Source organism: Streptomyces sp. AC550_RSS872, assembly GCF_019049285.1.
In the GTDB taxonomy this organism is placed as follows: Bacteria; Actinomycetota; Actinomycetes; order Streptomycetales; family Streptomycetaceae; genus Streptomyces.
Window position 1 is genome coordinate 286,194 of sequence record NZ_JAGMUL010000026.1, and the last position, 54,889, is coordinate 341,082.

Below are 54,889 nucleotides of genomic sequence, written 5' to 3' on the forward strand. Positions count from 1 at the left end.
TACAAGCAGCTGGCCGCCCAGTGCGACTACCCGCTCCACCTCGGGGTGACCGAGGCGGGCCCGGCGTTCCAGGGCACGATCAAGTCGGCCGTCGCCTTCGGTGCGCTGCTGTCGCGGGGGATCGGCGACACGATCCGGGTCTCCCTGAGCGCGCCGCCCGCCGAGGAGGTCAAGGTCGGCATCCAGATCCTGGAGTCTCTCGGGCTGAGGCAGCGACGGCTGGAGATCGTCTCCTGTCCGTCCTGCGGGCGGGCTCAGGTCGATGTGTACAAGCTGGCCGACGAGGTCACGGCCGGCCTGGAAGGCATGGAAGTGCCGTTGCGGGTAGCCGTCATGGGCTGTGTGGTGAACGGCCCCGGCGAGGCCCGCGAGGCCGACCTCGGCGTCGCCTCCGGCAACGGCAAGGGTCAGATCTTCGTGAAGGGCGAGGTCATCAAGACCGTCCCCGAGTCCAAGATCGTCGAGACCCTGATCGAGGAGGCGATGAAGATCGCCGAACAGATGGAACAGGACGGGGCCGCATCGAGCGCCCCCACCGTCACGGGGAAACCGGCAGTGACGGTGAGTTGAAGCAGAGTACGGACCGAGAGGGGGCCCGAGCGTGACGATTCTGGAGAGCATCCGGGGACCACGTGACCTGAAGGCGCTGTCCGAGACGGAACTCGGTGATCTGTCCCATGAGATCAGAGAGTTCCTGGTGCACGCGGTCGCCAGGACCGGCGGACATCTCGGGCCCAATCTGGGGGTGGTGGAACTCTCCATCGCGCTCCACCGGGTCTTCGAGTCGCCGGTCGACCGCATCGTCTGGGACACCGGTCACCAGAGCTACGTACACAAGCTTCTGACGGGACGTCAGGACTTCTCCAAGCTGCGCGGCAAGGGCGGCCTGTCCGGCTACCCCTCGCGCGAGGAGTCCGAGCACGACATCGTCGAGAACAGCCACGCCTCCACCGCGCTCGGCTGGGCCGACGGCCTCGCCAAGGCCCGCCAGGTGCAGGGGGAGAAGGGCCACGTCGTCGCGGTGATCGGCGACGGGGCGCTGACCGGCGGCATGGCCTGGGAGGCGCTGAACAACATCGCGGCCGCCAAGGACCGGCCGCTGATCATCGTCGTCAACGACAACGAACGTTCGTACGCCCCGACCATCGGCGGGCTCGCCAACCACCTCGCGACCCTGCGCACGACCGACAGCTACGAGAAGGTCCTGGCCTGGGGCAAGGACGTACTGCTGCGGACCCCGCTCGTCGGCAACACGATCTACGAGTCCCTGCACGGCGCGAAGAAGGGCTTCAAGGACGCCTTCGCACCGCAGGGCATGTTCGAGGACCTGGGACTGAAGTACGTCGGCCCCATCGACGGGCACGACATCGGGGCGGTCGAGTCGGCGCTGCGGCGCGCCAAGCGCTTCCACGGGCCGGTGCTGATCCACTGCCTCACGGAGAAGGGGCGCGGCTATGAACCCGCCCTCGCCCACGAGGAGGACCACTTCCACACCGTTGGCGTGATGGACCCGCTGACCTGTGAGCCGCTCGCGCCTTCGGGCGGGCCGTCCTGGACGTCGGTGTTCGGCGAGGAGATCGTGCGGATCGGTCAGGAGCGGGACGACGTCGTGGCGATCACGGCGGCCATGCTGCACCCGGTCGGGCTCGGCAAGTTCGCGGAGCGGTTCCCGGACCGGGTCTGGGACGTCGGCATCGCCGAGCAGCACGCGGCCGTGTCGGCTGCGGGGCTCGCGACGGGTGGCCTGCATCCTGTCGTCGCCGTCTACGCCACCTTCCTCAACCGGGCCTTCGACCAGCTGCTGATGGACGTCGCGCTGCACCGGTGCGGGGTGACGTTCGTGCTCGACCGGGCCGGCGTCACGGGCGCCGACGGGGCTTCCCACAACGGCATGTGGGACATGTCGATCCTCCAGGTCGTGCCCGGCCTGCGGATCGCGGCGCCACGCGACGCCGACCAGCTGCGGGCGCAGCTGCGAGAGGCCGTGGCGGTGGACGACGCGCCGACTCTCGTGCGGTTCCCGAAGGAGTCCGTCGGCCCTTCGATCCCGGCGGTCGACCGGGTGGGCGGCCTGGACGTGCTGCACAGGGATGCCGGTGAGCCGGACGTCCTGCTCGTCGCCGTCGGCGTGATGGCGCCGGTGTGTCTCCAGGCCGCCGAACTGCTCCAGGCCCGCGGCATCAACTGCACCGTCGTCGACCCGCGCTGGGTGAAGCCCGTCGACCCCGCGGTCGCGCCCCTCGCCGCACAGCACCGGCTGGTCGCCGTCGTCGAGGACAACAGCCGCTCGTCCGGCGTGGGCGCGGCCGTGGCGCTGGCGCTGGGCGACGCCGACGTCGACGTGCCCGTTCGGCGGTTCGGTATCCCGGAGCAGTTCCTCGCGCACGCCAAGCGCGGCGAGGTGCTCGCCGACATCGGGCTCACGCCCGTCGAGGTCGCCGGACGGATCAGCGCGAGCCTCGCCCTCAAGGACGCCGAGGGCAGCCCGCCCCGCACCGAGCAGCCCGACGGCGGCCAGGACGGCCCTACCGTCGTGCCGGTCAAGGAGAAAGCCGAATGACCACCGATTTCGACCTCGGCCACCTCCTCGCCGAGCGCGGAGCCGAGCGCTACGAGCTGCACGGCAGGTACCTGAACCACCAGCTCCCGCGCATGCTGCACACCATCGGCTTCGACAAGGTCTACGAGCGGGCCGAGGGCGCCTACTTCTGGGACGCGGACGGCGACGACTACCTGGACATGCTCGCCGGGTTCGGGGTGATGGGCCTGGGGCGCCACCACCCCGTCGTCCGCAAGGCGCTGCACGACGTCCTGGACGCCGGCCTCGCCGACCTCACCCGCTTCGACTGCCAGCCGTTGCCCGGGCTGCTGGCCGAGAAGCTGCTCGCGCACAGCCCGCACCTGGACCGGGTCTTCTTCGGCAACAGCGGCACGGAGGCGGTCGAGGCCGCGCTGAAGTTCGCCCGGTTCGTCACCGGGAAGCCGCGAGTGCTGTACTGCGACCACGCCTTCCACGGGCTGACCACCGGCTCCCTGTCCGTCAACGGCGAGTCCGGCTTCCGCGACGGCTTCACCCCGCTGCTGCCCGACACGGCCGTACCGCTCGGCGATCTCGGCGCCCTGGCACGGGAGTTGAAGAAGGGCGACGTGGCCGCCCTGATCGTCGAGCCGATCCAGGGCAAGGGCGTGCACGAGCCCCCGCCCGGCTGTCTGCGGGCCGCCCAGGAACTGCTGCACAAGCACAAGGCGCTGCTCATCGCCGACGAGGTGCAGACGGGGCTCGGCCGGACCGGCGACTTCTACGCCTACCAGCACGAGGACGGAGTCGAGCCGGACCTGGTGTGTGTGGCCAAGGCGCTCTCCGGCGGCTATGTGCCGGTGGGCGCCACGCTCGGCAAGGACTGGATCTTCAAGAAGGTCTACTCGTCCATGGACCGCGTCCTGGTCCACTCGGCGAGCTTCGGGTCCAACGCACAGGCCATGGTGGCCGGGCTCGCCGTGCTGTCCGTCATGGAGAACGAGCAGATCGTCGCGAACGCGCGGGCGACGGGTGACCTGCTCAGGTCCCGGCTCGCGGCGCTGACCGACAAGTACGAGCTGCTTGCCGACGTGCGCGGCCGGGGCCTGATGGTCGGCATCGAGTTCGGCCGGCCCGACTCGCTGAAGCTGCGCAGCCGCTGGACCATGCTCCAGGCCGCGCGCAAGGGCCTGTTCGCGCAGATGGTCGTCGTCCCGCTGCTGCGGCGGCACCGGATCCTCACCCAGGTCTCCGGCGACCACCTGGAGGTCATCAAGCTGATCCCGCCGCTGATCATCGGCGAGCGGGAGGTGGACCGGTTCGTCGACGCCTTCACGGATGTGATGGACGACGCGCACAGTGGGGGCGGGCTGATGTGGGACTTCGGCAAGACGCTGATCAAGCAGGCGGTCGCCAACCGATAGACGCACGTCCCTGAGGTGGTGATGCCGGTCTTTTGCCTCTGAGGTAAGAAATTTGCCGCACAGGCAAAGGTTCGGGCTGAATGGAGAGCATGAGCTCTCCCGAAAGCGAGCCTCCCGAGAGCGCGCCGGAGGCCGATACGACGATGCCGGTCGATGCCCTGCCCGTCGTCGCGCCCCAGCTCCGCGCCCTGCGCCGCCGCGCCTCCCTCACCCTGGAGGCCGCCGCCCGCTCCGCCGGGCTGTCGCCCGCCCACCTCTCCCGCCTGGAGACCGGGCAGCGCCAGCCCTCGCTGCCGATGCTGCTCGCGCTCGCGCGTATCTACGGTACGACGGTCTCCGAGCTGCTCGGCGAGACGGTCGCCGACCGGGACGCCGTGGTGCGCTCGGCCGACATGGAGCCGACCGCGGCCGGCGGCTGGACGTACTGGCAGGCAGGCGCCGCCGGGCGCGGGATGCAGGCCCTGCGTGTCCATGTGCCGTACGGCTCACAGGGCGACATCGTGCGCGTGCACCCCGGCGAGGAATGGCTCTACGTCCTCGAAGGGCGGCTGCTGCTGCGCCTCGGGGACACCACGCACCGCCTCCCGCCCGGCGACAGCGCGCACTTCGACTCGCTCACCCCGCACCGCATCGCCGCCCAGGACCCGGGCGGGGTCGAGCTCCTGTTCGTCCACACCCTGTTGCAGAGCCCCACGGCCACCCTGTGCCTCGGCCCCACCCCTGGAGAGATGTCATGAGCAACCTGGAGGAGAAGTTTCCGCGTGCCCTGTGGGTGCGGCTCATCATCTACATCGCGGTGGGGCACGTCTTCGCGGCCTTCATCTACCTGCTGTTCGAGGTGGGCGCGAAGTAGGCACGGGCGCGTGGCCGGACGTCAGTCGAGAAGTCGCTCCCGCAGCCGCTCCCGGAGCTCCGGGGTGATCCCCAGGCCCTGCTCCAGGTAGCTGTCGACGCCGCCCCAGGTCTCGTCGATCGTCTCGAAGGCCGCCGCCAGATACTCGGCCCGCGCGTCGAACAGCGGGTTGAGCAGCTCCATGACCTCGGGTGAGTAGACCGACGCGTCGCTGCCGCTGCGGTGCACTTTGTAGCGGCGGTGCTTTGCGTTGGACTCCAGATAGTCGGTGATGATCGCCTCGCGCTCGACGCCGAGGGCGAGCAGCGTGATCGCGATCGACAGGCCCGCGCGGTCCTTGCCGGCCGCACAGTGCATCAGGGCGGGGACGCTGTCCTCCGCCAGTGCGTGCAGGACCTGGGAATGCTCGGCGGTGCGCTCCTTGATGATCGTCCGGTAGGAGGCGATCATCCGGCCCGCGCCCTTGCCGTCCGCGAGGATCTCCCGCAGCTGTTCGATGTCGCCGTCACGGACCATCTTCCAGAACTCCGCGCCGTCCGCGGGGTCGGACAGCGGCAGGTTCACATTGCGGACCCCCGGCAGCTCCACGTCGGCTCCTTCGAGCTTCTGGTCGGCCGCGTTGCGGAAGTCGAAGATCGTGTGCAGCCCGAGGGAGCCGAGGAAGGCCGCGTCGTCGTCGGTCGCGTGCGCGAGGTGGCCGCTGCGGAACAGGACCCCGTGCCGCACCCGCCGTCCGTCCACGGTCGGCAGGCCGCCCACATCACGGAAGTTGCGAACTCCGGCCAGTTCGGGCTCGGTCGACGGGATCTGCTGCGTCACGGGGGCTCCTCCCAGTCGGCCCCGACGGCGCGGCTCGGCGATGCGGCCGACGGGGTGCGCTCTCGACCATACGACATGGCTTCCTGAGGCAATGAGTTGTCCACAGGCGTTGCCTCAGGAGCGCGTGGACCTTGATGATGTTGGTACTTGATCGCACCTGTTCGTCTCTGTGAGGGCTTGATGCTGGAGATCTCCGACAACGGCCGTACGTGGCTCCTGACTGGGCAGACCAGCAGTTACGCCGTCCATCTGACCGACGCCGACGAGCTTGTGCACCTCCACTGGGGGCCGCGGATCGCGCTCGCCGACGCCGAGGCCCTCGCCGTACGGCCGCTGCCGGAGTACTGGCCCTTCGAGTCCCCGCTCGACGGGCGCGAGGAGTACCCGGTCGAAGGCGGTCCCCGCTTCGTACGGCCCGCCCTGTCCGTGCGCACCGACGAGCGGCGCGGCACCGAGTGGGGTTTCGAGCGGTACGAGACCGAGGGCGACGAGCTGCGGTTGCGCTTTTGTGACGACGGGCTGACCGTCACCCTGCACTACCGGATGCGCGAGGACGTCGTGGAGCGCTGGGTGACCCTGGACAACCAGGGATCCGCCCTGGAGCTGCTGCGCGCCGACTCGGCCGCCTGGACGCTGCCCGACCGCGAGGACTGGCGGCTGTCGCAGCTGCACGGCCGCTGGGGCGCCGAGTCCCGGCTGGCCCGGGCTCCCCTCACCTACGGTGAGAAGGTCATCGGCAGCCGCCGCGGGCACACCGGGCACCAGCACCTGCCGTGGGTCGCCCTCGACACCGACGCCACCGAGGAGCGCGGCGAGGTCTACGGCTGCGCCCTCGGCTGGTCCGGGTCCTGGCGCATCGCCGTCGCGCAACTCCCCGACGCGCGCGTGCAGATCACCGGCGGGGCCGGGTACGACGAATCGGGCCTGCTGCGGCTGGCGCCGGGGGAGTCCTTCACCGCGCCCGTCTTCGCCGGTCTGTGGAGCGACGGTGGCTACGGCGGGGCGAGCCGGGCCTGGCACGCGTACCAGCGCGCGTACGTGATCCCGAACGCCGACCAAGACCGGCCGGTGCTGTTCAACTCCTGGGAGGCGACGGAGTTCGACATCTCCGAGGAGCAGCAGAGCCTGCTCGCGCGGCGGGCCGCGGCCATCGGTGTCGAGCTGTTCGTCGTCGACGACGGCTGGTTCGGGACGCGCACCAGCGACCGCGCGGGCCTCGGCGACTGGACGCCCAACCCGGACCGCTTCCCGTCCGGTCTCAAGCCGCTCGCCGAGTACGTGCACGCCCTCGGCATGCGGTTCGGCATCTGGGTCGAACCGGAGATGGTCAACCCGGACAGCGAGCTGTACCGCGCGCACCCGGACTGGGTACAGCACCAAACGGGACGAAAGCGGACGGAGTTCCGCAATCAGCTCGTACTGAACCTCGCCCGCGACGACGTCCAGGAGTACCTCTGGGAGCAGCTCGACGGGCTCCTCTCCAGTGCTCCGATCGACTATGTGAAGTGGGACTTCAACCGCTGCTTCACCGACGCTGGCTGGCCCGGCGAGCCGTACCCGCAGCGCCTGTGGGTCGACCATGTACGTGGCCTGTACGGCCTGCTGGACCGGCTGCGCGCGGCCCACCCCGGAGTCGCCTTCGAGTCCTGCTCGGGCGGTGGCGGACGGATCGACCTCGGCGTGCTGAGCCGCACGGACCAGGTCTGGACCTCGGACAACACCGACCCTCTCGACCGGCTCGCCATCCAGCACGGCTTCAGTCAGCTCCACCCGGCCCGGGCCATGGCCGCCTGGGTCACCGACAGCCCGAACGCCATGCTCAACAACCGCGCCAGCTCCTTGCGCTTCCGGTTCGTGAGCGCCATGGCCGGGGTGCTCGGGGTCGGCGGCGACCTCACCCGGTGGACCGAGGAGGAGCTCGCCGAGGCCCGGGAATGGGTGACCCTCTACAAGGAGATCCGGCCCGTGGTGCAGCGCGGTGACCTGTATCGGTTGCGGGCTCCGCGGGGCGGGCTGAGTGCGGTGCAGTACGCATTGGGGGACGAAACGGTTGTTTTCGCCTGGCTCCAGGCGCAGAGCTTCGGCGAACCCGTTCCGGCGCTGCGCTTGCGCGCTCTCGACCTGACAGCGTCGTATGAATGCCCTGAAACGGGCGAAGTTCACCGAGGTGCTGTATTGGTACATCACGGACTTCGTACCGGCTTGCGCGGTGACCTCGATGCGACGGTTATCCGGCTGCGTCGCATCTAGGGTTTCTGTCCGAATTGGCGCCTTCATTCCAACTCGCTCTGGAGTAAAGGAAGGTGGAGCAGTGTCACGTGAGGAGCGTCATATTCGTGACCGTGTGTCGCCCGTCATGCTCATGTAATTCACCTGCTTTTCAAGGGGTTTTGAGTCCGACGGTGCCTCGATAATTCACGCAGGGTGACGGGTAATTCTCACAAGGGATCAACGGGAACGCATTCGGACGGAACCTCTCACTTGTTCCCTTGCGTCTTCCTCGCTTACGTTCGCCACCAATCCGGACGGACGCCTAATCCTGCCGCCGACCGGATCCCGCGCAAACTCACCCGTGAACGGCAGGAGCGGGGGACCCACAGGTACAACCGCCTGTTCCGGTCTCCGGAACAGGCTTGGGGTCAAGTCGCGTCCCCACGCGACCGGGCATCTCCAGCCCGCACCCGACAGCTCACCTCGTAGGCGCCGGAGAGGAATTCGTCATGCCCGCGAAGGGTAAGCACCGCCGCCCGAAGTCCCTGCGCTTCACCCGCTCCATCGCCGTTGCCGGAACCGGTGGCGCCGCTCTCGCTCTCCCGCTCATCGGTGCCACCAACGCCCACGCCGCTCCCGCGCAGTCCGTTTCGGAAAAGGCCGTTCAGTCCCTTCCGGTCGCCGAGAAGAAGGCGGTCGAGAAGAAGGCCTCGGACAAGAAGGCGGGCCTGCGGACCTATTCGGTGAAGGTCGGCGATTACCTCTCGAAGATCGCCGACGAGCAGAACGTCAGCGGTGGCTGGAAGAAGCTCTACGCCGACAACCGCGAGTCCGTCGGCGACGACCCGTCGCTGATCCACCCCGGCCTGAAGCTCTCCATCGGCGGCAAGGGGACGACGCCGAGCGCACCCAAGTCGTCGTCCTCCCCCTCGTCTTCCTCCTCCGAGCCGTCCAAGTCGTCCGCCGACTCGACCGCCGCGAAGTCCTCCGCGGCGAAGGCGACCACGAGCGACCGGAGCGCCGAGAACGCCGGCAGTCCCAGCGGCTTCTCCGCCCCCGTCTCCGGCGCCTCCGTCGGCACCGGCTACAAGGTGGCGGGCAGCATGTGGTCGAGCGGCTACCACACCGGTGTCGACTTCGCCGCCGCCACCGGCACCCCGCTGAAGGCGGTCGGCGCGGGCACCGTCGTCTCGGCCGGCTGGGCCGGTGCGTACGGCAACCAGGTCGTCATCCAGCTCGCAGACGGCTACTACGCCCAGTACGCCCATCTGTCCTCGCTCTCCGTCTCGAGCGGCCAGACCGTGACGGCGGGCCAGCAGATCGGCCTCTCGGGTTCGACGGGCAACTCGACCGGCCCGCACCTCCACTTCGAGATCCGCACCACGCCGGACTACGGCTCGGACCTCGACCCGGTCGCCTACCTCCGCTCGAAGGGTGTCGCCATCGGCTGACGGCGGCCCTTCGCGCACACCACCTGCCTGACACGCAACCGAAGGCCGGACCTCGATCCCCGGGTCCGGCCTTCGGCGTGTCCCGGTTGTTCCGGGAGCCCTGGTGGGCCCGGGTGTGTCGACAGTGACGGAGTGATGGGGGAGAGTGATCCCCGTTCGGTTGGAGCAAGCGCTTTCTGTCCTGTGGTCCCATGCGAAGGAGCCCATCCGTGTCGACCACGCGCAGAGCATTCGGCATCCTGGCCGCAGGTGCCGCCCTCGGGGCGCCGGCCCCCGCAGGCGTGGCGAGCGCCGCTCCTCGCGGCCGCCGACTGATCGCCCGCGACGACTTCTGCCACGGTCTCGGCCAGTGGGTGACCGAGCTTCAGAACGGCGGTACCGTCACCGCCTCACGCGGCGTGCTGGAGATCGACGTACCGGGCGGGGCGACGGTGTGGTTCAAGAAGCGGCTCGAAGGGCCGTACGTCCTCGAGTACACGGCCACCGCCGTCTCGGCCGGCGGACCCAACGACCGTGTCTCCGACCTCAACAACTTCTGGAACGCCGTCGACGTCCGCTCCCCGGACGACCTCTTCGCCACCCGGCGGGGCGGCGCGCTGGAGGAGTACGACCACCTCAAGGCGTACTACGCCGGCTACGGCGCCAACTACAACACCACGACACGGCTGCGCCGGTACGTCGGCGAGGCCGGTGTCCGTCCGCTGATCCTCGACTACACGGAGCCGCTGCTGGTGGCCAACCAGCCGAACCGGGTCCGTATCGTCTCCGACGGCCCGACCGTCCAGTGGTGGAACAACGGGCGGCTCGTCTTCGGCCACACCGACCAGGAGCCGTACACCAGTGGGCACTTCGCCTTCCGGACCGTATGGAGCCACTTCCGGGTCAGCGACATCCGGGTATGGCGGCTGCGCCCACAACACCCCTGATCAGAGGGATATTCCACGTTTGGTGAACCCTTTGGAAGTGGCTTATCTCACCGCTCGTCAACCCTTGCCTACGGTCGCGTAGGTCACATTCGAAGGTGAATCATGTGCCGATGTGGCAGACGATTCGAAGAGTGACAGCAGATCAGTGATCGGGTCGTACGTTGCGGTGGGGGACAGCTTCACCGAGGGCGTCGGCGACCCCGGCCCCGACGGGGCGTTCGTCGGTTGGGCCGACCGGTTCGCGGTCCTGCTCGCGGACCGGCGCCCCGAGGGCGACTTCAACTACACGAACCTCGCCGTGCGCGGCAAACTGCTCGACCAGATCATCGAGGACCAGCTCCCGAAGGCCGTCGAACTGGCCCCGGACCTGGTCTCGTTCTGTGCGGGCGGCAACGACATCATCCGACCCGGAACCGACCCCGACGAGGTGGCCGAGCGCTTCGAGCGGGCCATCGCCCGGCTCACCGCCGTGGCCGGCACCGTCATGGTGACGACCGGCTTCGACACCCGTGGCGTCCCCGTGCTGAAGCACCTGCGCGGCAAGATCGCCACCTACAACGGCCATGTGCGGGCCGTCGCCGACCGGTACGGCTGCCCGGTGCTCGACCTGTGGTCCCTGAAGACCGTTCAGGACCGCCGGGCCTGGGACGACGACCGGCTCCACCTGTCTCCCGAGGGGCACACGCGCGTGGCGCTCCGCGCGGGGCAGGTCCTCGGCCTGGACATCCCGGCCGACCCGGACCAGCCCTGGCCACCGCTCCCGCCCCGCGGCACCCTGGAGATCCGCCGGGACGACGTCCACTGGGCGCGGGAGTACCTGGTGCCGTGGATCGGGCGGCGCCTGCGCGGCGAGTCCTCGGGGGACCACGTGACGGCCAAGGGCGCACTGTCCCCGGACGACATCAAGATGCGGATCGAATCGGTGGCTTGAAGCGCCGCTTCGTTTCGGTCTGGGCCGCGTCCCGTTCGGGGGCGCGGCCCACACGGCTGTCGAGGGGAGCGTCGCCCCGACCTCTCGGCGAACGAAACGACCTCACCGCGTCGAGGCCGTCAACGCCTCCCGCTCCAGCCCCAGTTCCCGAGCCAGAGCCTCGTCCACCCACTCCTGGGCACGCGCGCGTGACACCGCGCCGCGGTACGACGTCAGCTGTACGGCGAGCCCGTCGAGGAGGGCCGTGAGCCGCAGGGCGGTGCCGGTGGGGTCCGCGCAGACGAACTCGCCGGCGGCCACGCCCTCGGTGATGACCTCGGCGATGGCGCCCTTCCACTGCCGGTCGAGGTCCCGAGTGACCTCCCGCAGCGCGGGCTCCCGCAGCGCTCCCGCCCAGCCCTCGATCCACAGCCGCCAGCCCTTGGCCTGACCGGTCGGCGCGTACCAGCGCACGGCCGTCCGCAGCCGTCGTAGCGCCGTCGTACGCCGGCCCAGGATCCTGCGCAGACGGGTCAGGTCACCCTCGGCCGCGTGGGTGAACGCGGCGGCGACCAGCTTCTCCTTCGTGGCGAAGTGATAGAGCACCAGCGCGTTGCTCACCCCGAGCGCCGAGGCCACGTCGGCGATCCTGACCGCCGCCACGCCCCGCGCCGCTATCTGCTCGACGGCGGCCCGCAGCAACTCCTCGCGCCGCTCCGCCACGCTCAACCGCACTCTCGCCACCCGGTCACCCTAAAGCCTCGTCACGGACCGTTTCCGGGCCGAGGCCGAGTCAGAGACCTCGTCCGCCGTCACCGGTGCCGGCCGAACCGTTCGGCGATCACCGGCAACCGGTCCGCCGCGATGGCGTGCGCGGCGGCCCGGGGCGTCGTCCCCTCGGCCTCCGCGCGGGCCAGCGTGAGGTCGGTCAAGGCGCGCATCGAGCGCCGTGTGTGGGCGAAGGCCTCGTCCGCAAAGGGGCCGATGTCGCCGAACAGCGTCCACCACCACCAGGCGTTGGTGGCCGAGTTGACCACGACGTCCGGCAGCACCATGACGCCCCGCGCGGCCAGCGCCTCCTCCGCGTCCGGCCGTACGGGCATGTTCGCCGCCTCGGCGATCCAGCGGGCGCTGACGCGCCCCTGGTTCCCGGCGTCGATCACATACGAGACGGCCGCCGGCACCAGCACCTCGGCCTCGACCGACAGCCAGGCCTCGCCGGGCAGTTCGCGGTCGCCTCGGCGCAGCGCCGCGCGGTCGACCGTGCCGTACGCGTCCCGTGCCGCCAGCAGGCTCTCGACGTCGAGGCCCGCCGGGTTGGCGATCGTGCCCTTGATGTCGGCGACAGCCACGACCGTGAGCCCCGCGCGCGTGAGGAAGCGCGCCGTGGCCCCGCCCATCGTCCCGAGGCCCTGCACGGCGACTCGTGTCCGGCGGCACGGCACACCAGCCCGGTCCAGCGCGGTGAGCACCGACTCGGCGACCCCGCAGCCGCCGACCAGTTCGTCCAGCCCGATGCCGTCCACCTCGACCGCGAAGGCGTCCGCGAGCCGCCGACGCGCGCCGGCCTCGTCGTCCAGCAGCGGATACACGGCCTGCACGGACGAGACGAGCCCCGCCTCGGCGGCCGCCCGGTCGACCACGTCCTGGGTGAGCCCGAGGTCCTCGCCCGTGGTCCAGAAGCTCTCGATGTACGGCCGCATGGTCCGCAGGTAGCGCACCAGGAGCGCGTACGCCTCCGGATCCCGGGGATCGCAGTCGATGCCGCCCTTGGCGCCGCCCAGTGGTACGTACCGGGCGTCGGGGTCGTAGTGCAGCGCTTCCTTCAGGCTCATGCCACGGGCGAGCCCGGTGACCTCGTCCAATGTGCATCCCGGCCGCATGCGCAGCCCTCCGCTGGACACACCGCGCACCAGCCGGTCGATGACCAGGAACCCCTGGCGGCCGGTGACGTCGTCGGTCCAGGTGAGCGACAGCAGGGGGGTGGTCATGGGGACTCCGGGGGAGGGGGCGAGAGCCGCGTGCCGTGCGCTTACTGAACGATGGGTCAGTATCGGAGGCGGGTGGGGACATGTCAATATCGGGAGTGCGGCGGAATGGATCAGGGGTGTACGGGGTTGTCGGAGGGGCCGACCATAATGGAATTTCTCACCGACTCCACCTGGAGGTACCGTGGCCGGTTTTCGTTTCCCGAGCTCGGGGCTCCGTGCCCTGCGGCCCGAGGCCTTCGGCGTGGACCCGAGCGGTGAGCGCATGGCGCGTATCCGCAGATCGCCGCACTTCCGGGACGGGGTCTTCCAGAACCCCGGGGGTGTCGCCCGCACCAGACCGTCCGGCTCGATGCTGGAGTTCGCCAAGGTCTTCTTCGACCGGGACACCCGGCCCCGCCGCGCTCCGAAGTCCACCGTGCCGATCCACCCCACCACCTACGCCGACCTTGCGAAACCGCCCGCCGGCGGGCTGCGCCTGACCTGGATGGGACATTCGAGCGTCCTCGCGGAGATCGACGGGCACCGGGTGCTCTTCGACCCCGTGTGGGGCGAGCGCTGCTCGCCGTTCCCCTTCGCCGGCCCCAAGCGGCTGCACCCTGTGCCGCTGCCGCTCGCCGCGCTCGGGCCGGTCGACGTCGTCGTGATCTCGCACGACCACTACGACCACCTCGACCTGCCCACCATCAAGGCGCTGGTCGGCACGGACACGCTGTTCGCCGTACCGCTCGGCGTCGGAGCCCACCTCGAACACTGGGGCGTGCCGGCCGACCGGCTGCGCGAGCTGGACTGGCACGAGACGACGAAGATCGGCGGCCTCACCCTGACGGCCACCCCGGCCCGCCACTTCTGCGGCCGCGGCCTGCGCAACACCCAGCACACCCTCTGGGCGTCCTGGGTCGTCGCCTCGGACGAGCACCGGATCTACCACAGCGGCGACACCGGCTACTTCGAGGGCTTCAAGGACATCGGCGCCGAACACGGCCCGTTCGACGCCACGATGATCCAGCTCGGCGCCTACTCGGACTTCTGGCCCGACATCCACATGACGCCGGACGAGGGCGTCCGGGCGCACCTCGACCTTCAGGGCGGCGATCCGGCCGCGGGCGTCATGCTGCCCATCCACTGGGGCACCTTCAACCTGGCGACGCATCCCTGGGCCGAGCCGGCGGAGCGGACCATGCGGGCCACGCACAAGGCCGGGGTCACCATGGCGGCGCCCCTCTGCGGAGAGCCCTTCGAGCCGGCCTCGGTGCCGCCGGTGACGCCGTGGTGGCGTGCGGCGGCCGAGGAGCCCGCCGCGGGGTGGCCGACCTGGCCGCCGGTCGCGCCGGGGCCGGACACCCCGGACACCCCGGATACCTCGGAGACCCCGGACACGCCGGATACCCCGGACACGCCGGACAGGCCTGACAGCGTGGCGGTCGGCTAGCGCGGCCGAGACTTTGGCGGGCCCCGTCGGTTGTGGGACGGGGCCCGCTGTGGTGTGCGTCGCACTGCTGTCGCGCACGTCGAACTCGCTGCGGAGCGGGAACTCGCCGCGGCGCACAACGACATCGTGCGGGCGCCCCATCGGGCGCCCGCTGCTCTTCCAGCGCCCGTCCAAGGTGGTTCGCGCGGGGCGCGTGGGAGCGCTTCGGAGCGTTCGCGGAGCATTGCGCGCGGATACGGCCCGTGACATGACCGGAGTCGGTGAACGGGGCGCGCGCAGTGCGGAATCGTCTCGGCCAGAGCTGCCGCGGGCGAGGGAATCACGGCCTGCGAGGCGTGCGGCGGCTGAAGCGCCCCGCCGCTCGACTTTTCTTCGTGACCGCTTGTGACCAGGTCTGATCGTTCGATTGCCTCTTATGGATGAACGGCGGAGCGGGTTATCGGTCTGTCGTACGAGACCTCATACCAGAGCGGGACGCTGCCTGCGGGACTTTGTCAACTGCCCACCGCACTTGATGCGGAGGCGACTACTGTCAGTGTCCGTTGGGCGACACGGAGCCGAATTCGTCGGCTCCGTGGACCGACACAGCGATGGCGCATGCCCCGGGCCGCGCAGACCGCGCGCACACCCAAGGCCCCGACCGACGGACCAGTACGAGGACCCTGATGTCTCAACTCCGCGCCCCGGCCGCACGCGCAGACCGCCGTGAGGGCGGGCGGCACGGGCGCCCGGCCGTCCGCACCGCAACCGCGCTGCCCGAGACCCATATACGGCCCCAACTGCTGCGCCTGGCAGTGCTGCCACCCGTGGCGGTGTCGCTCAGCGCCTGCGCGGCCGTGCTGTTCGTCGTGCGCTCCACCGGGGCTCGGCCGAGCCTGACCCTGTGGGGCGTGCTGGCCGGCGCGGTCTCGGTGACCGTGGCGGGCATCCTGATCGCCGCGGTCGCCGCCAACCGCACCGCCAGGTCCGTGAGTGACCGCATCGGCGCGCTGCGCCGCAACAGCGCACGCGGCGAGGCCGATCTGCGCACCCTCGTAGAGGCACTGCGCCGTGGTGACGGCCCGCCGAAGCGCAAGCCGCGCAGCGGTCCGCCCGAGGACGCCGACGACTTCGAACTACTCGCCTCCGACCTGGCCCGCGCCCACGACGGCGCCGTCACCGCTGTGGTCCAGGCCTCCCAGCTCTCCAGCCAGGCGGGCAGCGAACAGAAACTCGAGGTCTTCGTCAACCTCGCCCGGCGCCTTCAGTCGCTCGTCCACCGCGAGATCTCCATCCTCGACGAGCTGGAGAACGAGATCGAGGACCCCGACCTGCTCAAGGGCCTCTTCCACGTCGACCACCTCGCCACCCGTATCCGCCGCCACGCCGAGAACCTCGCCGTGCTCGGCGGCGCCGTCTCCCGCCGCCAGTGGAGCAACCCGGTCTCCATGACCGAGGTGCTGCGCTCGGCCATCGCGGAGGTCGAGCAGTACTCGCGGGTCAAGCTCGTGCCGCCCATCGACGGCACCCTGCGCGGACACGCCGTCGCCGACGTCATCCACCTGCTGGCCGAACTGGTCGAGAACGCCACGGTGTTCTCCGCCCCGCACACCCAGGTCCTGCTCCGTGCCAACCTGGTGACCTCGGGCCTCGCCGTCGAGGTCGAGGACCGCGGGCTCGGCATGCCCGTCGGCGAACAGAACCGCATGAACGCCCTGCTCGCCGACCCCGACCAGGTCAACGTGGCCAGCCTGCTGGCCGACGGACGCATCGGACTGTTCGTCGTCTCCCAGCTCGCGAAGCGACACGGCATCCATGTGCGGCTCCAGACGAACATCTACGGCGGTGTCCAAGCCGTACTCGTCGTGCCACAGGGGTTGTTGGGGGCGGAGCCGGAGAGCCGCCGTGGCGGTGCGCCGCGGGCGCAGGACCCGACAGGGGTGGCAGGTGCCGGTGCCGGTGCCGGTGTGGGCGCGGCCGTACCGCCGCGCTCCACCCCACAGGCACGTCCGCAACAGGCGCCGGTGACGCCGCAGCAGCTTCGGCGGCCCACGTCGGCCGCACCCGCCGAACCTGCCGCATCGGCGGCATCGGCCGCGTCGGAGGGCGGGCAGCGAGGTGCGGCCGAGGCCTCGGCGGGCGCTTCGCGTCGGCAGCAGCCGCCGCAGCCGCAGTCCGGTGGCTGGAGTGCGCCCTCCGGGGCTCATGGCAACGGGCCGGCACCGCTGCCCGTGCGTGGCGCTCGCGAGGAGCGGGCCAACCCGGCGGAGGCCCTGCCCGGCATCAGGCCCGACGAACGTCGGGTTGTCGCGGAGAACACCGCCGCACCGCCGACCCCGCGCACCGGCACCGTCCGCGGCACCATGGGCAAGCCCCAACTGCCCCGCCGCCGGGCGCAGGAACACATCGTGCCCCAGCTGCGGAGCGCACCCGTGCCACGCCAGGAGACCGACCAGCTGGCTGGGCACGACCCGGGTCTGATGGCCGCCTTCCAGCGGGGGATCGGACTCGCCGAGACGCAGCAGCACATGGAGTCGGCGCACATGGAGTCGGCGCACGGGGAGTCGAGCCATATGGAGTCGGCACACCTGGAGGCCGGGCATGTGGACGTTGGCCATGTCGAGACCGGAGGTGTGGACGCCGGGCGTACGGATGCCGAGTACATGGGCGGTGGGCACATGGATGCGGGGCACCAGGGCGCAGGCCACGTGGGCACCTCGCACACGGTGTCAGGCCACATGGCTTCGGGACACACAGCGTTCGACCACACAGCGTTCGACCACACAGTGCCCGACCACGTGAGCGCGAGCCACATGGACGCAGTCCACATGGACGCAGTTCACATGGGCTCGGCACACACCGCCAGCACCCAAGGCACCACATCCGCCTATAGCCCCTCGCCGCACCAGCCCTCCGACCTGACGTCGACCGACCCGGACCCGACACGCCTGGAGTTCATGCGCCCGGCGTCGATCCACCTGGAGTCGACGAGCCTGGACACGGGTCGGGTGCAGCCCACACACCCCACACATCTGCGCCCGACAGCCCTGGATGCACTCCACACCGACGTGACTTCCATGAACTCCCGGCCGTCCACGGATGCATCGCCCATGGACCCGCCCCACATCACCGAGACCCACCCCGGGCCCACGCCCGGCTCCGACCACACCCCCTGGCACGACGGGAGCGCACCAGCCGGATGACCACGACCGTGACCAGCTCGACGTCCGCCTGGAAGTCCACCCCCACCCCCACCCTCACCCCCAGCGCTCCCGCTGACCTTCGTACCCCAAGGAGTCGATCCATCATGGCGAGCGAAGCGCCGACCGCTCATGTCTCCGATCTCGACTGGCTGATGAGCGGCCTCGTGCAGCGTGTCCCGCACACCACCAGTGCGGTGCTCCTCTCCTGCGACGGGCTTGTGAAGTCGGTTCACGGCCTCGACCCGGACAGCGCGGACCACATGGCCGCCCTGGCCTCCGGCCTGTACTCCCTGGGCCGCAGCGCCGGGGTCCGGTTCGGCGACGGCGGAGACGTGCGCCAGGTCGTCGTCGAACTCGACTCGACCCTGCTCTTCGTCACGACGGCCGGTTCCGGCACCTGTCTCGCGGTGCTGGCAGGCCGCGAGGCCGACGCGGCGGTGCTGGGCTACGAGATGGCGATGCTGGTCAAGAGCGTCCGCCCGTACCTGGTCACCGCACCCCGGCAGCACCCCGTCGAACCCTCGGCGATGAGGCCTTGAACGTGACGGCGGCCGGCGACGGGCCCTGGCTCGACGACGCGGCCGGACGGCTGGTGCGCCCTTTCACGGTCAGCAACGGCCGTACCCGGCCCACCATCGCGCTCGATCTCATGTCGCAGGTCATGGCCACCGGGGCGACCCCCCTCGGCTACCTCGGCCCCGAGCACGAGCAGGCACTCGACCTGTGCCGCGCCCCCGTCTCGGTCGCCGAGGTCGCCGCCCACCTGAAGCTGCCGGCCGCGGTCACCAAGGTGCTGCTGTCGGACCTCGTCGACTGCGCGGCGCTCACCACCAAGCCCCCCGAGTTCCACCACAACCCGACTGACCGGGCCCTTCTGGAGGCAGTGCTCGATGGACTACGACGACAGCTCTGACCCCTTCCCCACCGCACTGAAGATCTTGGTGGCAGGGGGGTTCGGGGTAGGCAAGACGACCTTCGTCGGCGCGGTGAGCGAGATCGCGCCGCTCAGCACGGAAGAACTGCTCACCACGGTCAGCGCCGCGACCGACAGCCTCGAAGGTGTCGAGAACAAGGTCGAGACGACGGTGGCCATGGACTTCGGCCGCATCACGCTCGACCCGGAACACGTCCTGTATCTGTTCGGCACACCCGGACAGGAACGGTTCTGGTTCATGTGGGACGAACTCTCGGAGGGCGCGCTCGGCGCGGTCATCCTCGCCGACACCCGGCGCCTGGAGGACTGCTTCGCCGCCGTCGACTTCTTCGAGCAACGAGGCCTCGGCTTCATCGTCGCGATCAACGAGTTCGACGGCTCCTACCGCTACGACCCGGAAGAGGTCCGAGCCGCGATCGACCTCGACCCGCAGATCCCGATCGTCCGCTGCGACGCCCGGATCTCCAGCTCCGGTGTCCAGACCCTGCTGACCCTGGTCCGGCACCTGATCGCCCATGCGCCGGCACCCGCACCGAGTCACGGCGCCCACATGTGACATCCGCACACACCAGCACGGAGCCGCATATGCCCTACGCCCACAGCGACGGAATCCGCCCATGAGCTACGGCCCACCCCATCCGGTCGCTCGCCTGCTGCTCACCCCTGAGGACAAGGAGGCCCCCGCCCGCGCACGGCGGCTGTTCCAACTGGGTCTGGGGGAACACCCCGATCCGGCCCTGGATGTCTTCGCGGACCATCTCGCCGAGCTCACCGGGGCTCCGTACGCCATGGTCAACTTCGTCGGCGAGAACCGGCAGTTCTTCGCCGGCCTGCATGTGCGGCCGACCGTGAGCCCCGCTCGGGGCGACGACACCAAGCCGGAGCTGGGCCGCCATCTGGAGCGGGACCATGGGTTCTGCCCCCATGTGGTCGTCCGACACAAGGCGCTGGTTCTGGAGGATGTCCGCGACTATCCGCGGTTCGCCGGGAACCCGATCGTCGACGAGTACGGCATCCGCTCCTATCTGGGTGCGCCGCTTATCGACTCCGCGGGTATGGCGCTGGGCACGGTGTGCGTCGTCGACGTGGAGCCGCGGCCGTGGGGGAAGGCCGGACTGGAGACCATCAAGGCGTCCGCCGCGGAACTGGTGATGCGGCTGGAGCGGCGGGCGGCGGACGGGCTGCCCCTCTAGACCCCGTCGTGCGGAGCTGATCGCGTCCTTCGAGGGTGGGCGGAGGGCGTGAAGGAAAGCTGTGGCGCCGCTTAAGAAATCCTCGATGGACCTTGGCGCCGCCGTACGGCAGATTCATGTGCGATTCCACCCCCTCCCCGCCGCGGGCGTCTTCGGCATGCCCGCGACTGGGACTCACGCACAGGAGCCGTACCGTGAAGGCGCTGGTCAAGGAGAAGGCGGAGCCCGGGCTCTGGCTCGCGGACGTGCCGGAACCGGCCGTCGGACCCGGTGACGTACTGATCAAGGTGCTGCGCACCGGAATCTGCGGCACCGATCTGCACATCCGGTCCTGGGACGGCTGGGCGCAGCAGGCGATCCGCACCCCGCTCGTGCTCGGGCACGAGTTCGTGGGCGAGGTCGTCGAGGTCGGGCGCGATGTCGGTGACATCGCCGTCGGTGACCGGGTCAGCGGCGAGGGCCATCTGGTGTGCGGCAAGTGCCGCAACTGCCTGGCCGGACGCCGCCATCTGTGCCGGGCCACGATCGGCCTCGGTGTCGGACGGGACGGTGCCTTCGCCGAGTACGTCGCGCTGCCGGCCGCGAATGTGTGGGTGCACCGTGTACCCGTCGACCTCGACGTGGCCGCGATCTTCGACCCGTTCGGCAACGCCGTGCACACCGCGCTGTCCTTCCCGCTGGTCGGGGAGGACGTCCTGATCACCGGTGCCGGCCCCATCGGCCTGATGGCGGCGGCCGTGGCCCGGCACGCGGGCGCGCGCAACGTCGTGATCACCGATGTGAGCGAGGAGCGGCTGGAGCTGGCCCGCAAGGTCGGCGTGAGCCTCGCGCTGAACGTGTCGGAGACGGGCATCGGCGACGGGCAGCGCGCACTCGGCCTGCGCGAGGGCTTCGACATCGGCCTGGAGATGTCCGGCCGTCCCGAGGCGATGCGCGACATGATCGCCAACATGACGCACGGTGGCCGTATCGCCATGCTCGGCCTGCCGGCGCAGGAGTTTCCGGTCGACTGGGCCCGGATCGTCACCTCGATGATCACCATCAAGGGCATCTACGGCCGGGAGATGTTCGAGACCTGGTACGCGATGTCCGTCCTGCTGGAGGGTGGCCTCGACCTCGCGGCCGTGATCACCGGCCGGTACGGCTACCGCGACTTCGAGGCGGCGTTCGCCGACGCGGCGAGCGGTCGCGGCGGCAAGGTCATCCTCGACTGGACCGTCTGAGTCCCCGCGTACGCCCCCGCGTAAGTCATCTGCCTTCCTAGGAGCTTTCCGATGTTCGACTCCGTGCGCGACGACCTGCGCGCCACCCTCGACGAGATCCGCACCGCCGGTCTGCACAAGCCCGAGCGGGTCATCGACACCCCCCAGTCCGCGACCGTCAACGTCAGCGCGGGCGGCCGCCGCGGCGAGGTCCTCAACTTCTGCGCCAACAACTACCTCGGCCTCGCCGACCACCCCGAGGTGATCGCCGCCGCCCACGAGGCGCTGGACCGCTGGGGCTACGGCATGGCCTCGGTCCGCTTCATCTGCGGCACGCAGGAGGTGCACAAGGAACTGGAGGCGCGGCTCTCCGCGTTCCTCGGCCAGGAGGACACGATCCTGTACTCCTCCTGCTTCGACGCCAACGGCGGCGTCTTCGAGACACTGCTCGGCCCGGAGGACGCGGTCATCTCCGACGCCCTGAACCACGCGTCGATCATCGACGGCATCCGGCTGTCAAAGGCCCGCCGCCTCCGGTACGCCAACCGTGACCTGGCCGACCTGGAACGGCAGTTGAAGGACGCCGCCGACGCCCGCCGCCGCCTGATCGTCACCGACGGCGTCTTCTCCATGGACGGCTACGTGGCGCCGCTGGCCGAGATCTGCGACCTCGCCGACCGCTACGACGCCATGGTCATGGTCGACGACTCGCACGCCGTCGGCTTCGTCGGCCCCGGCGGCCGTGGCACCCCCGAGTTGCACGGCGTCATGGACCGCGTCGACATCATCACCGGCACCCTCGGCAAGGCCCTCGGCGGCGCGTCCGGCGGCTATGTCGCGGCCCGCGCCGAGATCGTCGCCCTGCTGCGCCAGCGCTCCCGGCCGTACCTGTTCTCCAACACCCTGGCCCCGGTGATCGCTGCGGCCTCCCTCAAGGTGCTGGACCTGCTGGAGTCGGCGGACGACCTGCGTGTCCGGCTGGCCGAGAACACCGCGCTGTTCCGCCGCCGTATGAACGAGGAGGGCTTCGCCGTCCTCCCCGGCGACCACGCCATCGCGCCCGTGATGATCGGCGACGCGTCCAAGGCCGGCCGGCTGGCGGAGCTGCTGCTGGAACGCGGTGTGTACGTGATCGGCTTCTCCTACCCCGTGGTGCCGCAGGGCCAGGCCCGCATCCGCGTCCAGCTGTCCGCCGCGCACTCGACGGACGACGTCAACCGTGCCGTGGACGCCTTCGTCGCGGCCCGCGCGGAACTGGAAGCCTGACGTCCGGCCGCCCCGGACCTTGCGATAATCGATCTCATGATCGAAGCGCGGCGGCTCCGCATCCTCCGTGCGGTGGCCGACCACCGCACGGTGACGGCGGCTGCCGCCGCGCTGTATCTGACCCCCTCGGCGGTCTCCCAGCAGCTCACGGCCCTGGAACAGGAGACCGGCCACCGCCTCGTCGAACGCGGCGCCAAGGGCGTACGGCTGACCCCGGCCGGCGAGATCCTGCTCAACCACGCCAACGCCGTCCTCGCCCAGCTGGAGCGGGCGGAAGCGGAGCTCGCGGCGTACGACTCGGGCGCGGCCGGCACGGTCACCGTCGCCTCGTTCGCCACCGGTATCGCCCAGGTCGTCGCGCCGGCGCTGGCGCGGCTCGCCGGGACGTCCCCCGGTATCCGCATCCGTGTCCAGGACGCGGAGGGCGACGCCAGCCTGCCGATGCTGCTGGACCGGCAGGTCGACATCGCGGTGGCCGTCGAGTACCGGGGGGCGCCGCCCGCCGACGACCCGCGCCTGGCGCACGTGCCGCTGTACGCCGAGCCCTTCGACGCGGTCGTCCCGGTGAGCCACCGGCTGGCCGACACGGCCGAGGTCCCTCTCGCGGAGCTGGCCAAGGACCCCTGGATCGGGCCGTACCGCGGCAATCCCTGCCATGACGTGGTCGTCCTGGCCTGCGAGAACGCCGGCTTCCAGCCGCGTCTCGATCACTCCTCGGACGACTTCCGCGCAGTCGTCGCCCTGGCGTCGGCCGACGCGGGTGTCGCCCTCGTACCGCGCTCCGCACTGCGCGGCATGGACCTCACAGGAGTCGTCGTACGACCCGTGGACGGGGTGGCGCCCACCCGACGGGTGTTCGCGGCCGTGCGGCGAGGCGCCGAGGAGCACCCGTTGATCCGACCGGTGCTGGAGGCGCTTCGGGAAGCGGCGGGGGAGTGAGCGCTCCGTAACGCCACCGTTTCATATTTGGGATAGCTTCCCGGATATGAAACGAGGAAAGGCGGAAGGCGTGGCGGCCCTGGATCCCGTCGACGCCCGTCTCGGCGCGCGCCTGGCCGAGTTGCGGGCCGAACGCGGTTGGTCCCTGGGCGAGTTGGCGGACCGCAGCGGCGTCAGCCGCTCGACCCTGTCCCGGGCCGAGCGCGCGGAGATCAGCCCCACCGCCTCGCTGCTGAACCGCCTGTGCCATGTGTACGGGCGGACCATGTCCCAGCTGCTCAGCGAGGTCGAGGCCGAGCCGGCGCTGCTGGTACGGGCGGCCGAGCAACCGGTGTGGGAGGACCGGACCTCCGGGTTCGTACGGCGATCGGTGTCGCCGCCGCAGACCGGGTTGCGCGCCGAACTCGTCGAGGGACGGCTCGGGGCGGGCGCCGACATCGCGTACGACCGGCCACCCGTGCCGGGGTTGGAGCAGCACGTCTGGGTGCTGGAGGGGGCCCTCGACGTGACGGTTCAGGAGACCGAGCACCATCTCGACGCCGGGGACAGTCTGCGGATGCGGGTGTGGGGGGCCACGCGGTTCCGGTGCGCCGGACCCGAGGCGGTGCGGTATGTGCTGGCGGTGGTGCTGCCGTGACCGTGACGCGACTGGACGCAGTCCAACTGCTGGAGCGGATCGAGGACTTGGCCGACCTGCTGGTGGACACCGTGACCAACGGAGCCTCCGTCGGCTTCCTCGCGCCCTTCGACCGTACGGAGGCCCTGGCCTGGTGGAAGGAACGGGCTGCCGCCGTGACCACGGGGCAACTGGCCGTATGGGCGGCGCAGAAGGACGGGCGAACCGTCGGCACGGTCAGTCTGGCCTTCGCCGACAAGCCCAACAGCCGTCACCGGGCCGAGCTGGTCAAGCTGATGGTGCACCGGGGCGCGCGGGGCCGGGGCCTTGGCCGCACCCTCCTTTCGACCGCGGAAGAGGCGGCGATCAGCGCCGGCGTCACCCTCCTCCACCTGGACACCGAGACCGACAGCCTCGCCGAGCGCCTGTACGGCTCGGCCGGCTGGATCCGGGCGGGGGTGATCCCCGACTACGCGGCGAGGCCGGACGGAGTGCTGCGGCCGACGACGATCTACTACAAGCACGTGTGACCGGCCGAGGCGGGCAGGGCTGGTGCGGCGGGTGGGGTGTCAGTGCCGCGTGGAACACTCGCCGTCGTTGATCACCCCACAGGGCGGAGCAGAACCCGAGTTGGGCCGACCGCTTCCACCCTGTTCGGCACCCTCTCACCAGGTGATTGTCAGTGCCAGCGGCTACCGTGCGTGTCATGCCGGATGCCGAAGACGTACGCCGTATCGCCCTGTCTCTGCCCGACACGACGGAGAAGATCGCCTGGAGCATGCCCACCTTCCGGGTCGCGGGCAAGATGTTCGCCACGTTGCCCGAGGAGGAGACGTCCATCGCCGTGCGCTGCCCCAAGGAGGAGCGCGACGAACTGGTCATGGCCGAGCCGGGCAAGTTCTGGATCGCCGACCACGAGGCGCAGTTCGCCTGGGTGAGGGCCCGGCTCGCCGCCCTGGAGGGCGAGGACGAACTGCGCGACATCCTCGCCGACTCCTGGCGTCAGGCGGCGCCGTCGAGGCTGTTGGACGCGTACCCGGAGTTGGGGCTGCCGACGGGGGAGTGAAACCGGGAGCGCACCCGCTGTGGTCGCACACCTCGGTCTGTACGTCGAGAGCCTGCGCACGGAGCGGACCTGAATCCGGTGGGACGCGGTGCGGCCGACGGCCACGCGTAAACGAGTGCGCGACCACCGACCCGAGTGCGGTATTGTTTCCATGCACGTTCGGCCGGGGGAAACCCCAGGTCAGACGGGCACCGGGACGTGGCGCAGCTTGGTAGCGCACTTGACTGGGGGTCAAGGGGTCGCAGGTTCAAATCCTGTCGTCCCGACGGTGCGAAGGGTCTTCGCAGGCGAGAGCCTGCGAAGACCCTTTTTGTCGGCCGGACCCGCGCGCTCAGTCCGTCGCGGCGCCGAACCAGGTGGGCAGATGGCTGAGCAGATCCCGCTGGTCCTCGCCGATCCACGCCACATGGCCGTCCGGCCGGAGCAGCACCGCGGGGGTGTCCAGTTCCTCGCTGACGTCGACGACATGGTCGACCCGGTCCGCCCAGCCCGCCGCCGAGAGCCTGCCGGTCTGGTCGAGGAGCAGTCCGCGTCCGGTGTGCATCAGCTCGTAGAGGCGGCGCTGCTTCAGCCGCACGTCCCGCAGCCTCCGGCCGAGCAGTTCGTGACCCGCGCCGAAGTCGTAGCGGATCCCGGTCGCGATGATCTTCTCGGTCAGGTACCGGCTCACGTCATCGAAGTCCATCAGCTCCGACAGCAGCCGGCGCACCGCTTGGGGACCCGGCTCGGGGGACAGCAGCTCCATCTGCGCCCGGGTGTTGTCCAGCACGCCGGCGGCCACCGGGTGCCGCTCGGCGTGGTAGCTGTCCAGCAGCCCCGCCGGGGCCCAGCCGGCGACCACGGCGGCCAGCTTCCAGCCGAGGTTGAACGCGTCCTGGATACCGAGGTTGAGCCCCTGCCCGCCCACCGGCGGGTGGATGTGCGCCGCGTCTCCGGCCAGCAGGACCCGGCCGACCCGGTAGCGCTCGACCAGCCGGGTGGCGTCGCCGAAGCGGGACAGCCACCGCGGTGAGTGCACGCCGAAGTCGGTGTCGGCGAACACCCGCAGTTGTCGCTTGAACTCCTCGAGGGCCGGCGGGGCCGCGCGATCGTCGGCCACCCCCTCGGCGGGCACGACCACCCGGAACACCCCGTCCCCGACCGGCCCGAGGCCGAACCGCTTCTCGGTCTTGCGGACTTCCGTCACCACGGCGGTCACTGTCTCCGGCGGCGCGGTCACCTCCATCTCGCCCAGCAGTGTGTCGACCCTGCTCGGCTCGCCGGGGAAGTCCACGCCGATCAGCTTGCGCACCGTGCTGCGGCCGCCGTCGCAGCCGACGAGGTGGCGCGAGCGCAGGTGCGTGCCGTCGGCCAGCTCGACGGTCACCCCGTGCTCGTCCTGACTGAGCCCGACCAGCTCGCAGCCGCGCCGGATCTCGGTGCCGAGCTCGACGGCGCGCTCGGCCAGGAGGCGGTCGGTGGTGGTCTGCGGGATGCCGAGGACGTACGGATGCGCGGTGTCCAGCCGGTCGGGTGCCGGCTTGTGGATACCGGCGAAGAACCCGCCGAGCGGGTGCTGCTGCCCCTGGGCGAGGAAGCGGTCCAGCAGACCGCGCTGGGCCATCACCTCGATGCTGCGTACATGCAGGCCCAGCGAGCGCACGAACGGGGGCGGTTCGGCGTCCCGCTCCAGCACGACCACGTGCACGCCGTGCAGCCGCAACTCGGCGGCGAGCATCAGGCCGGTCGGTCCGCCGCCGGCCACGATCACGTCGATCATCACAACCCCAATTCCCGCAGGTACTGGCTTCGGCCGGAGATTGTGCGGCATGACGGGGGCCTTGCCGCAAGCCCCCCGGTGCGCTATATGTTGAGAGTGGCAAGGAGTGGGTGACTTCCTTGCCTTTGTCTTTTGCGGGGGCGTGCGGCCGCACCGCATTCATGGCTTGCGCACGTCGGTGGTCGGGACCAGTGCCCGTCGTCCCTCTCTCTGCCTTTCTGCGGCACCATCGGAGTCGTTCCGCCCCACCGTCACCTCGGGAGTACGCCATGCCCCGCTCCGAAGCCCGCGTCGCCACCGACCGCCCGCAGCGTTACGCCAAGCAGCTCGCGTCCCACCTGGGCCGGCGCAGCGAGACCAGCTGGGACGAGGCGACGGGGGAGGGCCGGATCGTCTTCCAGGGCGGGACCGGCACCCTCACCGCGGTCGAGGGTGCGTTGTTGCTGTCGGTGGAGGCCGACGCCGAGCGCCTGGCGCTGTTCGAGGACGTCGTGGGCCGGCATCTCGTCCGCTTCGGCGCCAAGGACGAACTGGTGGTGGAGTGGCGCAGGGACAGCGGCGAGCCCGGCACGACCCAGCGCAAGGGCGACGAGCCGGACGCGGCACACCGTCCGGACTGAGCGCGCGCTCTACGCTCGCCCAACCCGGGTGGTCGCACGCCGCTGCCCGGTCGGCAGCGGCGCGGCTCGCCGACCGTGGCCGACGACGACGGACATGCCCGCCCCCGGCGACGGGTCAGATCACGCAGCCCACATGGGCCAGCGCCTGCTTCAGCAACACCCCGTGTCCGCCCGGCATCTCGCTCTGCACCGCCGGGGACAGGGCCTCCTGCGGGCTGAACCAGACCAGGTCGAGGGCGTCCTGGCGGGGGCGGCAGTCACCGGTGACCGGGACGACGTAGGCGAGGGAGACCGCGTGCTGACGGGGGTCGTGGTACGCGGTGATCCCCTGCGTCGGGAAGTACTCCGCGACGGTGAACGGCTGGAGGGACGTCGGGACCCGGGGGAGCGCGACCGGGCCGAGGTCCTTCTCCAAGTGGCGCAGGAGGGCGTCGCGGACCCGCTCGTGGTGCAGTACGCGGCCGGAGACCAGGGTGCGGCTGACCGTTCCGTCCGGTCCGATGCGCAGCAGGAGGCCGATGCTGGTGACCTCGCCGCTGTCGTCGACGCGCACGGGCACGGCCTCGACATACAGGATCGGCATGCGGGCGCGTGCCTGCTCCAGCTCGTCGGAGGACAGCCAGCCGGGCGTGGTTTCGGTCATGTCAGACATTGCTTGATCATACTTTCCGGGAATTGCGAACGCTCAGTCGCGGTGCGGGCGGGGTTCGGGGGCGGGGACCGGTGCGGGTAAGGGAGGTCCATAGAGGCGTCCCAGCCGTACGGCGATGACGGCGTTGGCGAGGACCGGGCCCAGCGCGGCGCGCAGGGGCTCGTTCGTACGGAACTCCTCGACGGCTGCGCCGAGGGAGGTCGGCAGTCTCCGGACACCTCTGACTGCCGCCTCCCGCGTACCCGGACGGACCGGATCGCCGGTGATCTCCTCCGGCAGGCGGGTGTCCGGCGTCAGTCCGTCCAGGCCTGCGGCGATCAGGCAGCCGAGGGCGAGGTACGGGTTGGCGGCCAGGTCCACCGGCTTGACCTCCAGGTTGGCCGCCTGGCCGCGATGGCCCGCCGTGCCCGTGACGACGCGCAGCCGCGCCTCCGGTGTCTCCCGGCCCCAGGCGGTGGACACCCCGGCCCACTGCGAGGGCCTCAGGCGCAGATAGCTCGCCGGGCTCGGGGCGGTCACCGCGGTCACCGCGGTCAGGGCGGAGAGGCGGACGTGGCCGCCGTTGCCCACACCCTGCCCGAGGACCGCCGGGGCGAAGGACACCGCGAGGCCGTGGCGCTGTGCCACCGCCCGGATCGTCTGCCGCACCGGCACGCTGCGGTCGGCCGCCGCCACCGGGTCGAGCGCGGCCACCGACAGCTCGAACCGCCCGGCCGCGTACTCGGGATGCAACTGGTCGACCTCCACCCCCTGCCGTGCGAGCGCCGCCAGCAGATCGGCGGCGCAGTCGCTCAACTCGACCTGGCGGGTGGCACCGTACGCCGGACCCGTCACCGCCGGCACGAACTCGCCGTCGGCGCCGGGAGGCCGAGCGACGGCCCACTCGATCTCGATGCTCGCTTCGAAGGTGATGCCGTGGCGCTCGGCGGCCTCCTGGACCGTCCGGCGCAGGAAGGTGTGGCCGCACGCGGGATGCCGCTCGCCCTCCCGGGTGATCCGGTCGACCGGCGCCCACGCCCAGCCGGGCTGAGTGGACAGCTCCACCAGCGGGTCGAGATCGGGGTAGAGGCGCAGCTCGCCGTCCGGGGAACCGAGGACGTCGGTGGTGACGACGGAGTCGTTCGCGAGGAACGCGTCGAGCACCGGTGACATCCCCACGCCCCAGGCCGCCGCCGAGGCCGGCTTCGCCGTCGGAGTCGTCTTCACCCGGCCGATGCCCGCCGTGTCGACGTAGGCCAGCACGATCCGGTGCACGCCCCGCCCGGACAGCTCGCCGCTCAGCGCGTCGGCCCGCTCCACGTCACCGGGACGCCCTCCCGGGACGGGGTCGGCAAGGGTGGTCATACGGCCTCCCGGTCTCCTCGACGAGCCCGGCCGGTCGGGGCCGGTTCGTTCCGGTTCGTGCGGTCCCTGCTGGGAGTCAGGGTTTCACGGCGACCGCGCCGTACTGCGGCACCGGAGCGGGAGAGCCGGCGGCCCGCCACTGCGAGCAGGACACCATGCCGGGCTCCAGCAGCTCCAGGCCCTCGAAGAAGGCGGCGATGTCCGGGCCGCTGCGAGCCGTGATCGGCGGCGTGGCGTTCTCGTTCCAGAACTTCATCGCCGGGATCTGGCCCTCGCCGCCGAGCTCGGAGTCGAAGGTCGGGTGCGTCAGGACCAGATGGCTGCCGGAGGGTACGGCGGCCAGGACGCGCCGTACGATCTCACGGGCCTTGTCGTGGTCGAGGACGAAGTTGAGGATGCCCAGCATCATCACGGCCACCGGCTTGCCGAAGTCCAGGGTCTGCGCGGCGCGTTCGACGATGGCGTCCGGGTCGTGCACATCGGCGTCGATGTAGGCGGTGACGCCCTCGCGGGTGCCGGTCAGCAGGGTGCGGGCGTGCACCAGGACGATCGGGTCGTTGTCGACGTACACGATCCGGGAGTCGGGGGCGACGCGCTGGGCGATCTCATGGGTGTTGTCCGCCGTCGGCAGCCCGGTGCCGATGTCCAGGAACTGCCGCACGCCCCGCTCCTCGGCCACGAAGCGCACGGCCCGGCCGAGGAATTCTCGGTCCGCGCGGGCGATGTCCCGGATGATCGGGAACATCCCGGCGACCTGCTCGCCGACCTGCTGGTCGACCTCGTAGTTGTCCTTGCCGCCGATCCAGTAGTTCCACACGCGCGCGTTGTGCGCCACACCGGTGTTCAGCTTCGCCGACCCGCCCGACGGGGTGTGGCCATCACTCACGACTCGTCCTCTCCTCGCACGCACGACCGAAACCGGCCATCGCCGCCATTGTGCCGCCCCGTTGATCACGCTGTCCTGTGAATCGGCAGAGCGAGCAGGGTGGTTGGCGGGGCGGAAGCCGGTGCGAGGAGAGAGAGGGGGCTGCCGGGCCCGACTGTTCGATCTGCCGGACCGCGCTGTTCGACCTCGCAGAGGCCGCTACTCGATCTCGCTGGGGCTCGCGGCCGGCGTCTTCCCGGCCAGGACGTCCTTGAGGCGCTGGGTGCCGAGCTGTACCGCCTGCTCCATGGAGTCGTGCTCGTCCCCGTCGAGGCCGCCCGACGTGACGGTGATCGCGTTGTTCCCGACGCGTACGGCGGCGATGTCCAGGGTCAGCGTGGCGTTGTTGCCGTCGGTCTCGCCCTGCACGGTCACGCGCAGGCCCTCACGGGCGTCGCCCACGTCGGGCAGCGAGGTGTCGACGACCTGGACGGTGCGCTCCTCGCCGTTCTCGGTCATCGTGAACTGGTCGCACTCGTCCGGGAGTTTCGCCATCCAGTTCAAGGCGCCCTGCGGGTCGGTCCGGTCGTAGGCGGCGACCTGGTACAGCAGACGCGAGTCGTCCTGCGTGAAGCCGCGCAGCGCGTTCGCTCCCGACGGCTTGCCCAGCAGGTCGTCGCCGAAGAGGGAGTCCATGAGCCGCTGGCAGTCGGCCGCGTCGGTCCGGGCGGTGACGAAGTCCGAGACGTCGACCGTGCCGATGAGCAGGCTGTCGTGCCAGTTCTCGGCCTCCGTGTCCTTGACCTGCGTCCAGTCGTCCTCGATGTCCGCCGCGGTGATCAGCGCCGTCTGCGCACCGGCCTCGGTGAGGGTGGCGGTGGGGGAGGACGTGGGTGACGCGGTCGGCGAGTAGGTCGGCTGCTTGCGGGCCGCGGGTGACGCCGTGACTCCCGATGACCGTGAACCGTCCTTGTCACCCTCGGACGAGCAGGCGGCCGTGGTCACCAGGGTGCCCGCCACCACGGCCGAGGAGAGGACGCGGACGAGTCGGGTGGGACGACGGGTCATCGGAGTGCCTCCTGAGAACGAAACGAATGTCCTCAGGGCACCACCGCACTTGACGGCCCACCACCGGCACCGGCCCGTTCGAGTGAGCCCCGGCGACACTCAGCTCCCGGCAGCCGCACACGGCGGCGGCTGCGGCCTCGTCGGCCTCAAGGAACGGGTGACCGCACTCGGCGGCGAACTGCACACCGGGCCGCGCGGCGGGGCGGGGTGGGAGGTACGGGCGGTGTTCCCGGCGCGGAAATCCTGACCGGTCTCGATACCGCGCGGCCTCCGCTCGCTGTTCAATGAGAGCGAACACCGTACGAGCCTCAGATGGGCGCGCCGAGAGGAGCCACCGATGTCCCCAGCCGTCGTGCCGCAGGTCGGCGCGCGCATCCGGCAGGCGCGCCTCGCCCGCGGGACGAGCCTGCGGGCGCTCGCCCGGGAGATCGGCGTCTCGGCCAGCCTCGTCTCGCAGATCGAGAACGGCAAGAGCCAGCCGTCGGTCAGCACCCTGTACGCCATTACGACCGCCCTCGGCATCTCCCTGGAGTCCCTCTTCGAGGCGGGCGAATCCGCAGCTGTCTCCCCCATGGCGGCGGCCCCCGGCACTGTCCTGCACGCCCTGGCCGCCTTCGCCGCCGACCCCGGCCGCCGGATCGGCCCGCTGGTCACGCCGGGCGACCGGGAGGTGCTGGAGCTGGACTCGGGTGTGGTGTGGGAGCGTCTCGGTCATGTTCCCGGCACCGACGTCGACTTCCTCCAGGTGACGTACCGGCCGGGCGGCGCCTCCTCCAGCTCAGGTGGTCTCATGCGTCACCCGGGTACCGAGTACGGCTGTCTGACCTCGGGCGAGCTGGTCCTCACCCTCGGTTTCGAGGAGTACACGCTGCGCCCCGGCGACGCGGTCTGCTTCGAGTCGACGACCCCGCATCGCTACCGCAATGATGGTTCTGTACCGGCCGTGGGCGTCTGGTTCGTGTTCAGTGACACTTGACACTCGCGGCGCACGGTCGTTCACTCCGAAGTGGGGGTGGTCGCCATGGCGATCCGCACATTCGGACCCAATGCCGTCGACTGGGAAGAGCGTGTCGACCTCGACCGGCTGCGCAGGCAGCGGCTGGCCCGCCTGAACGAGACCTTGAACCGCTCCGAGCTGGGCGCTGTGCTCAGCTTCGACTTCGCCAACATCCGCTACATGACCGCCACGCACATCGGCACCTGGGCGATGGACAAGCTGATCCGCTTCGCCCTGCTGGTGCGCGGCGGCGAACCGATCGTCTGGGACTTCGGCTCCGCCGCCCGCCACCACCAGCTCTACAACCCGTGGCTCGACTACGGCGACGGCAAGGAGGGCAGCCCGCCCACCGGCGCCCGCGCCGGTATCTCCACCATGCGCGGCGCCTTCCACCCGGACGCGGGGATCGCCGAGGACGTGGCCGCCAAGATCGCCGCCGAGCTGCGCGAGCACGGTCTCGCCGGAGAACCGCTCGGCATCGACGTCGCCGAGATGCCGATCCTCACCGCCCTGCGCGCCGAGGGCATCGACGTCGTCGACGGACAGCAGCTCTTCCTGGAGGCGCGCCGCATCAAGACGCCGGACGAGATCTCCCTGCTCACCCAGGCCTGCGCGATGGTGGACGCCGCGTACGAGGAGCTGTACGGCTATCTGCGGCCCGGAGTGCGCGAGAACGAGTGCGTCGGAGTCGTCAGCAAGGTGCTGTACGACCTGGGCAGCGAATACGTCGAGGGCGTCAACGCGATCTCCGGCGAGCGCTGTTCACCCCACCCGCACGTCTACAGCGACCGTCTGATCCGCCCCGGCGACCCCGCCTTCTTCGACATCCTGCACAGCCATCTCGGGTACCGCACCTGCTACTACCGCACCTTCGCCGTCGGCAGCGCGTCCGGTGCCCAGCGTGACGCCTACGTCCGCTGCCGTGAGTACATGGACCAGGCCATCGCGCTCGTACGCCCCGGCGCCACCACCGCTGACATCGTCCAAGTGTGGCCGCGCGCCGAGGAGTTCGGCTTCGCCGACGAGACGGCCGCGTTCGCGCTTCAGTACGGCCACGGCGTCGGCCTGTCGATCTGGGAGAAACCGATCTTCAGCCGACTGGTCTCCCTCGACCACCCCGAGGTCCTCGAAGAGGGCATGGTCTTCGCCCTGGAGACCTACTGGCCCGCCGCCGACGGCTGGTCCGCCGCCCGGATCGAGGAGGAACTGGTCGTCACCGCCGACGGCTGCGAGGTCATCACCAAGTTCCCTGCGGAGGAACTGCTGGTCGCGGGCCGCAAGTACTGGACGGTCGGCGGCGAGCTCAACACCCGGCGCGAGTCGCAGTCCCACCTCAACACCGCCCACGGCGACGGGACACGCTGATGGAATCGGCCGAACTCCTCGCCGCCTACGAGCAGATGACTGTCATCCGCCGTACGGAGAAGGCGGCCCACGACCTGTTCCTCCAGGGCCTGGTCAAGGGCACCACCCACCTCGCCGCCGGACACGAGGCCATCGCCGTCGGCGCGAGCGCCGCCCTGCGCCACGACGACTACGTGTTCGCCACCTATCGCGGCCACCACCACGCCATGGCGCGAGGAGCCACCCCGGAGGAATGTCTCGCCGAACTCATGAGCCGGGCCACGGGCCTGTGCCGGGCCAAGGGCGGCTCCATGCACCTGACCAAGGCCTCCACCGGCATGCTCGGCTCCTACGCCATCGTCGGCGCTCACCTCCCGATGGCGGCCGGCGCCGCCTGGTCGGCCAAGCTGCGCGGCACCGATCAGATCGCGGTCGCCTTCTTCGGTGACGGCGCCACCAACATCGGTGCCTTCCACGAGGCGCTCAACCTGGCCGCCGTATGGAAGCTGCCGGTGCTGTTCGTGTGCGAGAACAACCTGTACATGGAGTACACGCCGATCGCCGACGTCACGGCCGTGCCCCGGCCGGCGGCCGACCGGGCACCCGCGTACGGCATCCCCGGCGAGGTGGTGGACGGCAACGACGTCGTCGCCGTACAGGACGTGGTGGCCCGGCTCGCGGGGCGGGCCCGGGCGGGAGACGGGCCCGCGCTGCTGGAGGCGCAGACCTACCGGCACTTCGGTCACAGCCGCGCCGACCCGGCGGCCTACCGCCCGGCCGAGGAGGTCGAGCGCTGGCTGAAGCACGACCCGTTGGACCTGGCGCGGGGGCGGCTCGTCGGGATGGGAGTCCCGGAGGCGGTGGTCGCTGAGGCGGACGAGCGAGCGACGTCCCTCGTGGCGAAGGCGGTTGAGGCCGCGAAGTCGGGCCCCGCGCCCGATCCGCGCGAGGCGCTGACCGACGTATGGGCGGACGGGGGTGCGGCGTGGCGGACGTGATCAGCTACCGGGAGGCGGTCGCCGAGGGCATCGCGCGGGAGATGCGGCGCGATCCGGCCGTCGTCTGCCTGGGCGAGGACATCGGCGAGGCGGGCGGGGTGTTCAAGACCACCGTCGGGCTGTTCAAGGAGTTCGGGCCCGAGCGGGTGTGGGACACGCCGATCTCCGAACAGGCCATCGTGGGGGCCGCCATGGGCGCCGCGATGACCGGGATGCGGCCGGTCGCCGAGATCATGTTCTCCGATTTCCTGGCCTGCTGCTGGGACTACCTCGCCAACGAGATCCCCAAGGTGCGGTACATGACGGGCGGTCAGGTGACCGTCCCGCTCGTCGTGCGCACCGCCAACGGCGGCGGGCTCGGTTTCGGCGCCCAGCACTCCCAGGCCACCGAGAACTGGGCGCTGACCGTGCCCGGCCTGAAGATCGCCGCACCCGCTACCCCCGCCGACGTGATCGGCATGATGGCGGCGGCGATCCGCAGCGACGACCCGGTCGTCTTCTTCGAGCACAAGGGGCTTCTCGCCACCAAGGGCGCGCCCCCGCCCCCGGACCACGTCGTCGAGCTGGGCCGCGCCGCCGTCGTCCGCGAGGGCGCCGACGTCACCCTCGTCGCGCTCGCCTCGATGGTGCCGGTCGCGTTGAAGGCAGCCGAACTGCTGTCCGCCGAGGGCGTCGAGGCCGAGGTCGTCGACCTGCGCTGCCTGGTGCCGCTGGACGTCAGTACCGTGCTCGCCTCGCTCGGGCGGACCTCGCGGCTGGTCACCGTCGAGGAGAACCCGTACCAGGGCGGCTGGGGCGCCACGCTCGTCTCGGTCGTCGCCGACGAGGGGTTCGCCCTGCTGGATGCGCCTGTGAAGCGGGTGGCGGGGGAGTGCGTCCCGCTGCCGTTCGCCGACGCCCTCGAAGTGGAGGTCATCCCCACCGTCGACAAGGTCGTGGCGGCCGTACGCGGCCTCGCCGCCTACTGAACACCCCATGGGAGGAAGAACGATGCCCCATCGGATACTCCTGCGCGCAGGACACGTGCTGTCGATGGACCCCGACATCGGGGACCTCCCACAAGGGGACGTCCTCATCGAGGACGGGAAGATCACGGCGGTCCGGCCGGAGATCAGCGCCGACGCCGAAGTGCTCGACATGACCGGCCGGATCGTGATCCCCGGCTTCGTGGACACCCACCGCCACACCTGGGAGGCGCCGATCCGGGGTGTCGCCCCCGACGCCACCCTGGACGACTACTTCGTCGACATTCTGGACACCTTCGCACCGCTCTACACCCCGGAGGACGTGTACGCGGGCAACCTCGCGGGGGCGCTGGAGTGCCTGAACGCCGGCATCACGACCCTCGTCGACTGGTCGCACATCAACAACACGCCCGCCCACCCGGACGCCGCGATCCAGGCGCTCACGGAGTCCGGCATCCGCGCCCAGTACGCGTACGGAAGCGCCAACACCTCGCTCGCCGACTACTGGTTCGAGAGCAAGATCGCGATCCCGGGCGACGACGTCCGACGGATCCGCAGCACGTACTTCTCCTCCGACGACGGCCTGCTGACCATGGCCCTGGCCACCCGCGGCCCCGGCTTCTGCACCGACGACGTCGTCACCGCCGAGTGGACCCTCGCCCGCGACCTGGACATCCCGATCACCGTGCACGTGGCGATGGGCCGCCTGGCGGGCCGCTTCGGCATGGTCAAACAGCTCCACGGCCTGGGACTCCTCGGCTCCGACACCACCTACGTCCACTGCTGCTACTTCCACGAGGACGAGTGGCAGCTGGTCGCCGACAGCGGCGGTACGGTCTCGATCGCCCCTCAGGTCGAGCAGCAGATGGGGCACGGCTGGCCGCCCGTGATGAAGGCCATCGAGTACGGGCTGCGGCCCTCGCTCAGCATCGACGTCGTCACCACCGTGCCCGGCGACATGTTCACCCAGATCCGCGCGGCCTTCGGCGCCGAACGCGCCCGTGTCAACGCCGACTGCTGGAAGGCCAACCTGCCCGTGCCGGCCACGATGTTGACGGCACGTCAGATGCTGGAGATCGCCACGCGCAACGGCGCCCACGTCGCCGGCGTCGAGGACCGCACCGGCTCCCTCACCCCCGGCAGGCGCGCCGACGTCGTAGCGATCGACGCCACCGCGCTGAACGTCGCCCCCGTGCACGACGCGGCAGCCGCCGTGACCCTGTCGGCCGACGTCTCCAACGTCGACACCGTCATCGTCGACGGCGTGATCCGCAAGCGCGACGGCAGGCTCCTGGCCGACCTCGACCGCGCCCGGCGCCTGGTCGAGGAGTCCCGCGACCGGCTCCTGGCCGCCAAGGAGGCGAGGAGCGCCGCATGACCCGACACCTGGTGCGCCGCGCCGCCGACGTCCCGGAGCAGCCGTATGACGAACTCGGTTATCGGCGACGGGAGTTGGTCGGTGAGGGCGACGGCAGCGCGCACACGGGCTTCGGCCTGTGCGGGATACGGGCCGACGGCCGGGTCGCGGCTCATGTGCACTCGTACGAGGAGAGCTTCCATGTGCTCTACGGGGCCGTGATCCTCGACGTGCCCGAAGGGGCGTACCTGCTCGAAGAGGGCGACTACGGCCTCCTCCCGACCGGAGTCCCGCACGCCTGGCGCGGCGCCGGGGACATGGGCGGGCGCTGGGCCGACATGCTCGCTCCCGTGCCGCGGGCCCGCTACGGGTACGACACCCAGCCGGTGCCGGCGCTGCCCGACCGCGACCCCGTCCGCATCGACGTCCGCGATCCGCGCACCCGGTCGTTCGGCCACTTCGAGGTCGCGCAGATGGACCCCGGCAAACAGTCGCAGGACCTGCTCGCGGTCTCGGCGAGCATGCGCACCGCGCTGCTGGTGTACAGCGGGATCACCGTGAAGATGATGGTCGACAGCGACCTCGGTGCGGTCGCCTCGACCATGTTCATGGTGCAGTACGCGCCCGACGGCGTCGCCGGCACGCACGATCACCCCTTCGAGGAGACGTACCTGTTCCTCGAAGGGGAGGCGGACGCGGTGTTCGACGGCGAGCGGTACCGGCTGGGTCCCGGCGACTGTGCCTGGGCGGGCGCCGGTTGTGTGCACGGCTTCGCCAACGCCGGTCAGGGGCCGTTGCGTTGGCTGGAGACCCAGGCGCCGCAGCCGCCGCCGCGCCACTCCTACCGGTTCACACGGGACTGGGAGTATCTGAGGGAGGTCCTGGAGTCATGAGCAGCGTCCTCGTGGTGGGCGGTACGTCAGGGATCGGGCTTGAGTTCGCCAGGATGCGGGCCGGGCGCGGGGACGAGGTCGTCCTGACCGGCCGCGACGGCCACCGTGCCGACACCATCGCCAAGGAGTTCGGAGCCCGCGGAACCGCCCTCGACCTCGGTCGGCCGGGGGAGACAGCCGCCGCACTGGCCGACATCGGGCGCGTCGACCACCTGGTCCTCGCGGGCGTCTCCCGCGACGACAACAAGGTCACCGAGTACGACATCGACGCCGCCCTGCGGCTCGTCACCCTCAAACTCGTCGGCTACACCGAGGTCGTGCACACCCTGACGTCCCGGATGCACGACGACAGCGCGATCGTGCTGTTCGGCGGGCAGGCCAAGGAACGGCCCTACCCGGGCGCGACGACGGTGGCGACGGTCAACGCCGGCGTGCGCGGCCTGATGAACACCCTCGCCGTCGAACTCGCGCCGATCCGGGTGAACGCCGTCCACCCCGGTGTCGTGGGGGACAGCCCCTACTGGCAGGCCAAGCCGGAGAAGGTGCTCGCCACGCTGCGCACCGAGACCCCCACCGGGCGGCTGGCCACCATGGCCGACGTGGTCGACGCCGTGGACTTCCTGCTGCGCAACGGGTCGGTCAACGCGGTCGAACTGAGCGTGGACGGAGGGTGGCTGCTCGGCTGAGCCAAGAGCTTGGAACAGGGCTTGGATCAGGGCTGGGTCAGGGCTCGATGAAGGGCTTGACCCAGGGCTTGATCCCCACCGCGCCGTACAGCGACACGGGCCCCTCGTCCCCGCTGTTCTCTGCCGCCGAGGGCCGCCAGTCCGACAGGGAGACGATCCCCGGTTCCAGCACGTCAAGTCCCTTGAAGAGGCGGCCCATCTCGGCGTGTGAACGGGCCACGAGTGTCACGCCGCTCGCGGTGTAGGCCGCGATGCCGCGGCGAACGTTCTCCGGATCGAAGTCCGCCGTCATCGCCGACAGCACCAGACAGCTGCCCGGCGCCAGCGCGCCGACCAACGTGTCCACGAGTCGGTGGGCGCCGTCGTCGTCCGCGATGAAGTGCAGCAGCGCGATCAGGGACAGGGCGACCGGGCGGTCGAAGTCCAGGACGGACGCGGCCTGTTCGAGGACCCGCTCCGGCTCACGCGCGTCGGCCTGCACATACTCGGTCACACCCTCCGGGGTGCCGCGCAGCAGGGCCGCCGCGTGAGCGAGCACGATCGGGTCGTTGTCGACGTACACGACGCGTGCGTCCGGTACGACGGACTGGGCGATCTGGTGCAGGTTGGGCTCGGTCGGGATGCCGGAACCGATGTCGAGGAACTGCCGGATCCCCGTCTCCCCGACGACGGCCCGCGTGGCCCGCTCCATGAAGCGGCGGTTGGCCCGCGCATGCCGCGGAGCGTCCCCTTGCAAGGCGGTGATCTTTCGCCCGAGTTCCTCGTCGACCGCGTAGTTGTCCTTGCCGCCAAGGAACCAGTCGTACACCCGGGCCGGGTGCGGCCTGCTCGTGTCGATCCGCGATACGGCCGGCTCGGTCCCGGTCACGCAGGCCTCCTGTGCTCGACTGTGCTGGACGGTGCTGGACGGTGTTCGACAACAGCGTGTCCGAGCAGTCTTTCACGATCATGCGGCCCGACGGAGACTGTCTTCGGCCACCTCCTTGTCGAGCGCGGCCCGCACCAACGCGGCGGCCAGCACGGCGGGTTCGGTGTTTCCGGCCAGGGCGGTCAGCCGGTCCGCGTCCTCCGGCAGACCGAGCCGCCGCGCGCCCGAGAGCGCCTTGCCGTCCAGACGGGGCGCCACTTCCGGCCAGACCCGCTGGGCCTCACGCAGGAAGATGTCGGCGCCGGCCGGACCCATCCCCGGGAACTCCCGCAACAGCCTGCGCAGTTCGGTGACATCGCCGTCCGCCTCCTTGCGCAGACGCCGCAGGTCACCGCCCCATCGGTCGTTCAACAGCTCGGCGGCGTCGCCCAGTTGGGTCGCCGTACGCTCGTCGTAGCGCCGGTAGCCGCCCCGGCCCAGCGCGTCGACCCGCTCCTGCCAGTCGGCGTCGGCCATCCGGCGCGGGTCGCGCAGGCCCGCGTCGTAGAGGGCGCGGGCGGTGTCGACCGCGATCGAGCCGCGGATCCGGGCGCTGAGCAGATGGGCCAGCACCAGCAGCCGGTACAGCGGTTGGGGGGTGTCCTTCAGCGGGATGCCCGCCTCCTCGGCGAACGTCCGCCCGTGCGCGCGCACGAGTTCTCGCACCACCCGCCTGTCGTCGCTCACGGCTTCAGCGGATCGTGGCCGATCGTCATCAACTGATGCCGACGGCGGGTCTGTTCGGGCTCGGGCTCGTTCTCCAGGTCCGCTTCCTCGGCGACGGTGTCCACGACGTCGTACATGACTTGGATGTCGTCGTCCGTGAGGTCCGTGCGCCGCTTCTGGAGGATCGCGAGGACGTGCTGCCCGGTCGGCGTGCCCGCCTGGTCCGGCAGCGGTTCGGTCTCCTCGTCCGCGTCACTGACCCGCAGCCACGCGGCCAGCTCCTGCGAGGTCATGTTCACCACGCGGTGGAAGTCCTGCCACAGCGTGTCGAGTTCGAGGGCGTCGGTCATGGTGTCCCTCCTTGCCGAGTGCGATGCGTGTACGGCGTACGGCCTCTGCCGACCGTACGGCTCCTCCGGACGGGTCTGTCACTCGTCGCGCGGCCAGTTCTCGGCGTCGAACATCCAGCGCTGCTTCTCCAGCTCGCTCGTGATGGCGATCAACAGGTCCTGTGTCACCGGGTCCGGCTCGGCGGTCGCGTCGATGCGCTCGCGCAGCCGCACTGTGGCCGCCGCGAGGGCGTCGACCACCAGCTGGACGACCTCGGTGTCGCGCAGCCAGCCCTCCTTGGGGCCGGGCAGCGTGTAGGCAGCGGCGATGGTCTCCGGCCGGCCGTCGGGCGGCAGACCGAGGGCCGCGGAGCGTTCGGCGACCGTGTCGGCGTAGGAGCGGGCCACGGACACCACGTCGTCGAGCTGGAGATGGATCGAGCGGAAGCGCGGGCCCACGATGTTCCAGTGCGCCTGCTTCCCGATCAGCGAGAGGCCGAGGAGATCGACGAGCGTGCTCTGTAGGGCCTCCCCGGCGACCCGGCGGGCCGGTTCGGGCAGCGTGCTCTTGACGACAGTCATACCGGGCTCCTCCTTCTGGTCCTTGCGGCTTGGTCATGGCCGGTACGCAGTGGCGCGGCGCCGTGACCACCCCATGCCGGCGCGGGTGCCCCAGGGGAACCGGCGCAAACGCGTCGCGTCTCAGTGCGCGAGCACACCGTCCAGGAAGTGGACCAGGTCCGTGAAGACGTCCGCCTTGTTCGTCTCGTGGAACACCTCGTGCCGGGCCCCCGCGTAGATCCGCTCGGTCGTCTCGTCTCCGCGCAGCTCCTCGATGCCGACGCGGCTGCCGGGCAGTGGCACCAACCGGTCGTCGTCGCCGTGCAGCCACAGCAGCGGCAGAGACCCGATGCCGCCGCTCGCGGACTCAGTGGACACGGTGTCCAGCATCCGGGCGAACGCCTCCACGGTCGGCCGTTTCATCGGCCCGTGCCAGACCAGCGGATCCGCCGCGTACGCCGCACCCACCCCGGGGTCACGGGAGAGCGAGGCCGGGCTGATGGGCGTGTCGGGGATCTCGTCCAGGGCGAGCAGCCGCCGGGGCAGCTCCCAGTCGCCGATCACGGGACCGGACAGCACCAGGGCGGCGAGCCCGGCGCCGTGGAGCTGGGCATAGCGGGCCGCGATCAGACCGCCCATGGAGTGCCCGATCATGACGACCGGCACGTCCGGATGCGCGGCCCGGGCCAGCCCGACGACCGTGTGCACATCGGCGACCACGTCCTCGAAGTCCTCGATCACCACGCGCTCGCTCGCCGACCGGCCATGTCCGACGTGATCGGGTCCGAACACGGCCGCCCCGTGTGCGACCAGGACCTCCGCCGGTTCGGCGTACCGGCCGACGTGCTCGCCGTAGCCGTGCACCACCAGCGCCAGGTAGCGGGCTCGAGGGTTCGGCCACTCTCGTACGACGATCGTTCCCCGGCTTCCCTCGATGGCGTGCTCGCGCGCGTCGGCCATGTCTCCGCGTCCCCTCCGGCTTCGTCGGTGAAGGTTCCCGAGGATCTTCCCAGGGCGCGGCGGGTCGGTCTATAGTCCAAAACTAGCGGTGCTAATTAATGCGGTATCGACACGGTGCCGATCCGTACAGCCCGGTCAGGAGTCCTGTCGTGCGTCCCGTCCACTTCGCGGCCGCCCGCCGCACCCCCATCGGCAAACTGCGCGGAGCTTTGTCGCCGGTCCGCCCCGACGACCTCGCCGCGACCGTGATCCGGGGCCTCGTCGCGGACGTGCCCGCGCTGGATCCGGCCCGGGTCGACGACGTCTACTGGGGCGCCGCCAACCAGGCCGGCGAGGACAACCGCAATGTCGCCCGTATGGCCGCGCTGCTCGCCGGCCTCCCGGAGTCCGTACCGGGCGCGACCGTCAACCGGCTGTGCGCCTCCGGCCTCGAAGCGGTCACCATGGCCGCTCGCACCATCGCGGCCGGCGAGGCCGACATCGTGCTCGCCGGCGGATCCGAGTCGATGAGCCGCGCCCCCTTCGTCCTGCCCCGCCCCGACGAGGCGCTGCCCCACCGCATCGAGACCGCCGACACCCGGCTCGGCTGGCGCCTGGTCAACCCGGCGATGAAGGAACTGCACGGCCTGCTGTCCATGGGCGAGACGGCCGAGGAGGTCGCCGAGCGCTACGGCGTCCCGCGCGAGCGGCAGGACCACTTCGCACTGCGCAGCCACCAACGGGCCGCCCTCGCCCGCAAGGACGGCCACTTCGACGACGAACTGCTCCCCGTGCGGCGCCCCGACGGGGTGCTGGTCGACAGCGACGAGTGCATCCGCGAGGACACGTCGTACGAGAAGCTCTCCCGGCTGAAGCCGGTCTTCCGGGAGGGCGGCACGGTCACCGCGGGCAACGCCTCGCCGATGAACGACGGCGCGGCCGGACTGCTCCTGGTCAGCGAAGAGGCGCTCAACGAACTCGGCCTGGAGTCCCTCGGCCGCTATGTCGCCGGCGCCTCGGCCGGCGTCCACCCCGACGTGATGGGCATCGGCCCCGTCCCCGCCACCCGCAAGGCCCTCGCCCGCGCCGACTGGACCATCGGTGACATCCAGGAGGCCGAGTTCAACGAGGCGTTCGCGGCCCAGGCCCTCGCGTGCGTGGACCGACTCGGCATCGATCCCGAGCTGGTGAACCCCAGCGGAGGCGCCATCGCACTGGGGCATCCGCTGGGCTGCTCGGGCGCGCGGATCCTCACCACGCTGCTGCACCGGATGCGGCGGACGGGCGCGGAGCGGGGGCTGGCGACGATGTGTGTGGGAGTGGGACAGGGGAGCGCGCTGCTGGTGGAGAGGCACTAGCGGCCTCGCGAAGCACACTCCCAACTGACGAGACGCTCCTTACGGGCATCGGTTAGGTGCGCATAGCATCGGTCTCCGCATGGACACGATGAATCTCTGGCACATCACCGGTGGGGAGTTCGCGGCGCTCGCCTTCGCGGCCCTGCTCGTCGGCTTCTCGAAGACGGCCGTGAGCGGGGCCAACACGGTCAGCCTCGCGATCTTCGCCGCCGTGCTGCCCGCCCGCGCCTCCACCGGCGTGCTGCTGCCGATCCTGATCGCCGGGGACGTGCTCGCCGTCCTCACCTACCGCCGGCACGCGCACTGGCCCACGCTGTGGCGGCTGTTCCCCGCGGTCGCGGCCGGCGTGGTCTTCGGCACGCTGTTCCTGATGTGGGCGGACGACGGGATCGTCCGTACGTCGATCGGCGCGACCCTGCTGCTGATGGCGGGCGTGACCGTGTGGCGCCGCCGTACCGCCGAGCAGGAGGCGGAGCCGGACTCGGTGACCAGCGGGGCCGGGCGGGTCAAGGCCCGCTCGTACGGGGTCCTCGGCGGCTTCACCACGATGGTCGCCAACGCGGGCGGCCCGGTGATGTCGATGTACCTGCTGTCGGCCGGTTTCCGGAAGCTCGGCTTCCTGGGGACCTCGGCCTTCTTCTTCCTGATCGTCAACGTCTCCAAGGTGCCCTTCAGCGCCGGGCTCGGCCTGATCGACGGCTCCTCGCTGTTGCTCGACGCCGCGCTCGTGCTGTTCGTCGTGCCCGGTGCGTTGCTCGGCACATGGGCTGTGAAGCGAATCAACCAGCGGTTGTTCGAGCAACTGGTCATCGCGGCGACAGTCGTAGGCGGCCTCCAGCTACTCCTGCGCTGACTCCCTCGACTCCCGCAGCTCCGTCAGCAGAGCGGGCAGATCGGCGAAGGAGTCGATCACATGGTCGGGTGTACCGCTCGCGTCCCGAAGCGTCTCCGGCAGGTACTTCCCGGTCCTGACCAGCACGCCCCGCACCCCGGCCCGCTGCGCTGCCAGCACATCGGACTCGACGTCGTCCCCGACCATCACCGCCTCGCCCGCACCGACCCCCACATGGGCCAGCGCCGCCTCGAAGAACGCGGCCGACGGCTTCCCCGTGATCTCCGCCTCGACCCGCGCGGCCCGCTCCAGACCGACCAGGAACGCGCCGGTGTCCAACTGCAACCCGTCCTCGGTACGCCAGTACAGATTCCGGTGCATGGCCACCAGCCGCGCCCCGCGCTGGAGGTGCCCGAAGGCCCGGTTGAGCGCCGCGTAGCCGAACTCGGGGCCGGCGCCGCCCACGACCACGACGTCCGGCGCGGAGCCTTCGCCTTCGCCGCCGCCCCCTGCCGCATCCTTGCCGACCACAGTGACCCCGCCCAGATCCTCCGCGATGTCCCCGCTGTTCAGCAGGACGCACCGAGCCCCCGGACAGTGCTCCGCGAGATACGCGGCGGTGACGGCCGGCGCGGTCAGGATGTCCTCGGCGGACACCGGGAACCCCGCGTCCGTCAGCGTCCGAGCGATCGACGCCCGGGTCCGCGAGGTCGTGTTCGTGACCAGCGCGACCCCGAGCCCGGCCGCACGGATCTCCCGCAACGCCTCGACCGCGCCCGGCAGCGGCTGCCACGAGACGGTGAGGACCCCGTCGATGTCGATCAGAACAGCCCGTACCGATGCCATGTCAGGACCCTAGCGATCGATCGGCCCCGCATCCCTCAGGGCGCGATCCCGACACCGTCGATCCTGCTCCACGCCCGCTCCTGAGCCGCCGTCATCGCGGGCCACCGCAGCCCGCCCGGACGCGGCTCGACGCGCGAGGCGTACGGCGCCGGACGGAACTCCGGGTCATGGAAGCAGCCGGTGCCGTACGTGCGGTCGAACGCCTCGCACGAGGCCGCGACCGACCCGGCCGTGGGCTTGCTGCCCTTGCGCACCCATGTGTCCAGGGCCGCGAGGGAGGCGGCGTACTCGGCGTCGCTCAGCTCGCTGTGCTCGCGCTCCCGCGTGAACGTCTGCACCAGGTGCCCGTCCCGCCGGGCCCCGTGCAGCGTGTCGCGGTAGGCCGCCTCGTGCTCCACGAACGCCGTCGGATCGTCGATTGCGTGCAGGGTCAGCACGGGGACCGAGACCTTGCCGGTGAGATCGCTGTCGTAGGACAGATCGCGTACGGCCGTGGGGTCGGGGGCGAAACGCTCGACGCCGGCGTTGAGCGCCTCGTCGTCATGGGACCCGGAGTAGCGGACGCCCCGGTTGCCGAACGGATTCCGGCCACCGAGCCGGTCGTGCACGATGTCCCGGAAGGTGAAGGTCGCGAACCGCAGATGCGACTCCAGCGTGCGCTCCGGGATCTGCGTGACCGCCAGGATGTCGTCGAGGTTGCGCTGCTGGAGCGCGGTCCGCTCCCGCGGCGCCGACGCGTGACCCGTGCACTCCTGGAGCCGGGCGCGCAGCCCGGCCGACGTCATCGTCGAGCTGGCCCGCAGGCCCTGCCAGAGCGGATACCGCGGCTCGGTCGGGCGGGGGTGGTTGCCGCAGTAGTACTGGTAGACGACGCGCAGGTCCACGCGGTAGTCGTAGCCCCGCGAGCCGCCGCCGAGGACCCCGTTGGTGAGCAGCGCCCCGTCGTAGGCGCCGCGCCGCCCGCCGTAGGTCTCCACGACCTTCGCGGCGACGTTCCCGCCCCACGACTGGCCGTGCACATACGTCCGCCGCGGCATGCCGAACTCCGCGACGAACAGCCGGCGCACGCTCTCCGTGTCGGCCGCAGCCATCCGCGTCCCGTAGCCGCCGCGGCGGTACGACGAACCCGCCCAGGCGTAGCCCTCCTTCACCATCACCGACCAGCGGCCCAGATCGTCGAGGCTGCGGGCCGGGTCGGATTCGGAGCCGAGGTCGGGGCCGCCGTGGGCGTGCACGACGAGGGAGCCGTTCCAGTCGGCGGGCACCGCTATCGCGTAGTAGGCGCCCTCGGCGTCGCGGCCGGTGTAGCAAGTCGCCCTGCCCACAAGGCCGGTGGGGCAGTCGGAGCGCGCCGGTCCGGCCGTCTCCCCGCGTGCGTTCGACGCGCCGACGAGGAAGCCCACGGCGAGGGCTCCGGCCAGCACAGCGGTGAGCGTCGTACGCCGCCGTGCCGCCGAGGGGACGGACCTGCGGATCAGTGTGGGGGTCCTCGTCCAGTCCAAGACGCTGCTCCTCGTTCCTTGTCGGCGCGTCGTCGAGCCGTGCGCGGCGATGCTAGGGAGCGACGGGATGAGGGACCACGGTCTGATCGTTGTGTTCATAGTGTTCGCGGGCTGTACTTCAGCGCTGCTCGCTCAGCGCCGGTACCTTCGCTCCGCCCGGCAGCCCGTTGCGGAGTTCCTCGACCAGGAAGCGCTTGGCGATGGTGTGGACGGCGGCGCGCATGCGGGTACGGTCCGGCCGGGCGTCGTACGGTCGCATGCGACCCGGGGTGCCGTGCGCCTTACCGGTCCTTCGGATTCCGCCGCAGCAGATACGTGTCCATGATCCAGCCCTTGCGCTCCCGGGCCTCGGCCCGCAGCCGCTCGATGCGGGGCGCGGCCTCGGCGATCGGGCCCGAGACGAGGATCTCGTCCGCGGTGCCGATGCAGGCGCCCCAGTAGATGTCGACGTCCTGGTCGGCGTACCGCAGGAAGGCCTGCTGGGCGTCGAGCATCACGACCACGTCGTCCACGTCCTCCGGGAACCCCTCGGCCAGTCGCCGCCCGGTGGTGATCTGCACGGGCCGGGCCACCCGGTTGAGCCCCGTCCGATGCCGGGCGGCCAGGGCCGAGACGCTGCTGATGCCGGGCACGACGTCGTACTCGAACGCCACCGTCCCCCGGTCCAGGACCTCCTCAAGGATCCCGAGCGTGCTGTCGTACAGCGCCGGATCACCCCACACCAGGAACGCGCCGGTCTCGTCCTCGCCCAGCTCCTCGGCGATCAGCCGCTCGTAGATCCCGGCACGGGCCCCGCGCCAGTCCTCCACGGCACCGGCGTACGCGGCGCCCCCGGCGGACCGGTCCCGCTCGGGATCCCGCGCCTCGACGACCCGATACGTGCCCTCCGGCAGATGCGCTTCCAGCATGTCCCGGCGCAGCCCGGTGAGGTCCGACTTCACCTCACCCTTGTCGAGGAAGAAGAACACATCCGTACTCCGCAGCGCCCCGACGGCCTGGAGCGTCAGCTGCTCGGGGTCGCCCGCCCCGATCCCGATGACATGAATCTTTCGCACACCCCGAGTCTGCCCCACACCACTGACAACGACCTTCTACGCCCGCCCGCGCAGCCTCGGCGCCCGCTTCCGCGCGTCCACGGCCTCGCCGCTCGCCTCCACGACCCCGGCCAGCTCCCGCGCCCACACGACCAGCCCCGCGACATCCATCCCGTACGGCCGTGACCGTCCGGCCCCGGCAGCCCACTCCTCCACGGCCCCGGCCCCTCGCCGCAGCAGCCTCGCCCCGCCCGTCGCATTGCCCCGGGCCGAGTGCGTGAGCCCCACCGCGAGCTGGGCCAGCCCGCGCCACAGGGCCCGCTCCTGCTCCGGCCCCGACTTCCAGGCGTCCTCGAAGACCTCGTGCGCATGGAACGGCTTCCCCGCGTCCAGCAGCTCCTGCGCCTCGGCGACACTCTGCTCCGGGGTGCGCAGGACGCCCTCGGGCTGGCGGTCGACGCCGTCCGCGCCGTACGGCAGCGGGCGCCCGAGGCCGTCCCGGGGCCGTGCGTTGCGCGCCCGCCCCTCGCTGTCGCGGTCGCGTGCGTCGGTCTGCCGTCCTGACGATGTGCTGCCCATACACCTATTGTCCATCGCCCCGTCCCTCGCCGGACGCCCCCTTCGGCGCTGTCGCCGCCGTGAGGTAAAGTGCTGTTCGCGCGATCACGCGGTTCACCGCGCGAGTCGCATCGGGACGTGGCGCAGCTTGGTAGCGCACTTGACTGGGGGTCAAGGGGTCGCAGGTTCAAATCCTGTCGTCCCGACCAGCTTTGATGCAGGTCGGAGGCCGTTCTCCCGCTTATGGGAGGGCGGCTTTCCGCGTTCCTGGAGGGCTGGTGGTCGCACTGTGGTCGCAGGCCGGAGTCGGGGCCGGTTCGCGGTAGCGCGGAAGGACGCCGGGGCGTGAACGATGCAGCCCCTGCGTGTGGGGGATCCGCCCGGGACCGGGCCGTACACCCTCATCGGTCGGCTCGGCAGGGCGGGATGGGAGTCGCTGTCCGCGACCGTGCGGCCGGTGCTCGCACGGTCGCGGTCAGACGGTGCTTCGCGCCATGGCCGACACACCGGGGTTCAGGGAACGGCCGGCCAGAGCGCGGAACTGATCGACTCAGCCGCCGCTCTTGCGCCGGAACGACCGCTGGCTCGCAGCCGGGCCGTGCGCCCTGCGTACCTTCGACGCCTCGACGTTCGCAGCAGGGTCAGCGGCGTCCGCCTGCACACCGCGCTTGCGTGCCAGGGCCTCCCGGAACTTGCGTTTCAGGTCGTAGTTGCCGTCGCTGTCGGGCGCCAGACCGGACGTCTCGGGATCAGCCGGCTCCGAACCTTCTATGGGTGCAGACTCTGCGGTCATGGTGACCTCCTGGGTTCGGGCAGTGGAAAGCACAGCTTGTCATGCCGGGCGCATGCGGGGCGCCGACAACATCATCCCGCGTCGGCTCCCGCGGGTGTCCCCTCGTGGCCGGGCGCACCAAGAGGGCTGTCAGGGCAGCGGTTCTCAGCCACCGCGACGCACCATGGCTGCCTTGCGGGCCTCGGCGAGTTTGCGGGCCTCGCCGGCCTTTCGGGACTTGCCGCCGGTGCCGCGGGAGGTGTCCTTGCTGGTGCCGAGGCCGCGGAAGGGAGCGTTGGTGTTCTTGGGCCGGGGTGCGGCGGGCCCGCCGTCGAGCGGGGTGCCGGAGGGGGACTTGGCTCCGGTGATCCGGCTCAGCTCCGCCTCGCCCGAGCGCACCTTGGTGACGGTCGGCTCGATGCCGGCCCCGGCCATCAGCCGGCTCATCTCGCGGCGCTGGCCCGCCAGCACCAACGTGACGACGCTGCCGGACTCACCGGCCCGGGCGGTGCGGCCCGCGCGGTGCACATAGTCCTTGGGGTCGGTGGGCGGGTCGACGTTGACCACGAGATCGAGATCGTCGACGTGCAGACCACGCGCCGCGACATTGGTCGCCACCAGGACGGTGATCCGGCCGTTCTTGAACTGCGCCAGTGTCCTTGTGCGTTGCGGCTGGGACTTGCCGCTGTGCAGGGCCGCGGCGTGCACTCCGCTGGCCCGCAGATGCCGGGTGAGCTGGTCGACGGCGTGCTTGGTGTCCAGGAACAGCAGCACGCGGCCGTCGCGGGCGGCGATCTCGGTGGCGACGGCGTACCGGTCGGGGCCGTGCACGACCAGGACATGGTGGTCCATCGTGGTGACCGCGCCCGCAGACGGGTCGACCGAGTGGACGACAGGGTCGCGGAGGTGGTCGCGGACCAGCTGGTCGACGTCGCGGTCCAGGGTGGCCGAGAACAGCATCCGCTGACCGTCGGGGTGCACCTGTTCGAGCACCTCGGTCACGGCCGGGAGGAAGCCCAAGTCGCACATCTGGTCGGCCTCGTCGAGGACGGTGATCCCTACCCGTCCCAAGCGGCAGGCCTTGCGCTCGATGAGGTCGTGCAGACGGCCGGGGGTGGCGACGACCACCTCGGCCCCGTCGCGCAGCGCGGCGACCTGCCGGCCGATCGGCATGCCGCCGACGACCGTGGACATCCGCAGCCGCAGTGCCTCGGCGTAGGGCGCAAGCGCCTCTGCGACCTGTTGGGCCAGCTCTCGGGTGGGCACCAGGATCAGAGCGAGGGGCTGCTTCGGTTCCGCGCGCCGCCCGGCCGTCCGCGTGAGCAGCGGCAAGCCGAAGGCGAGCGTCTTGCCCGATCCGGTGCGTCCGCGCCCCAGGACATCGCGTCCCGCGAGGGCGTCGGGAAGCGTGGCCGCCTGGATCGGGAAGGGCTCGCGCACACCCAGTTCGCTGAGCGTTCGCAGCACCTCGGCCGGCAGTTCCAGGCCGGCGAAGGAAGCGACCGTGGGCGTCGTCGGGCCATTGGCCACGGGCGGGGCGAGATCGCCGCGCGAGGTGCCGGAGCGACCGGGGTGAGTCATCAAGAGCCTTCCGCAGGGGAACGTACCGAGGAAGGCCCGGTAGGAATGAGTAGCCGACGAATGGGGGGAACCGAACAGGCAGCATCGCCAACCGGAACGAGCACGCAAAATCGTGAGCCTAACACAAAGCGGCGCCACTGGCCGCACCGAGGGCGAGCCGTATCTGCTGAAGACCGTTTGCAAGGGCGGAGCCGGTGGTTGACAAGGCCGACATCGGGGACTGAAGGATGGTAGAAGCGGGCCATGACCAACTCGCTCATCCATCCGGCCGGTGACCGATGACCGCCGGCATCGACACCCCCGACCGCCGCGGCCGCACCGGACTCGACCAGGCAGGACGGGACCTGACCGGCAACCCGCGAGTCAAGGTGCGGGACGTGCAACTCCTGTCCAGCCACTGGTACGTCGAGCGCGCGACCACCTTCGACTTCCAGCACGCCGACGGCACCTGGAGCACCCAGCAGCGCGAGACACACGACCGCGGCAACGGGGCCACCATGCTGCTGTACGACGCCGAACGCGAAACCGTCCTGCTGACCCGTCAGTTCCGCTTTCCGGTGTACGTCAACGGCCACCCCGACGGCATGCTCGTCGAGACGCCGGGCGGGCTCCTCGACGACGATGACGAGCACCCGGAGATCGCGGTGCGGCGCGAGGTGGTGGAGGAGACCGGGCACACCATCGGCGAGGTCCGGCACGTCTTCGACGTCTATATGAGCCCGGGCTCGGTCACCGAACGGGTCAGCTTCTATGCCGCCGCCTACGGCCCCTCGACCCGCACCCACGAGGGCGGCGGCCTGGACGAGGAGGGCGAGGACATCGAGATCGTCGAACTGCCCTTCCGCCGGGCCCTGGAGATGATCCGCACCGGGGAGATCGCCGACGCCAAGACGATCATGCTGCTGCAATGGGCGGCACTGGACGGCCCGTTCGCGCCGCATGCGTGATTGCGCGGCGAACTCCCTTGACTTGAAGTGCGCTTGAAGATGAAGACTCCCGTTCGTGCCCCGAAGGCGGGCGCATGAACGGGAGGCATTCACCATGAAGTACCGCACCATCGGCACCACCCCGGCCACCCGCCGCGAGGTCAGCGTCCTGGCCCTCGGCGCGATGCTGTTCGGCTCACGGACCGACGAGGAGACCTCCTTCGCCGTACTCGACCGCTATGTCGAGGCCGGCGGAACCTTCATCGACACGTCCGACAACTACGCTTTCTGGGTCGACGGCAGCCAGGGCGGACAGAGCGAGGAACTGCTCGGCCGCTGGCGCCGCAGCCGCGGCATCGGCGACGAGATCGTCATCGCCACCAAGCTCGGCGCCCGCCCGCTGGCCCCCGGCACCAGCCACGTCGACAACTCGGAGGGCCTGTCCGCGAAGGTGATCCGCGAGTCCGCCGAGCGCAGCCGAGACCGGCTCGGCGTGGCGAAGCTGGACCTGCTCTACGCCCACATCGAGGACCAGCGGGTACCCCTCCGGGAGACCGTCGAGGGCTTCGCCGAACTGGTCGACGAGGGCACGGTCGGCCTCCTCGGCGTCAGCAACCACGCGATGTGGCGGGTGGAGCGGGCCCGCGCCCTCGCCGCCGCTGCCGGGCTGCCCGGCTACGAGGTGCTCCAGTACGCCCACAGCCATCTGCGGCCCCGCCTCGACGTCCCCGAGGGCCTGTTCCCCGACGGCAGCCTCGGCCACGCCGGCCCCGACCTGCTCAGCTATCTGCGCGCCGAGCCCGGCCTCACCCTGGTCGCCTACTCGCCGCTGCTGAAGGGCGCGTACACCCACCCGGACAGGCTGCCGGCGGACTTCGACCACCCGGGCACCCCGGCCCGCCTGAAAGTCCTGCACGAGGTCGCCAGGGAGAGCGGCGCCACCGTCAACCAGGTCGTCCTGGCCTGGCAGATCGGTGCCGAGCTGCCGGTCGTTCCGCTGGTCGGCGCGTCGACCGTGGCCCAGTTGGAGGAGAGCCTGGCCGCCGTGGACCTGGAGCTCACCGCCGAGCAGCGCGCCCGGCTCGACGCGGCCCACTGACCACCCTGCCCGCCGCAGCCTCCCGGAGTACGCTCCGAAGAGGAGCCGAAGGAGAGTGGGCCATGCCTCTGTTCCCCAACGAGCGCAACGTCCGTACGACCCCCGAAGGCCTCCTGTGGGAGCCCAGCGAGCGCTGGGTGCGGGGCCGCAAGGGTGACGTCACCGTCGTCGACAGCCGGCACCCCGTCCTGGTCTGGGAACCCGATCTGCCCGTGCCGTGCTACACGTTCCCGCGTGACGAGGTCCGCACCGACCTCCTCCGCCCCGCCAAGGATCCACCGACGGGCAAGCACACGGGGTCGCAGGTCTTCTACGACCTGGAAGTCGACGGGGAACTGGTGGAGCACGCGGCGTGGACCTTCCCCGCCGCCGACCTCGCGGGCCACATCTCCTTCGAGTGGTTCCGGCGCTGGGGGAGTGGCCTCGACCACTGGTACGAGGAGGAGGAAGAGATCTTCGTCCACCCGCGCGACCCGCACAAACGGGTGGACGCCATGCCCAGCAGCCGTCATGTCCAGGTCGAGATCGAGGGCACCGTCGTCGCGGACACCCTCCGCCCGGTGCTGCTGTTCGAGACGGGGCTGCCGACGCGGTACTACATGCCACGCGAGGACGTCCGCCTCGACCTGTTCGAGCCCACCGACCACCACACCGGCTGCCCGTACAAGGGCACGGCGCAGTACTGGAACTGGCGCGGCGAGGGCGAGGTCCCGCGGAACATCGTCTGGAGCTACGCCGAGCCGCTGGCCGCGGTGGCTCCCGTCAAGGGGCTCGTGGCCTTCTACAACGAGGCCGTGGAGATCACCCTGGACGGGGAGCGCCTGGAGCGGCCGGTCACGCCGTTCACGGCGAGCCTCAAGGCCTGACCAGCAGCTGGAAGTCGAACGCGTACCGGGACGCGCGGTAGATGTGCGTCCCGTACTCGACGGGCCGGCCCGTGTCGTCGTACGCCGTGCGCTGCATGGTCAGCAGCGCCGCGCCCTCCTTCTCGTCGAGGCGCCCGGCCTCCTCGGCGGTGGCACAGCGGGCGCCGACGGTCTGGCGGGCGCTGTGCAGGGTGATGCCGACCGCGCGCATCATCCGGTACAGGCCGGTCGACTCCAGCCGGGCCGTGTCGAGGTCGAGCAGGCTCGCGGGCAGGTAGTTGCAGAGGATGGCGACCGGCTGGCCGTGGGTGCAGCGCAACCGCTCCAGCAGCGTGACCTCGCTGTCCTCCGCGATGCCGAGAGCGGCCGCGACGTCGGCGGTCGCCGGGACGCGTTCGTTGCGCACGACCTGCGTGGTCGGGCCCTGCCCGGCCGCCTCCAGGTCGTCGTAGAGGCTGCTGAGCTCCAGCGGACGCTTCACCTGGCTGTGCACCACCTGGGTGCCCACCCCGCGCCGCCGGACCAGCAGCCCCTTGTCCACGAGGGACTGTATGGCCTGCCGGACGGTGGGCCGGGACAGGCCCAGCCGCACCGACAGGTCGACCTCGTTGCCCAGGAGGTTCCCTGGAGCGAGGACCCCGTGCTCGATCGCCGACTCCAGTTGCTGGGCGAGCTGGTAGTACAGCGGCACGGGACTGCCCCGGTCCAGGGCGAAGTCCAGCGAGTCCAGCGCGGAGGCGGATCCGGCACGGGTGGAGCCGCGGGTCTTCGCCATGGGACGAACCTCCCTGTCAGGTGTCAGGTGTCAGGAGTTGCTGGGGAAACCGAGGTTGATGCCACCGTCGGACGGGTCCGGCCAGCGGGTGGTGATCACCTTGCCCTGGGTGTAGAAGGCGATGCCGTCGTTGCCGTAGATGTGCAGATCGCCGAAGAGCGAGTCCTTCCAGCCACCGAAGGAGTGGTAACCGACCGGCACCGGGATCGGCACGTTCACGCCGACCATGCCCGCCTTGACCTCCAGCTGGAAGCGCCGGGCGGCGCCGCCGTCGCGGGTGAAGATCGCGGTGCCGTTGCCCCAACGGGAGTCGTTGATGAGCTTGATGGCCTCGTCGTACGTCTCCGCGCGGACCACGGCCAGCACCGGGCCGAAGATCTCGTCCCGGTACGCGTCCGCCGTCAGCGGCACCCGGTCCAGCAGCGAGACGCCGAGGAAGAAGCCGTCCTCGTGGCCCTCGACGGAGTAGCCGGTGCCGTCCACGACGACCTCGGCACCCTGCTCGGCGGCGCCCGCCACATACGAGGCCACCTTGTCGCGGTGCTCGCGCGTGATCAGCGGGCCCATCTCGGAGGCCGGGTCGTTGCCGGGGCCGATGCGCAGGTTCTTCGCGCGCTCGGCGATCTTGCCGACCAGCTCGTCGCCCGTGTCACCGACCGCGACGACGACCGACACGGCCATGCAGCGCTCACCGGCCGAACCGTACGCGGCGTTGATCGCCTGGTCGGCGGCGAAGTCCAGGTCGGCGTCGGGCAGGACCAGCATGTGGTTCTTGGCGCCGCCGAGGGCCTGCACGCGCTTGCCGTGCTCGACCGCCTTGAGCTGGATGTACTTCGCGATCGGCGTGGAGCCGACGAAGG

At 70.8% G+C, this 54,889-nt stretch carries 57 protein-coding genes, 2 tRNA genes and 1 riboswitch (2 of these 60 only partly in view); of the genes, 37 read left to right on the forward strand and 22 right to left on the reverse strand.

The genetic code is table 11. The features are described from left to right. The 5 genes from ispG to KUM44_RS12980 all read left to right on the forward strand — a co-directional run. Positions 1-570, forward strand: partial view of a flavodoxin-dependent (E)-4-hydroxy-3-methylbut-2-enyl-diphosphate synthase gene (gene ispG, locus KUM44_RS12960; RefSeq protein WP_217207975.1) — the final stretch only. It extends 606 nt beyond the left edge of the window; the window shows 570 of its 1,176 coding nt (coding positions 607-1,176); its start codon lies off the left edge, out of view; its stop codon occupies positions 568-570. A gap of 31 nt (positions 571-601) precedes the next feature. Then, the gene (gene dxs / locus KUM44_RS12965) at positions 602-2,560 is read left to right on the forward strand and encodes a 1-deoxy-D-xylulose-5-phosphate synthase (protein ID WP_217207976.1); all 1,959 of its coding nucleotides are present in this window, start codon (positions 602-604) and stop codon (positions 2,558-2,560) included. Then, positions 2,557-3,942, forward strand: a complete 1,386-nt coding sequence (locus KUM44_RS12970) for an aspartate aminotransferase family protein (RefSeq protein WP_217207977.1) — start codon at positions 2,557-2,559, stop codon at positions 3,940-3,942. Before dxs ends, KUM44_RS12970 begins: the two co-directional genes overlap by 4 nt. Positions 3,943-4,031: 89 nt before the next feature. Beyond that, entirely contained in the window at positions 4,032-4,679 is a 648-nt protein-coding gene (locus KUM44_RS12975) for a helix-turn-helix domain-containing protein (RefSeq protein WP_217207978.1), read from the forward strand. Continuing rightward, positions 4,676-4,795, forward strand: coding sequence for a DUF6126 family protein (locus KUM44_RS12980; protein WP_048579905.1), 120 nt, complete (start codon positions 4,676-4,678; stop codon positions 4,793-4,795). The genes KUM44_RS12975 and KUM44_RS12980 overlap by 4 nt, the downstream gene beginning before the upstream one ends. Before the next feature lie 21 nt (positions 4,796-4,816). On the opposite strand, the gene KUM44_RS12985 is transcribed toward KUM44_RS12980, so the two are convergent. After that, a complete protein-coding gene (locus KUM44_RS12985; RefSeq protein WP_217207979.1) occupies positions 4,817-5,614 on the reverse strand; it encodes a tyrosine-protein phosphatase in 798 nt (265 codons plus the stop codon). Positions 5,615-5,794: 180 nt separating this feature from the next. Between KUM44_RS12985 and KUM44_RS12990 the strand changes: the two genes are divergently transcribed. From KUM44_RS12990 to KUM44_RS13005, 4 genes are all read left to right on the forward strand, one after another. Next, positions 5,795-7,864, forward strand: coding sequence for an alpha-galactosidase (locus KUM44_RS12990; RefSeq protein ID WP_217207980.1), 2,070 nt, complete (start codon positions 5,795-5,797; stop codon positions 7,862-7,864). A gap of 283 nt (positions 7,865-8,147) precedes the next feature. Next, positions 8,148-8,330, forward strand: a riboswitch (cyclic di-AMP (ydaO/yuaA leader). A 4-nt stretch (positions 8,331-8,334) separates the two neighbouring features. After that, the gene (locus tag KUM44_RS12995; RefSeq protein ID WP_217207981.1) at positions 8,335-9,276 is read left to right on the forward strand and encodes a LysM peptidoglycan-binding domain-containing M23 family metallopeptidase; all 942 of its coding nucleotides are present in this window, start codon (positions 8,335-8,337) and stop codon (positions 9,274-9,276) included. Positions 9,277-9,485: 209 nt separating this feature from the next. After that, positions 9,486-10,202, forward strand: coding sequence for a DUF6250 domain-containing protein (locus tag KUM44_RS13000; RefSeq protein ID WP_217207982.1), 717 nt, complete (start codon positions 9,486-9,488; stop codon positions 10,200-10,202). A 145-nt stretch (positions 10,203-10,347) separates the two neighbouring features. After that, on the forward strand, positions 10,348-11,133 hold the full coding sequence (locus KUM44_RS13005) for an SGNH/GDSL hydrolase family protein (protein WP_217208143.1): 786 nt from the start codon (positions 10,348-10,350) through the stop codon (positions 11,131-11,133). Between the two features lie 102 nt (positions 11,134-11,235). Here the strand turns inward: KUM44_RS13005 and KUM44_RS13010 are convergent, their stop codons facing one another. Both KUM44_RS13010 and KUM44_RS13015 read right to left on the reverse strand, forming a co-directional pair. Next, entirely contained in the window at positions 11,236-11,856 is a 621-nt protein-coding gene (locus tag KUM44_RS13010; protein ID WP_217207983.1) for a TetR/AcrR family transcriptional regulator, read from the reverse strand. Between the two features lie 68 nt (positions 11,857-11,924). Beyond that, complete coding sequence (locus tag KUM44_RS13015; protein ID WP_217207984.1) at positions 11,925-13,103, reverse strand: Glu/Leu/Phe/Val dehydrogenase dimerization domain-containing protein; 1,179 nt, start codon at positions 13,101-13,103, stop codon at positions 11,925-11,927. A gap of 181 nt (positions 13,104-13,284) precedes the next feature. On the opposite strand from KUM44_RS13015, the gene KUM44_RS13020 reads away from it, so the two are divergent. From KUM44_RS13020 to KUM44_RS13080, 13 genes are all read left to right on the forward strand, one after another. Next, positions 13,285-14,532, forward strand: coding sequence for an MBL fold metallo-hydrolase (locus tag KUM44_RS13020; protein ID WP_308402596.1), 1,248 nt, complete (start codon positions 13,285-13,287; stop codon positions 14,530-14,532). A 665-nt stretch (positions 14,533-15,197) separates the two neighbouring features. Next, positions 15,198-17,714 carry an ATP-binding protein gene (locus KUM44_RS13025; protein WP_254389415.1) on the forward strand — a complete coding sequence of 839 codons (2,517 nt, stop codon included), beginning with the start codon at positions 15,198-15,200 and terminating at the stop codon, positions 17,712-17,714. A 104-nt stretch (positions 17,715-17,818) separates the two neighbouring features. Beyond that, on the forward strand, positions 17,819-18,253 hold the full coding sequence (locus KUM44_RS13030) for a roadblock/LC7 domain-containing protein (protein ID WP_217207985.1): 435 nt from the start codon (positions 17,819-17,821) through the stop codon (positions 18,251-18,253). 2 nt (positions 18,254-18,255) lie between these two features. After that, a complete protein-coding gene (locus tag KUM44_RS13035; RefSeq protein ID WP_217208145.1) occupies positions 18,256-18,627 on the forward strand; it encodes a DUF742 domain-containing protein in 372 nt (123 codons plus the stop codon). Continuing rightward, positions 18,605-19,204 (forward strand): ATP/GTP-binding protein, encoded by a 600-nt coding sequence (locus KUM44_RS13040; protein ID WP_217207986.1) that lies wholly within the window; start codon positions 18,605-18,607, stop codon positions 19,202-19,204. Before KUM44_RS13035 ends, KUM44_RS13040 begins: the two co-directional genes overlap by 23 nt. A gap of 61 nt (positions 19,205-19,265) precedes the next feature. Next, on the forward strand, positions 19,266-19,841 hold the full coding sequence (locus KUM44_RS13045; RefSeq protein WP_217207987.1) for a GAF domain-containing protein: 576 nt from the start codon (positions 19,266-19,268) through the stop codon (positions 19,839-19,841). Positions 19,842-20,035: 194 nt separating this feature from the next. Next, positions 20,036-21,064, forward strand: a complete 1,029-nt coding sequence (gene tdh, locus KUM44_RS13050; RefSeq protein WP_217207988.1) for an L-threonine 3-dehydrogenase — start codon at positions 20,036-20,038, stop codon at positions 21,062-21,064. A 51-nt stretch (positions 21,065-21,115) separates the two neighbouring features. Further along, complete coding sequence (locus KUM44_RS13055; protein ID WP_217207989.1) at positions 21,116-22,309, forward strand: glycine C-acetyltransferase; 1,194 nt, start codon at positions 21,116-21,118, stop codon at positions 22,307-22,309. A gap of 36 nt (positions 22,310-22,345) precedes the next feature. Next, positions 22,346-23,248, forward strand: a complete 903-nt coding sequence (locus KUM44_RS13060) for a LysR family transcriptional regulator (protein ID WP_217207990.1) — start codon at positions 22,346-22,348, stop codon at positions 23,246-23,248. Positions 23,249-23,294: 46 nt separating this feature from the next. Further along, positions 23,295-23,885, forward strand: coding sequence for a helix-turn-helix domain-containing protein (locus KUM44_RS13065; protein WP_217207991.1), 591 nt, complete (start codon positions 23,295-23,297; stop codon positions 23,883-23,885). Further along, complete coding sequence (locus KUM44_RS13070; protein WP_217207992.1) at positions 23,882-24,394, forward strand: GNAT family N-acetyltransferase; 513 nt, start codon at positions 23,882-23,884, stop codon at positions 24,392-24,394. The genes KUM44_RS13065 and KUM44_RS13070 overlap by 4 nt, the downstream gene beginning before the upstream one ends. A gap of 176 nt (positions 24,395-24,570) precedes the next feature. Then, the gene (locus KUM44_RS13075; RefSeq protein ID WP_217207993.1) at positions 24,571-24,930 is read left to right on the forward strand and encodes an MmcQ/YjbR family DNA-binding protein; all 360 of its coding nucleotides are present in this window, start codon (positions 24,571-24,573) and stop codon (positions 24,928-24,930) included. A gap of 192 nt (positions 24,931-25,122) precedes the next feature. Further along, positions 25,123-25,196: transfer RNA gene (locus tag KUM44_RS13080), tRNA-Pro, on the forward strand. A 65-nt stretch (positions 25,197-25,261) separates the two neighbouring features. Here KUM44_RS13080 and rox read toward each other — a convergent pair. After that, a complete protein-coding gene (gene rox / locus KUM44_RS13085) occupies positions 25,262-26,689 on the reverse strand; it encodes a rifampin monooxygenase (RefSeq protein WP_217207994.1) in 1,428 nt (475 codons plus the stop codon). Positions 26,690-26,958: 269 nt separating this feature from the next. Between rox and KUM44_RS13090 the strand changes: the two genes are divergently transcribed. Beyond that, positions 26,959-27,309: a DUF2218 domain-containing protein gene (locus tag KUM44_RS13090; protein ID WP_217207995.1), complete on the forward strand. Its 351-nt coding sequence runs from the start codon at positions 26,959-26,961 to the stop codon at positions 27,307-27,309. A 115-nt stretch (positions 27,310-27,424) separates the two neighbouring features. Here KUM44_RS13090 and KUM44_RS13095 read toward each other — a convergent pair whose 3' ends face one another. The 4 genes from KUM44_RS13095 to KUM44_RS13110 all read right to left on the reverse strand — a co-directional run bounded on the left by KUM44_RS13095 (position 27,425) and on the right by KUM44_RS13110 (position 31,238). Then, a complete protein-coding gene (locus KUM44_RS13095; protein WP_217208146.1) occupies positions 27,425-27,952 on the reverse strand; it encodes an NUDIX hydrolase family protein in 528 nt (175 codons plus the stop codon). Between the two features lie 42 nt (positions 27,953-27,994). After that, the gene (locus KUM44_RS13100) at positions 27,995-29,305 is read right to left on the reverse strand and encodes a glutamine synthetase (protein ID WP_217207996.1); all 1,311 of its coding nucleotides are present in this window, start codon (positions 29,303-29,305) and stop codon (positions 27,995-27,997) included. Positions 29,306-29,381: 76 nt separating this feature from the next. Next, positions 29,382-30,191, reverse strand: coding sequence for an SAM-dependent methyltransferase (locus tag KUM44_RS13105; protein ID WP_217207997.1), 810 nt, complete (start codon positions 30,189-30,191; stop codon positions 29,382-29,384). Positions 30,192-30,389: 198 nt separating this feature from the next. Next, the gene (locus KUM44_RS13110; protein WP_217207998.1) at positions 30,390-31,238 is read right to left on the reverse strand and encodes a hypothetical protein; all 849 of its coding nucleotides are present in this window, start codon (positions 31,236-31,238) and stop codon (positions 30,390-30,392) included. Positions 31,239-31,287: 49 nt separating this feature from the next. On the opposite strand from KUM44_RS13110, the gene KUM44_RS13115 reads away from it, so the two are divergent. The 8 genes from KUM44_RS13115 (at position 31,288) to KUM44_RS13150 (ending at position 38,478) form a co-directional block, all read left to right on the forward strand. Continuing rightward, positions 31,288-31,485, forward strand: a complete 198-nt coding sequence (locus tag KUM44_RS13115; RefSeq protein WP_374202031.1) for a hypothetical protein — start codon at positions 31,288-31,290, stop codon at positions 31,483-31,485. Between the two features lie 90 nt (positions 31,486-31,575). Beyond that, positions 31,576-32,214, forward strand: coding sequence for a helix-turn-helix domain-containing protein (locus KUM44_RS13120; RefSeq protein ID WP_217207999.1), 639 nt, complete (start codon positions 31,576-31,578; stop codon positions 32,212-32,214). A gap of 45 nt (positions 32,215-32,259) precedes the next feature. Beyond that, complete coding sequence (locus tag KUM44_RS13125) at positions 32,260-33,600, forward strand: Xaa-Pro peptidase family protein (RefSeq protein WP_217208000.1); 1,341 nt, start codon at positions 32,260-32,262, stop codon at positions 33,598-33,600. Then, the gene (locus KUM44_RS13130; protein ID WP_217208001.1) at positions 33,600-34,577 is read left to right on the forward strand and encodes a thiamine pyrophosphate-dependent dehydrogenase E1 component subunit alpha; all 978 of its coding nucleotides are present in this window, start codon (positions 33,600-33,602) and stop codon (positions 34,575-34,577) included. The genes KUM44_RS13125 and KUM44_RS13130 overlap by 1 nt, the downstream gene beginning before the upstream one ends. Then, positions 34,565-35,545 (forward strand): alpha-ketoacid dehydrogenase subunit beta, encoded by a 981-nt coding sequence (locus tag KUM44_RS13135; RefSeq protein ID WP_217208002.1) that lies wholly within the window; start codon positions 34,565-34,567, stop codon positions 35,543-35,545. The genes KUM44_RS13130 and KUM44_RS13135 overlap by 13 nt, the downstream gene beginning before the upstream one ends. Positions 35,546-35,567: 22 nt before the next feature. Then, positions 35,568-36,920: an amidohydrolase family protein gene (locus tag KUM44_RS13140; RefSeq protein WP_217208003.1), complete on the forward strand. Its 1,353-nt coding sequence runs from the start codon at positions 35,568-35,570 to the stop codon at positions 36,918-36,920. Next, positions 36,917-37,792 (forward strand): cupin domain-containing protein, encoded by an 876-nt coding sequence (locus KUM44_RS13145; protein ID WP_217208004.1) that lies wholly within the window; start codon positions 36,917-36,919, stop codon positions 37,790-37,792. The genes KUM44_RS13140 and KUM44_RS13145 overlap by 4 nt, the downstream gene beginning before the upstream one ends. After that, on the forward strand, positions 37,789-38,478 hold the full coding sequence (locus KUM44_RS13150; RefSeq protein WP_217208005.1) for an SDR family oxidoreductase: 690 nt from the start codon (positions 37,789-37,791) through the stop codon (positions 38,476-38,478). Before KUM44_RS13145 ends, KUM44_RS13150 begins: the two co-directional genes overlap by 4 nt. A gap of 37 nt (positions 38,479-38,515) precedes the next feature. Here the strand turns inward: KUM44_RS13150 and KUM44_RS13155 are convergent, their stop codons facing one another. From KUM44_RS13155 to KUM44_RS13175, 5 genes are all read right to left on the reverse strand, one after another. After that, on the reverse strand, positions 38,516-39,346 hold the full coding sequence (locus KUM44_RS13155; RefSeq protein ID WP_217208006.1) for an SAM-dependent methyltransferase: 831 nt from the start codon (positions 39,344-39,346) through the stop codon (positions 38,516-38,518). A gap of 78 nt (positions 39,347-39,424) precedes the next feature. Beyond that, complete coding sequence (locus tag KUM44_RS13160) at positions 39,425-40,072, reverse strand: endonuclease (RefSeq protein ID WP_217208007.1); 648 nt, start codon at positions 40,070-40,072, stop codon at positions 39,425-39,427. After that, entirely contained in the window at positions 40,069-40,401 is a 333-nt protein-coding gene (locus tag KUM44_RS13165) for a DUF3140 domain-containing protein (RefSeq protein ID WP_217208008.1), read from the reverse strand. Before KUM44_RS13165 ends, KUM44_RS13160 begins: the two co-directional genes overlap by 4 nt. Before the next feature lie 78 nt (positions 40,402-40,479). Beyond that, positions 40,480-40,962, reverse strand: a complete 483-nt coding sequence (locus KUM44_RS13170) for a Dps family protein (protein WP_217208009.1) — start codon at positions 40,960-40,962, stop codon at positions 40,480-40,482. Positions 40,963-41,082: 120 nt separating this feature from the next. Beyond that, on the reverse strand, positions 41,083-41,901 hold the full coding sequence (locus KUM44_RS13175; protein ID WP_217208010.1) for an alpha/beta hydrolase: 819 nt from the start codon (positions 41,899-41,901) through the stop codon (positions 41,083-41,085). A 149-nt stretch (positions 41,902-42,050) separates the two neighbouring features. Here KUM44_RS13175 and KUM44_RS13180 point away from each other — a divergent pair, with 149 nt between their 5' ends. Next, positions 42,051-43,238, forward strand: a complete 1,188-nt coding sequence (locus KUM44_RS13180) for a thiolase family protein (RefSeq protein ID WP_217208011.1) — start codon at positions 42,051-42,053, stop codon at positions 43,236-43,238. Between the two features lie 79 nt (positions 43,239-43,317). Then, complete coding sequence (locus KUM44_RS13185; RefSeq protein WP_217208012.1) at positions 43,318-44,091, forward strand: sulfite exporter TauE/SafE family protein; 774 nt, start codon at positions 43,318-43,320, stop codon at positions 44,089-44,091. Here KUM44_RS13185 and KUM44_RS13190 read toward each other — a convergent pair. The 5 genes from KUM44_RS13190 to KUM44_RS13210 all read right to left on the reverse strand — a co-directional run bounded on the left by KUM44_RS13190 (position 44,077) and on the right by KUM44_RS13210 (position 48,031). Beyond that, positions 44,077-44,916, reverse strand: a complete 840-nt coding sequence (locus KUM44_RS13190) for an HAD-IIA family hydrolase (RefSeq protein ID WP_217208013.1) — start codon at positions 44,914-44,916, stop codon at positions 44,077-44,079. The two genes, KUM44_RS13185 and KUM44_RS13190, sit on opposite strands and share 15 nt — an antisense overlap. A 35-nt stretch (positions 44,917-44,951) precedes the next feature. After that, positions 44,952-46,418, reverse strand: a complete 1,467-nt coding sequence (locus KUM44_RS13195) for a hypothetical protein (protein WP_254389419.1) — start codon at positions 46,416-46,418, stop codon at positions 44,952-44,954. A gap of 118 nt (positions 46,419-46,536) precedes the next feature. After that, positions 46,537-46,677, reverse strand: a complete 141-nt coding sequence (locus tag KUM44_RS13200; RefSeq protein ID WP_217208014.1) for a hypothetical protein — start codon at positions 46,675-46,677, stop codon at positions 46,537-46,539. 22 nt (positions 46,678-46,699) lie between these two features. Next, complete coding sequence (cobF, locus tag KUM44_RS13205; protein ID WP_217208015.1) at positions 46,700-47,473, reverse strand: precorrin-6A synthase (deacetylating); 774 nt, start codon at positions 47,471-47,473, stop codon at positions 46,700-46,702. 36 nt (positions 47,474-47,509) lie between these two features. Further along, entirely contained in the window at positions 47,510-48,031 is a 522-nt protein-coding gene (locus KUM44_RS13210; RefSeq protein ID WP_217208016.1) for a DUF309 domain-containing protein, read from the reverse strand. Positions 48,032-48,142: 111 nt separating this feature from the next. Here KUM44_RS13210 and KUM44_RS13215 point away from each other — a divergent pair. Continuing rightward, positions 48,143-48,219, forward strand: a tRNA-Pro gene (locus KUM44_RS13215). Between the two features lie 341 nt (positions 48,220-48,560). On the opposite strand, the gene KUM44_RS13220 is transcribed toward KUM44_RS13215, so the two are convergent. Further along, entirely contained in the window at positions 48,561-48,803 is a 243-nt protein-coding gene (locus KUM44_RS13220; protein WP_217208017.1) for a DUF5302 domain-containing protein, read from the reverse strand. 144 nt (positions 48,804-48,947) lie between these two features. Further along, positions 48,948-50,363 (reverse strand): DEAD/DEAH box helicase, encoded by a 1,416-nt coding sequence (locus KUM44_RS13225; RefSeq protein ID WP_217208018.1) that lies wholly within the window; start codon positions 50,361-50,363, stop codon positions 48,948-48,950. Between the two features lie 278 nt (positions 50,364-50,641). On the opposite strand from KUM44_RS13225, the gene KUM44_RS13230 reads away from it, so the two are divergent. The 3 genes from KUM44_RS13230 (at position 50,642) to KUM44_RS13240 (ending at position 53,254) form a co-directional block, all read left to right on the forward strand. Then, positions 50,642-51,310 (forward strand): NUDIX domain-containing protein, encoded by a 669-nt coding sequence (locus KUM44_RS13230; RefSeq protein WP_217208019.1) that lies wholly within the window; start codon positions 50,642-50,644, stop codon positions 51,308-51,310. A 94-nt stretch (positions 51,311-51,404) separates the two neighbouring features. Then, complete coding sequence (locus tag KUM44_RS13235; protein ID WP_217208020.1) at positions 51,405-52,388, forward strand: aldo/keto reductase; 984 nt, start codon at positions 51,405-51,407, stop codon at positions 52,386-52,388. Between the two features lie 62 nt (positions 52,389-52,450). Further along, positions 52,451-53,254: a DUF427 domain-containing protein gene (locus KUM44_RS13240; RefSeq protein ID WP_217208021.1), complete on the forward strand. Its 804-nt coding sequence runs from the start codon at positions 52,451-52,453 to the stop codon at positions 53,252-53,254. Here KUM44_RS13240 and KUM44_RS13245 read toward each other — a convergent pair. Together KUM44_RS13245 and KUM44_RS13250 are read right to left on the reverse strand one after the other, a co-directional pair. Beyond that, on the reverse strand, positions 53,244-54,029 hold the full coding sequence (locus KUM44_RS13245; protein WP_217208022.1) for a GntR family transcriptional regulator: 786 nt from the start codon (positions 54,027-54,029) through the stop codon (positions 53,244-53,246). The genes KUM44_RS13240 and KUM44_RS13245 overlap by 11 nt on opposite strands. A gap of 30 nt (positions 54,030-54,059) precedes the next feature. Then, on the reverse strand, positions 54,060-54,889 hold the 3' portion of the coding sequence (locus KUM44_RS13250) for a CoA-acylating methylmalonate-semialdehyde dehydrogenase (protein ID WP_217208023.1). It continues 664 nt past the right edge of the window; 830 of the gene's 1,494 nt are visible here — the last part of the coding sequence; its start codon lies beyond the right edge, outside the window; it ends in the stop codon at positions 54,060-54,062.

What these genes read in the sequence shown, in the direction of transcription:
- KUM44_RS13225 (WP_217208018.1), bottom strand. Translation starts at nt 50,363, where the DNA reads ATGACTCACCCCGGTCGCTCCGGCACCTCGCGCGGCGATCTCGCCCCG.
- KUM44_RS13025 (WP_254389415.1), top strand. Translation starts at nt 15,198, where the DNA reads ATGTCTCAACTCCGCGCCCCGGCCGCACGCGCAGACCGCCGTGAGGGC.
- KUM44_RS13100 (WP_217207996.1), bottom strand. Translation starts at nt 29,305, where the DNA reads ATGACCACCCTTGCCGACCCCGTCCCGGGAGGGCGTCCCGGTGACGTG.
- KUM44_RS13175 (WP_217208010.1), bottom strand. Translation starts at nt 41,901, where the DNA reads ATGGCCGACGCGCGCGAGCACGCCATCGAGGGAAGCCGGGGAACGATC.
- rox (WP_217207994.1), bottom strand. Translation starts at nt 26,689, where the DNA reads ATGATCGACGTGATCGTGGCCGGCGGCGGACCGACCGGCCTGATGCTC.
- KUM44_RS13145 (WP_217208004.1), top strand. Translation starts at nt 36,917, where the DNA reads ATGACCCGACACCTGGTGCGCCGCGCCGCCGACGTCCCGGAGCAGCCG.
- KUM44_RS13015 (WP_217207984.1), bottom strand. Translation starts at nt 13,103, where the DNA reads ATGACCACCCCCCTGCTGTCGCTCACCTGGACCGACGACGTCACCGGC.
- KUM44_RS13065 (WP_217207991.1), top strand. Translation starts at nt 23,295, where the DNA reads ATGAAACGAGGAAAGGCGGAAGGCGTGGCGGCCCTGGATCCCGTCGAC.
- KUM44_RS13060 (WP_217207990.1), top strand. Translation starts at nt 22,346, where the DNA reads ATGATCGAAGCGCGGCGGCTCCGCATCCTCCGTGCGGTGGCCGACCAC.
- KUM44_RS13150 (WP_217208005.1), top strand. Translation starts at nt 37,789, where the DNA reads ATGAGCAGCGTCCTCGTGGTGGGCGGTACGTCAGGGATCGGGCTTGAG.
- KUM44_RS13130 (WP_217208001.1), top strand. Translation starts at nt 33,600, where the DNA reads ATGGAATCGGCCGAACTCCTCGCCGCCTACGAGCAGATGACTGTCATC.
- KUM44_RS13220 (WP_217208017.1), bottom strand. Translation starts at nt 48,803, where the DNA reads ATGACCGCAGAGTCTGCACCCATAGAAGGTTCGGAGCCGGCTGATCCC.
- KUM44_RS12975 (WP_217207978.1), top strand. Translation starts at nt 4,032, where the DNA reads ATGAGCTCTCCCGAAAGCGAGCCTCCCGAGAGCGCGCCGGAGGCCGAT.
- KUM44_RS12990 (WP_217207980.1), top strand. Translation starts at nt 5,795, where the DNA reads ATGCTGGAGATCTCCGACAACGGCCGTACGTGGCTCCTGACTGGGCAG.
- KUM44_RS13095 (WP_217208146.1), bottom strand. Translation starts at nt 27,952, where the DNA reads ATGACCGAAACCACGCCCGGCTGGCTGTCCTCCGACGAGCTGGAGCAG.
- KUM44_RS13090 (WP_217207995.1), top strand. Translation starts at nt 26,959, where the DNA reads ATGCCCCGCTCCGAAGCCCGCGTCGCCACCGACCGCCCGCAGCGTTAC.
- KUM44_RS13140 (WP_217208003.1), top strand. Translation starts at nt 35,568, where the DNA reads ATGCCCCATCGGATACTCCTGCGCGCAGGACACGTGCTGTCGATGGAC.
- KUM44_RS13075 (WP_217207993.1), top strand. Translation starts at nt 24,571, where the DNA reads ATGCCGGATGCCGAAGACGTACGCCGTATCGCCCTGTCTCTGCCCGAC.
- KUM44_RS13120 (WP_217207999.1), top strand. Translation starts at nt 31,576, where the DNA reads ATGTCCCCAGCCGTCGTGCCGCAGGTCGGCGCGCGCATCCGGCAGGCG.
- KUM44_RS12980 (WP_048579905.1), top strand. Translation starts at nt 4,676, where the DNA reads ATGAGCAACCTGGAGGAGAAGTTTCCGCGTGCCCTGTGGGTGCGGCTC.
- KUM44_RS13055 (WP_217207989.1), top strand. Translation starts at nt 21,116, where the DNA reads ATGTTCGACTCCGTGCGCGACGACCTGCGCGCCACCCTCGACGAGATC.
- KUM44_RS13030 (WP_217207985.1), top strand. Translation starts at nt 17,819, where the DNA reads ATGGCGAGCGAAGCGCCGACCGCTCATGTCTCCGATCTCGACTGGCTG.
- KUM44_RS13125 (WP_217208000.1), top strand. Translation starts at nt 32,260, where the DNA reads ATGGCGATCCGCACATTCGGACCCAATGCCGTCGACTGGGAAGAGCGT.
- KUM44_RS13230 (WP_217208019.1), top strand. Translation starts at nt 50,642, where the DNA reads ATGACCGCCGGCATCGACACCCCCGACCGCCGCGGCCGCACCGGACTC.
- KUM44_RS12995 (WP_217207981.1), top strand. Translation starts at nt 8,335, where the DNA reads ATGCCCGCGAAGGGTAAGCACCGCCGCCCGAAGTCCCTGCGCTTCACC.
- KUM44_RS13170 (WP_217208009.1), bottom strand. Translation starts at nt 40,962, where the DNA reads ATGACTGTCGTCAAGAGCACGCTGCCCGAACCGGCCCGCCGGGTCGCC.
- KUM44_RS13185 (WP_217208012.1), top strand. Translation starts at nt 43,318, where the DNA reads ATGGACACGATGAATCTCTGGCACATCACCGGTGGGGAGTTCGCGGCG.
- KUM44_RS13045 (WP_217207987.1), top strand. Translation starts at nt 19,266, where the DNA reads ATGAGCTACGGCCCACCCCATCCGGTCGCTCGCCTGCTGCTCACCCCT.
- KUM44_RS13040 (WP_217207986.1), top strand. Translation starts at nt 18,605, where the DNA reads ATGGACTACGACGACAGCTCTGACCCCTTCCCCACCGCACTGAAGATC.
- KUM44_RS13245 (WP_217208022.1), bottom strand. Translation starts at nt 54,029, where the DNA reads ATGGCGAAGACCCGCGGCTCCACCCGTGCCGGATCCGCCTCCGCGCTG.
- KUM44_RS13210 (WP_217208016.1), bottom strand. Translation starts at nt 48,031, where the DNA reads ATGGGCAGCACATCGTCAGGACGGCAGACCGACGCACGCGACCGCGAC.
- KUM44_RS13110 (WP_217207998.1), bottom strand. Translation starts at nt 31,238, where the DNA reads ATGACCCGTCGTCCCACCCGACTCGTCCGCGTCCTCTCCTCGGCCGTG.
- KUM44_RS12970 (WP_217207977.1), top strand. Translation starts at nt 2,557, where the DNA reads ATGACCACCGATTTCGACCTCGGCCACCTCCTCGCCGAGCGCGGAGCC.
- KUM44_RS13235 (WP_217208020.1), top strand. Translation starts at nt 51,405, where the DNA reads ATGAAGTACCGCACCATCGGCACCACCCCGGCCACCCGCCGCGAGGTC.
- KUM44_RS13190 (WP_217208013.1), bottom strand. Translation starts at nt 44,916, where the DNA reads ATGGCATCGGTACGGGCTGTTCTGATCGACATCGACGGGGTCCTCACC.
- KUM44_RS13240 (WP_217208021.1), top strand. Translation starts at nt 52,451, where the DNA reads ATGCCTCTGTTCCCCAACGAGCGCAACGTCCGTACGACCCCCGAAGGC.
- KUM44_RS13165 (WP_217208008.1), bottom strand. Translation starts at nt 40,401, where the DNA reads ATGACCGACGCCCTCGAACTCGACACGCTGTGGCAGGACTTCCACCGC.
- KUM44_RS13200 (WP_217208014.1), bottom strand. Translation starts at nt 46,677, where the DNA reads ATGCGACCGTACGACGCCCGGCCGGACCGTACCCGCATGCGCGCCGCC.